53 protein-coding genes and 1 pseudogene (1 of these 54 running past the window's edge) are annotated in these 57,671 nt (G+C 49.9%); 37 read left to right on the top strand and 17 right to left on the bottom strand.

The window, feature by feature from the left end:
* Positions 1–168: 168 nt before the first annotated feature.
* Both V5T57_RS16380 and V5T57_RS16385 read right to left on the bottom strand, forming a co-directional pair.
* Positions 169–1,224 carry an HD-GYP domain-containing protein gene (locus tag V5T57_RS16380; protein ID WP_332892330.1) on the bottom strand — a complete coding sequence of 352 codons (1,056 nt, stop codon included), beginning with the start codon at positions 1,222–1,224 and terminating at the stop codon, positions 169–171.
* A gap of 104 nt (positions 1,225–1,328) precedes the next feature.
* The gene (locus V5T57_RS16385) at positions 1,329–3,653 is read right to left on the bottom strand and encodes an ABC transporter substrate-binding protein (protein WP_332892331.1); all 2,325 of its coding nucleotides are present in this window, start codon (positions 3,651–3,653) and stop codon (positions 1,329–1,331) included.
* A gap of 505 nt (positions 3,654–4,158) precedes the next feature.
* On the opposite strand from V5T57_RS16385, the gene V5T57_RS16390 reads away from it, so the two are divergent.
* From V5T57_RS16390 to hypE, 5 genes are all read left to right on the top strand, one after another.
* Positions 4,159–4,422, top strand: a complete 264-nt coding sequence (locus tag V5T57_RS16390; RefSeq protein WP_332892332.1) for a HypC/HybG/HupF family hydrogenase formation chaperone — start codon at positions 4,159–4,161, stop codon at positions 4,420–4,422.
* Positions 4,361–4,813, top strand: a complete 453-nt coding sequence (gene hypA, locus V5T57_RS16395) for a hydrogenase maturation nickel metallochaperone HypA (protein WP_332892333.1) — start codon at positions 4,361–4,363, stop codon at positions 4,811–4,813. Before V5T57_RS16390 ends, hypA begins: the two co-directional genes overlap by 62 nt.
* A complete protein-coding gene (gene hypB / locus V5T57_RS16400) occupies positions 4,806–5,642 on the top strand; it encodes a hydrogenase nickel incorporation protein HypB (protein ID WP_332892334.1) in 837 nt (278 codons plus the stop codon). Before hypA ends, hypB begins: the two co-directional genes overlap by 8 nt.
* On the top strand, positions 5,639–6,733 hold the full coding sequence (hypD, locus tag V5T57_RS16405; RefSeq protein WP_332892335.1) for a hydrogenase formation protein HypD: 1,095 nt from the start codon (positions 5,639–5,641) through the stop codon (positions 6,731–6,733). Before hypB ends, hypD begins: the two co-directional genes overlap by 4 nt.
* A 129-nt stretch (positions 6,734–6,862) precedes the next feature.
* The gene (gene hypE / locus V5T57_RS16410; RefSeq protein ID WP_332892336.1) at positions 6,863–7,867 is read left to right on the top strand and encodes a hydrogenase expression/formation protein HypE; all 1,005 of its coding nucleotides are present in this window, start codon (positions 6,863–6,865) and stop codon (positions 7,865–7,867) included.
* A 140-nt stretch (positions 7,868–8,007) separates the two neighbouring features.
* Here the strand turns inward: hypE and V5T57_RS16415 are convergent, their stop codons facing one another.
* Complete coding sequence (locus V5T57_RS16415) at positions 8,008–9,036, bottom strand: HD domain-containing phosphohydrolase (protein WP_442918233.1); 1,029 nt, start codon at positions 9,034–9,036, stop codon at positions 8,008–8,010.
* Positions 9,037–9,107: 71 nt separating this feature from the next.
* A pseudogene (locus V5T57_RS21005) lies at positions 9,108–9,492 on the bottom strand (response regulator); the annotation flags it as partial.
* A gap of 420 nt (positions 9,493–9,912) precedes the next feature.
* Here V5T57_RS21005 and V5T57_RS16420 point away from each other — a divergent pair.
* From V5T57_RS16420 to V5T57_RS16475, 12 genes are all read left to right on the top strand, one after another.
* Positions 9,913–10,419, top strand: a complete 507-nt coding sequence (locus V5T57_RS16420) for a HyaD/HybD family hydrogenase maturation endopeptidase (RefSeq protein ID WP_332892338.1) — start codon at positions 9,913–9,915, stop codon at positions 10,417–10,419.
* Positions 10,416–10,817, top strand: coding sequence for a hydrogenase expression/formation C-terminal domain-containing protein (locus V5T57_RS16425; RefSeq protein WP_332892339.1), 402 nt, complete (start codon positions 10,416–10,418; stop codon positions 10,815–10,817). Before V5T57_RS16420 ends, V5T57_RS16425 begins: the two co-directional genes overlap by 4 nt.
* Before the next feature lie 245 nt (positions 10,818–11,062).
* Entirely contained in the window at positions 11,063–12,163 is a 1,101-nt protein-coding gene (locus V5T57_RS16430) for a hydrogenase small subunit (RefSeq protein WP_332892340.1), read from the top strand.
* On the top strand, positions 12,160–12,828 hold the full coding sequence (locus V5T57_RS16435; RefSeq protein WP_332892341.1) for a hypothetical protein: 669 nt from the start codon (positions 12,160–12,162) through the stop codon (positions 12,826–12,828). Before V5T57_RS16430 ends, V5T57_RS16435 begins: the two co-directional genes overlap by 4 nt.
* A complete protein-coding gene (locus V5T57_RS16440; RefSeq protein WP_332892342.1) occupies positions 12,825–14,099 on the top strand; it encodes a (Fe-S)-binding protein in 1,275 nt (424 codons plus the stop codon). The genes V5T57_RS16435 and V5T57_RS16440 overlap by 4 nt, the downstream gene beginning before the upstream one ends.
* Positions 14,100–14,120: 21 nt before the next feature.
* On the top strand, positions 14,121–15,851 hold the full coding sequence (locus V5T57_RS16445) for a nickel-dependent hydrogenase large subunit (protein ID WP_332892343.1): 1,731 nt from the start codon (positions 14,121–14,123) through the stop codon (positions 15,849–15,851).
* A gap of 524 nt (positions 15,852–16,375) precedes the next feature.
* The gene (locus V5T57_RS16450; protein WP_332892344.1) at positions 16,376–18,496 is read left to right on the top strand and encodes a 4Fe-4S binding protein; all 2,121 of its coding nucleotides are present in this window, start codon (positions 16,376–16,378) and stop codon (positions 18,494–18,496) included.
* A gap of 94 nt (positions 18,497–18,590) precedes the next feature.
* Positions 18,591–20,561 (top strand): TAT-dependent nitrous-oxide reductase, encoded by a 1,971-nt coding sequence (gene nosZ, locus V5T57_RS16455; protein WP_332892345.1) that lies wholly within the window; start codon positions 18,591–18,593, stop codon positions 20,559–20,561.
* A 146-nt stretch (positions 20,562–20,707) separates the two neighbouring features.
* Positions 20,708–21,979 (top strand): nitrous oxide reductase family maturation protein NosD, encoded by a 1,272-nt coding sequence (locus V5T57_RS16460; protein ID WP_332892346.1) that lies wholly within the window; start codon positions 20,708–20,710, stop codon positions 21,977–21,979.
* Positions 21,976–22,917 carry an ABC transporter ATP-binding protein gene (locus V5T57_RS16465; RefSeq protein ID WP_332892347.1) on the top strand — a complete coding sequence of 314 codons (942 nt, stop codon included), beginning with the start codon at positions 21,976–21,978 and terminating at the stop codon, positions 22,915–22,917. Before V5T57_RS16460 ends, V5T57_RS16465 begins: the two co-directional genes overlap by 4 nt.
* Positions 22,914–23,735, top strand: coding sequence for a DUF2705 family protein (locus tag V5T57_RS16470; protein WP_332892348.1), 822 nt, complete (start codon positions 22,914–22,916; stop codon positions 23,733–23,735). Before V5T57_RS16465 ends, V5T57_RS16470 begins: the two co-directional genes overlap by 4 nt.
* Positions 23,736–23,737: 2 nt before the next feature.
* Positions 23,738–24,277: a nitrous oxide reductase accessory protein NosL gene (locus V5T57_RS16475; RefSeq protein WP_332892349.1), complete on the top strand. Its 540-nt coding sequence runs from the start codon at positions 23,738–23,740 to the stop codon at positions 24,275–24,277.
* A gap of 516 nt (positions 24,278–24,793) precedes the next feature.
* Here the strand turns inward: V5T57_RS16475 and V5T57_RS16480 are convergent.
* Positions 24,794–25,639, bottom strand: coding sequence for a sulfotransferase family protein (locus V5T57_RS16480; RefSeq protein WP_332892350.1), 846 nt, complete (start codon positions 25,637–25,639; stop codon positions 24,794–24,796).
* Between the two features lie 85 nt (positions 25,640–25,724).
* Positions 25,725–26,711: a sulfotransferase domain-containing protein gene (locus V5T57_RS16485; protein ID WP_332892351.1), complete on the bottom strand. Its 987-nt coding sequence runs from the start codon at positions 26,709–26,711 to the stop codon at positions 25,725–25,727.
* 185 nt (positions 26,712–26,896) lie between these two features.
* On the opposite strand from V5T57_RS16485, the gene msrP reads away from it, so the two are divergent.
* The 4 genes from msrP to V5T57_RS16505 all read left to right on the top strand — a co-directional run bounded on the left by msrP (position 26,897) and on the right by V5T57_RS16505 (position 34,714).
* Positions 26,897–27,847, top strand: a complete 951-nt coding sequence (msrP, locus tag V5T57_RS16490; RefSeq protein ID WP_332892352.1) for a protein-methionine-sulfoxide reductase catalytic subunit MsrP — start codon at positions 26,897–26,899, stop codon at positions 27,845–27,847.
* Positions 27,847–28,467, top strand: a complete 621-nt coding sequence (gene msrQ, locus V5T57_RS16495) for a protein-methionine-sulfoxide reductase heme-binding subunit MsrQ (RefSeq protein WP_332892353.1) — start codon at positions 27,847–27,849, stop codon at positions 28,465–28,467. Before msrP ends, msrQ begins: the two co-directional genes overlap by 1 nt.
* 68 nt (positions 28,468–28,535) lie before the next feature.
* A complete protein-coding gene (locus V5T57_RS16500; RefSeq protein ID WP_332892354.1) occupies positions 28,536–30,314 on the top strand; it encodes an autotransporter assembly complex protein TamA in 1,779 nt (592 codons plus the stop codon).
* On the top strand, positions 30,314–34,714 hold the full coding sequence (locus V5T57_RS16505) for a translocation/assembly module TamB domain-containing protein (RefSeq protein ID WP_332892355.1): 4,401 nt from the start codon (positions 30,314–30,316) through the stop codon (positions 34,712–34,714). Before V5T57_RS16500 ends, V5T57_RS16505 begins: the two co-directional genes overlap by 1 nt.
* 49 nt (positions 34,715–34,763) lie before the next feature.
* On the opposite strand, the gene V5T57_RS16510 is transcribed toward V5T57_RS16505, so the two are convergent.
* The 5 genes from V5T57_RS16510 to V5T57_RS16530 form a co-directional block, all read right to left on the bottom strand.
* The gene (locus tag V5T57_RS16510) at positions 34,764–36,644 is read right to left on the bottom strand and encodes a bifunctional lysophospholipid acyltransferase family protein/GNAT family N-acetyltransferase (protein WP_332892356.1); all 1,881 of its coding nucleotides are present in this window, start codon (positions 36,642–36,644) and stop codon (positions 34,764–34,766) included.
* Between the two features lie 298 nt (positions 36,645–36,942).
* Entirely contained in the window at positions 36,943–39,567 is a 2,625-nt protein-coding gene (locus tag V5T57_RS16515) for a response regulator (RefSeq protein ID WP_332892357.1), read from the bottom strand.
* Between the two features lie 3 nt (positions 39,568–39,570).
* On the bottom strand, positions 39,571–40,707 hold the full coding sequence (locus V5T57_RS16520) for an FIST N-terminal domain-containing protein (protein WP_332892358.1): 1,137 nt from the start codon (positions 40,705–40,707) through the stop codon (positions 39,571–39,573).
* A gap of 36 nt (positions 40,708–40,743) precedes the next feature.
* On the bottom strand, positions 40,744–42,459 hold the full coding sequence (locus tag V5T57_RS16525) for a putative bifunctional diguanylate cyclase/phosphodiesterase (RefSeq protein ID WP_332892359.1): 1,716 nt from the start codon (positions 42,457–42,459) through the stop codon (positions 40,744–40,746).
* Positions 42,460–42,775: 316 nt separating this feature from the next.
* Positions 42,776–43,003, bottom strand: coding sequence for a hypothetical protein (locus V5T57_RS16530; RefSeq protein WP_332892360.1), 228 nt, complete (start codon positions 43,001–43,003; stop codon positions 42,776–42,778).
* Between the two features lie 320 nt (positions 43,004–43,323).
* Here V5T57_RS16530 and V5T57_RS16535 point away from each other — a divergent pair, with 320 nt between their 5' ends.
* The 5 genes from V5T57_RS16535 to V5T57_RS16555 are packed head-to-tail and all read left to right on the top strand — an operon-like array spanning position 43,324 to position 46,264.
* Positions 43,324–44,013, top strand: coding sequence for a class I SAM-dependent methyltransferase (locus V5T57_RS16535; RefSeq protein ID WP_332892361.1), 690 nt, complete (start codon positions 43,324–43,326; stop codon positions 44,011–44,013).
* Positions 44,014–44,026: 13 nt separating this feature from the next.
* The gene (locus tag V5T57_RS16540) at positions 44,027–44,491 is read left to right on the top strand and encodes a CreA family protein (RefSeq protein WP_332892362.1); all 465 of its coding nucleotides are present in this window, start codon (positions 44,027–44,029) and stop codon (positions 44,489–44,491) included.
* 20 nt (positions 44,492–44,511) lie between these two features.
* Entirely contained in the window at positions 44,512–45,279 is a 768-nt protein-coding gene (cysZ, locus tag V5T57_RS16545; RefSeq protein WP_332892363.1) for a sulfate transporter CysZ, read from the top strand.
* Between the two features lie 2 nt (positions 45,280–45,281).
* Entirely contained in the window at positions 45,282–45,959 is a 678-nt protein-coding gene (locus V5T57_RS16550; RefSeq protein WP_332892364.1) for a retropepsin-like aspartic protease family protein, read from the top strand.
* A 20-nt stretch (positions 45,960–45,979) separates the two neighbouring features.
* A complete protein-coding gene (locus V5T57_RS16555; protein ID WP_332892365.1) occupies positions 45,980–46,264 on the top strand; it encodes an acylphosphatase in 285 nt (94 codons plus the stop codon).
* 40 nt (positions 46,265–46,304) lie between these two features.
* Here the strand turns inward: V5T57_RS16555 and V5T57_RS16560 are convergent, their stop codons facing one another.
* Positions 46,305–46,706 (bottom strand): ankyrin repeat domain-containing protein, encoded by a 402-nt coding sequence (locus V5T57_RS16560; RefSeq protein ID WP_332892366.1) that lies wholly within the window; start codon positions 46,704–46,706, stop codon positions 46,305–46,307.
* 442 nt (positions 46,707–47,148) lie between these two features.
* Positions 47,149–47,679, bottom strand: coding sequence for a hypothetical protein (locus V5T57_RS16565; RefSeq protein WP_332892367.1), 531 nt, complete (start codon positions 47,677–47,679; stop codon positions 47,149–47,151).
* 376 nt (positions 47,680–48,055) lie between these two features.
* On the opposite strand from V5T57_RS16565, the gene V5T57_RS16570 reads away from it, so the two are divergent.
* From V5T57_RS16570 to V5T57_RS16590, 5 genes are all read left to right on the top strand, one after another.
* Entirely contained in the window at positions 48,056–48,277 is a 222-nt protein-coding gene (locus tag V5T57_RS16570; protein WP_332892368.1) for a hypothetical protein, read from the top strand.
* Between the two features lie 117 nt (positions 48,278–48,394).
* A complete protein-coding gene (locus tag V5T57_RS16575; protein ID WP_332892369.1) occupies positions 48,395–48,703 on the top strand; it encodes a hypothetical protein in 309 nt (102 codons plus the stop codon).
* A gap of 36 nt (positions 48,704–48,739) precedes the next feature.
* Positions 48,740–50,641 carry an HD domain-containing protein gene (locus V5T57_RS16580; protein ID WP_332892370.1) on the top strand — a complete coding sequence of 634 codons (1,902 nt, stop codon included), beginning with the start codon at positions 48,740–48,742 and terminating at the stop codon, positions 50,639–50,641.
* A gap of 79 nt (positions 50,642–50,720) precedes the next feature.
* Complete coding sequence (gene xth / locus V5T57_RS16585; RefSeq protein ID WP_332892371.1) at positions 50,721–51,494, top strand: exodeoxyribonuclease III; 774 nt, start codon at positions 50,721–50,723, stop codon at positions 51,492–51,494.
* Positions 51,495–51,499: 5 nt separating this feature from the next.
* Positions 51,500–51,874 carry a hypothetical protein gene (locus V5T57_RS16590; protein WP_332892372.1) on the top strand — a complete coding sequence of 125 codons (375 nt, stop codon included), beginning with the start codon at positions 51,500–51,502 and terminating at the stop codon, positions 51,872–51,874.
* 46 nt (positions 51,875–51,920) lie between these two features.
* On the opposite strand, the gene V5T57_RS16595 is transcribed toward V5T57_RS16590, so the two are convergent.
* Together V5T57_RS16595 and V5T57_RS16600 are read right to left on the bottom strand one after the other, a co-directional pair.
* Positions 51,921–52,214, bottom strand: coding sequence for a hypothetical protein (locus V5T57_RS16595; RefSeq protein WP_332892373.1), 294 nt, complete (start codon positions 52,212–52,214; stop codon positions 51,921–51,923).
* Entirely contained in the window at positions 52,199–52,834 is a 636-nt protein-coding gene (locus V5T57_RS16600; protein WP_332892374.1) for an NUDIX hydrolase, read from the bottom strand. Before V5T57_RS16600 ends, V5T57_RS16595 begins: the two co-directional genes overlap by 16 nt.
* Between V5T57_RS16600 and V5T57_RS16605 the strand changes: the two genes are divergently transcribed.
* Positions 52,829–53,086 carry a CDGSH iron-sulfur domain-containing protein gene (locus tag V5T57_RS16605; protein ID WP_332892375.1) on the top strand — a complete coding sequence of 86 codons (258 nt, stop codon included), beginning with the start codon at positions 52,829–52,831 and terminating at the stop codon, positions 53,084–53,086. The two genes, V5T57_RS16600 and V5T57_RS16605, sit on opposite strands and share 6 nt — an antisense overlap.
* Positions 53,087–53,121: 35 nt before the next feature.
* On the opposite strand, the gene V5T57_RS16610 is transcribed toward V5T57_RS16605, so the two are convergent.
* Positions 53,122–54,564, bottom strand: coding sequence for a transglycosylase SLT domain-containing protein (locus tag V5T57_RS16610; protein WP_332892376.1), 1,443 nt, complete (start codon positions 54,562–54,564; stop codon positions 53,122–53,124).
* Positions 54,459–55,235, bottom strand: a complete 777-nt coding sequence (pgeF, locus tag V5T57_RS16615; RefSeq protein ID WP_332892377.1) for a peptidoglycan editing factor PgeF — start codon at positions 55,233–55,235, stop codon at positions 54,459–54,461. The genes V5T57_RS16610 and pgeF overlap by 106 nt, the downstream gene beginning before the upstream one ends.
* A gap of 168 nt (positions 55,236–55,403) precedes the next feature.
* On the opposite strand from pgeF, the gene rpsF reads away from it, so the two are divergent.
* The 5 genes in view from rpsF to rplI are tightly spaced (at most 41 nt apart) and all read left to right on the top strand, a layout consistent with a single transcriptional unit that may run on beyond the window.
* Positions 55,404–55,838: a 30S ribosomal protein S6 gene (gene rpsF, locus V5T57_RS16620; RefSeq protein WP_332892378.1), complete on the top strand. Its 435-nt coding sequence runs from the start codon at positions 55,404–55,406 to the stop codon at positions 55,836–55,838.
* Positions 55,839–55,843: 5 nt separating this feature from the next.
* On the top strand, positions 55,844–56,236 hold the full coding sequence (gene priB, locus V5T57_RS16625) for a primosomal replication protein N (RefSeq protein WP_332892379.1): 393 nt from the start codon (positions 55,844–55,846) through the stop codon (positions 56,234–56,236).
* A complete protein-coding gene (rpsR, locus tag V5T57_RS16630; protein WP_442918231.1) occupies positions 56,229–56,531 on the top strand; it encodes a 30S ribosomal protein S18 in 303 nt (100 codons plus the stop codon). The genes priB and rpsR overlap by 8 nt, the downstream gene beginning before the upstream one ends.
* A 41-nt stretch (positions 56,532–56,572) precedes the next feature.
* Positions 56,573–57,538 (top strand): DUF2232 domain-containing protein, encoded by a 966-nt coding sequence (locus V5T57_RS16635; protein WP_332892380.1) that lies wholly within the window; start codon positions 56,573–56,575, stop codon positions 57,536–57,538.
* Positions 57,539–57,559: 21 nt separating this feature from the next.
* A protein-coding gene (gene rplI, locus V5T57_RS16640; protein WP_332892381.1) for a 50S ribosomal protein L9 crosses the window boundary here: on the top strand, positions 57,560–57,671 show its 5' portion. The gene runs 338 nt beyond the window's last position; 112 of the gene's 450 nt are visible here — the first part of the coding sequence; it begins with the start codon at positions 57,560–57,562; its stop codon lies off the right edge, out of view.

Here is a 57,671-nt window from a genome sequence, read left to right on the forward strand (position 1 = left end):
CGCTACAAACCTCTAAGCTTGGTTCCAATTGATAAGTATAAAAAGTCTGTTTTGAAGCGGTTTGGTTTGACTCGCTTCGCCCAGAGCCGTGTGTGAAATAGGCTTAATTTAAGCCAGTTAAAAAGAATAAATAAGGCATGTCTGTTCTCAAATGGCACAAAATTCCGCTTAGATCGGCAGGTAACTCTGTGCGGGGTGAGGCAGGGCGTGATGGGGTAACTCTTTAACGATGGTGTAGTTCTTCTGATTTTGGAAATCAGCCAAATTAACGAGATTTTCAGACGTTAACGGTGCTTGACCACGGTCTTGCACAACGCGAATGACCGGGTGGAGTAGCGTGTCCCGATTGATGAGTGCAACGATGCCTATAGAGCCCCCTGCCAGCTGCACAATGGTACCCACAGGGTAGACACCAATGCATTGAATAAAGCTCTCAACAATGGTGCGATCATATTTTGTTTCACTGAGTTTTAAAAGAAAGCGCAACCCGGCCTTGGGTTCCTGAAGTACTTGTTTGCTGTGGGTTGCGTTGTAGCTGTCATAAGCATCCACAATGGCTGAAGCTCGGCCAACCCAGCTGATTTGCTGAGCTTTAAGGGCTTTTGGATAGCCGCTGCCATCCAAATGTTCATGGTGTTGCGCCACCACATCTGCCAGTTCTGGCTTTAATGTGCTATGGCGTTGCATGATCACCACAGAAAGGTCTACATGGGAGCGGCGTAGTAAAGCTTCCTGTTTGTTGCTTGGTCTGTTTAGATTGGCAATTTCATCCGGAAGTTTGGCATAGCCAATATCATGTCGCAGGCCAATAACACCAATATCTTGAATCTCTTGTTCACTTTTTCCCTGCCGCTTGTACAGGGCCATTAAATAGACGGCAACATTCATCGAGTGACTAAAGATACGGTCATGTTTGCGGGTTAAGGTTGAAAGGGTTAATAAACTCAGTTCATCTTCAATAATTGAGGTCACCATACCCTGTACAGCTTGCCGCATACTTAAAATATCCACCCCTCCCTCTTGGCGGATGTGCTGTATGGCTTGGGAGACCGCACTTTTTGCTTTGACGACCAGTGAACTGGCTTCTTGCAGATGGTTCCAACGTTTATGCAGGGAAGGGAGCGGCTGGGTAGAGATATCCGAGCTCGGGGTCTCACCCAGCGCTTGTATTTGTGCCATGAGCTCCTGTTCTGATATCTCTTGATTGGCTTTGTCGCGATGCATAACAGTGGCTCGGTCGTTAGAATGTTAGCTTCAAAGAAATAACCTGAAAGATGTTTTAAAAAAAACGGCTTATACGGTAAACCACTTCTTTTTATGTCTAAGCTTCAAGCCAAGGGTAGGCGTAAGATAAACTCAGCACCCTGGGGGCCATTGCGTGCTTCGATCTGACCATTCATATGTTCAGTAATAATCATACGGCCCATATATAGGCCAATACCTGTACCGCGGTTGTCATCTTTGGTGGTGAAGTATGGATCAAAGATCTTCTCTAAGATCGCCGCTTCAATGCCGCCCCCATTATCTTTAATACGCAGCTCTGCCCACGCATCTTGTGTATGAATGCTTAGGCCAATCCAACCTTTTTCTTGCCGTTGCGCATGATCTAAAATGGCATCTTTGGCGTTACTTAATACCACCAGCACCACTTGGCAAAATTCACGGGTATAGCCCATAACCTGTAGGGGCTCACTGTCGGTCAATTCCACACAGATCTCATGGTGGTTCATAGCACTGCGTACCAATTCAATAGCCTGGGCTGTTGCATCGGGCAGATCAAAGGGCTCCATCACCCTGTCAGGTTTAAAGAAGTTGCGGAAATCATCAATGGTGCGAGACATATTTTTAACCAGGCCCATCACCTGATTGCACTTGTCATTCATAATCTCTTCGGTGAGTTCATTATCCGCATGTTGATCACGTAAATTATGAATCATCAGGCCCAGTGCTGAAATAGGTTGGCGCCATTGGTGGGCAATATTCCCCATCATTTCCCCCATGGCCGCCAAGCGGGCTTGGTGCATCATGAGCACATCTTTTTGGCGATTCTTCTCAACCTCATCATTAATTCGGTTTTCCAACTCTGTATTAAGGCGCTCAACCTCTCTTTGGTGCGCACGCAGTTTATCATTGGCCTGTTGCAGCTCTTCAAGGGTCAGTTTCAGTTGCTGCTCTTGGTTGCGTCGTTCGGTCTGGTCTGCGTAGACCGCAATAATCTCACCATTGGGAAGGGCGAATACACGGTTTTCTACCCACAAGGTGATCTTCTTATCATCATATAGCGTGGTCGGTAGTACACGCGATTTGCCATCTTGGTGGACCTGCTGAAACAGCTCAAACAGGCCCATCTCCTTAATGGATGGAAAAACCTGTGTAACACGTTGGCCCATTAAGGCTTCTCTAGAAGTTTGACAAACCTGCTCGCCATGGCGATTTAAATCATGAAAAATAAAATCTGCACCATCTTGGATCGGTTTGTAAACAGCCACACCAACCTCAATGGTCTCAAAAAGGGTACGGTAGCGTGCTTCACTACTGCTTAACTGCTCCGTACGTAACTCTACTCGGTTGCGTAAAGTCCGGTTCCAAAAAACGACACTTAGAATGATAGCAAGCAGCAAAAGGGACCCACTGCTGATGAGATAAATCAAGCCCTGCTGTCTTTGAATCTCTTCTTGCTGTGGGTCGAATAAAAAGAGGGTTGGATCAAATGTTCCTTTGACCAGTCCACTATCTTTTAATTGTTGATGCATCTGTGCCCAACGTTCGTTATTGAGCTGCCCTAAAGGAATAACCGGGTAGTGGGTTAATCTTCTGACTTGATCGGCCAGAAACAGGTTAAATCCTTCTCGGTCTGTCAGGGGATGGGTGCGAGACATTTGGGAAATACGAAGGGCAATTTCCCGGGGATGATCCAGTGCATAACGCCACCCTTTTAAAGATGCGGTAACAAAACGGGTTACCTTATCTCGATCATTTTCCAGCATCTTTCTGCTGGTAAAAATGGAGTCTCCCATAAAATGAATGCCAAAATTGGCCGGGTGTAACTGCTCAATAGCTTGACCTTGTTGCTTGGCTTCCCACAGAACAGAAAAAAGATAGCCAGGAAAGGCATCAATATTTCCTGCAAAAAGCATTTTACTATTGAGGTTGTCACGCCGGTCTAAAGAGGGAGGCAGTTTAGAGAAATTAGCCCCATATTTTCGCAATAAGGCACCCAGTTCAACATGGGGAATATCACCAGTAAAGTGACGTATATTTAGGCCTTCTAACTGTTTAGGGTGGGATATCTTTAAGCCGGGTCGTAAAAAAATAGCGGTTGGACTTTGCTGAAAAATAGAGGCGGTAACCACCAACTGTGAACCCTGATCTGCGGCAACCAGAATATCTGCAGCACCCACACCAAAATCAGCACGCTGTTCAGCGACCTCTTTGGTGGGTTTGAGTAGAGGCGCGCTGGTTTGAAAGGCAGATCGAATGTCGACATCCAACCCTGCATCTTTGTAAAAACCCATCCAATGCGCGGCGTAATAACCTGCAAATTGAAATTGATGATCCCAGCGCAGTTGCAGGGATACACGATCCAGAGCCAGAGCAGAGGTGGCTGGTAAGAGAAAGAGTCCAGCAATAATTAAGGGAAGCAACCGTTCCATGTAGCGGTTCCGTATGACGATGATGTAGATAGCTTTATCTTACCTTTTTCCTACATAAATGATTGTGGAGAAACAGCACGTTAAAATCCACTGTTATATGGTTTAGTTAGGCTGCGCCCTCTTTTTATGTCATAACCTGTAGTCTTTTGGAGTCGCAGGCCTTAATGATGGTTCATGTAAATTTGTCACCATTAAACATTATTATGCTGTAGAAAGTGGGTGTGTGTGTCTTATCGCTAGCGACAGTACGGATAAACTATGTTTAGGTTGTCTGATTTCTTAATGTATGAAAACAGATAGAAATTTTACAGTCATATAATAAACGTGCACCATACATGTTTGAAATGTATAACTTTCTATAACCTATAATAAAAAACGATTTGCACCGGTAGGGGGGCTTGGCTTACTGTTTTTTGTGTGCCCCCTTTTTTAAAGATGATGATAGACCCTTTCTTTAATCCATTTTAAACACCCTCTTCAAACATCAAATGAAGGAGCGTGCCCCATGTGTCTGGGCATTCCTATGGAAGTGACAAGTGTGGATGGTTTTTTGGCTCAATGTGCCGCAAAAGGCGTTACCCGTGAGGTAAGCCTGTTTATGCTGCAGCATGAGACCATCGAGCCAGGTGATCATGTGATGGTACATGTGGGATATGCCATTCAAAAGATGAGTGAGGCAGAAGCCCGATCCACTTGGGAACTGCTGGATGAAACCATGGCTGTTCTTGATGGTGCTGACCCCTCCCGATCAGGACCATCCGATGCATGAGCTCTCCCTCTGTTATGGGCTTTTGGATCAAGTGCAACGGGTTGCTGAGCAAAATCAAGCCACTTTGGTTACCCGTATTACCCTACAGGTTGGCCCCTTAAGTGGGGCTGAGCCAGATTTGATCGCCTCGGCCTTTACGGTGGCTTCGGCCGGGACCGTGGCGGAAGGGGCTGAGCTTATTACAGAACGGGCACCTGTCATCGTTGTCTGTAACGAGTGCGGTGAGCGGGGGGAGGTCCCAACGAACAAGTTGTTGTGTCCTGCCTGCGGAGGGTGGCAAACGCGGGTTGAAAGTGGTGATGAACTGATTATGTCTTCTCTGGAGTTGGAGAAGGATGATGCCGTTGATGAAACGGCAGAAAACGAAGATAAGGTGAAACCAGATGTGTGATACCTGTGGATGTAATCTCACCCCCGGAACGACCGAGGCGGATGGTCACCACAGCACGGAAACCGTTGCTGTGATGGAAGGTTTGATGGCCAATAATGACCGTCGAGCTGCCCATAACCGAGTTCATTTTGATGGCCACCGGGTTTTGGCGGTTAATCTTATGTCTTCGCCCGGCTCTGGCAAAACAGCCTTGTTGGAAGCCACCATTGCCGCACTAAAAGATGAGATCCGCATTGCGGTGGTGGAAGGGGACCTTGAGACGGAAAATGATGCGGAGCGCATTCGAGCTCAAGGGGTTCCCGCTGTACAAATTGCCACAGGCAATGCTTGTCATCTGGATGCAGGGATGGTCCATGACGCACTGCATGAATTGAATTTGGAAGAGCTTGACCTGCTGTTTGTAGAGAATGTTGGTAATTTGGTCTGTCCGGCGGGATTTGACTTAGGGCACCATCATGACGTGGTGTTGCTGTCAGTGACCGAAGGTGACGACAAGCCCAGTAAATACCCAGTGATGTTTCGCCAGGCTGAGCTGATGCTCTTGAGCAAATGTGATCTCTTGGCTGTGCTGGATGATTTTGAGCCAGCCAAAGCAGAGAAAAATTTACGCGCTTTGGCCAATGGCGCTCCGATCATGGAAATTTCAGCCCGAAAAAATATCGGTATGGATGCTTGGTTTAATTGGTTGCGTCAGGCGATGGCTGATCATCGAGTAAAAGTGGCGGCACTGCCTGAAGGTGGACATCACCACCATCACCATGACGGGGATGAGGGGCATGCCCATGACGATCATCACCATCACCACCATCATCATGGTGCCTCATCATGAGCGATGCCAAAGTATGGTTAGATAAGCTTAAAAAGCTTCCTCAACCCGAAGGCAAGCTCGCCATCATGAATGTCTGTGGTGGCCATGAACGTTCCATTACCATGGCAGGCCTACGGGGCATTTTACCTGACTTTGTTAAACTGGTTCCTGGGCCTGGATGCCCTGTCTGTATCTGTCCTGAAGGGGATATCCATGCGGCGATCCGCTTGGGGATGGAAGATAAGGTTCTACTTTGTGCCTTTGGTGACATGTTGCGGGTACCCATTAATCGAGGCCATGCAGAGGTCCGTTCTTTAGAGCAAGCTCATGCGAATGGTGCGGATGTTCGCCCGGTGGCTTCACCCATGGAAGCGGTGGCCTTGGCCAAGCAGAACCCTGACCGAGAGGTGGTGTTCTTTGCAGCAGGCTTTGAGACTACCATGGCGCCGGTTGCGGCCATGATTGCAGAGGGGCCCCCCAAGAACCTAACCGTGTGGCTGTCAGGGCGGTTGACGTGGCCAGCCGTGGCGATGCTGCTGGATAGTGGGGAGCCTGGTTTTGACTGTTTGGTGGCTCCGGGCCATGTCTCTACAGTTATGGGGCCCGAAGAGTGGTCATTTGTTTGGGAAAAACATGGTATTCCTGCTGCGGTTGCTGGTTTTCAGCCAGAATCCCTGGTTGCAGCTTTCTATTCGGTCATGCGTCAGAAGGCTGAAGGCAAGCCGATGTTGGATAACTGCTACCCAGAAGTGGTGAAAGCAGGGGGAAATCCCACAGCAAAAGGGATTTTGGAAAAAGTGTTTGAAGTGGTGGATTCACCTTGGCGCGGTGTGGGTACCATTCCCGCTTCTGGTTATCAGATCCGAGCTGAGTTTGGGGCATGGGATGCACGTCAGCGTTTTCCCCATCAGGATCGGGATGAAGGGGATTCAGAAATGCCCCCAGGCTGTGACTGTGCCAGTGTTGTTTTGGGTAAAATGGAACCTGTTGCTTGCCGTCTTTATGAAGCTGCTTGTACCCCAAGAACCCCCGTTGGTCCATGCATGGTATCGGATGAAGGCGCTTGCCGCATCTGGTGGAGCGGTGGTGTTAGAAAATCCACAAACGCGTAAGTAATACCTGTTTTTTCACGATGAGAGATCGGTGGGTGTGGGCGGCTTATGGAAACAACCCCAAATGGTGTTTTTTTCCAGCTTTAACCTGCTGACTTTTGGTGTCTGACTCAAGCAAGAGGTCTATTCATGGAACACACGCATATTCTGTTGGCGCACGGTAATGGTGGGCGTTTTATGCATGAGTTGATCAGTGAGATCTTTGCGGGTGGGTTAGGGGATGTCGGTCCTAACACCCAGTTGGATGCCGCACCTGTCACTTTACCCTTTGATGGACAACTGCTTACCACAACCGATGGTTTTACCGTGCAGCCTTTGGAATTCCCTGGTGGGGATATCGGTTCTCTCGCGGTGCACGGTACGGTCAATGATCTGTCTGTGGCTGGGGCAGATCCTGTCTCTTTAACCTTGAACGCCTTTATTGAAGAGGGAACAGAGGTCGCTTTATTGAGGCGTCTTGTTGCTTCAATGGCGGATGCTGCACGGGATGCAGGGGTGCGCATTGTTGCCGGAGATACCAAGATTTTACGACGGGGTGAAGGGGGCGGGGTCTATTTTGCCACGGCAGGTATTGGTGTACGCCCTCATCATGTCGAACTGTCCATGGCGCATATTCAAGCGGGTGACAAGCTGTTGGTAAGTGGGCCTGTAGGGGACCATGGTACTGCGGTCATGTTGGCGCGAGAGGATTTTGGCTTACGCGGTGATCTGCGGTCCGATGCTGCATCGGTACTCCCCATTACCCAGGCTTTGCGGGGTATGTCCGGGGTTCGTTTTATGCGGGACCCTACACGGGGTGGCATTGCAACCGTCTCCCATGAACTGGCGCAATCCACAGGTTTGAAAGTTCGTCTTTTGGAGGCTGCGCTACCGGTACGAGAGCCAGTTAAAGCTGTCTGTGAAATTTTGGGGTATGATCCCTATTATTTGGCGTGTGAGGGGCGTGTCGTGGCTGTGGTCTCTGCTGAAGAGGCTGAGCAGGCACTCATGGCCATGCACGGGGCAGGTGCGACAGAGGCGGCGATTGTGGGTAGCGTTGAAACCGGTCAGGCTCAGGCGATTGTAGAAACAGAGCTTGGTGGCGAGCGTATGTTGTTGGAGCTGGAAGATGATCCCCTGCCCAGGATCTGTTAGGAGCGATGCTTTGTTTGTGGTGTCTGTCGCTGCACCTATACACCTTCTCTGGTGAACCACTGGTAGGTCAGGATCTGTTTACCCAACAAAACAATAAGGGTTTGTCTCTAACCCCTATGGCATCCCCCTTAGGCCGGTGGTTATTCCAGTGAGATCTCAACAGTTTCAGCAAGTTCATGAACCAGCCCAACGGCGGAAGGAAAGTCGTAGGCATGAACCTGAGCATGAATCTGTTGAATAATGGATTCTGCCTCAGTGTTGGCCAGGCACTCCAGCAGCTTATCGCAACTCTCTTGAGCGATTGGGTCATCATCTTTGACCGCAGCAAAGAGCTTTTTGATCAAGGGGTCAACTAAGATCTTGGGCACTTCTCGTTTTGGTTTGTCCTCAAGCTCACAGCTTGCAGCTTGAAAAAGTACGGGTGAAATCGGTAAGTTACCATCAGCATCTACCTTAAAAGGAACCTTGACCCGTAATAAGCTGAAGTCCATTGGGTCATCAAAGGCCACCATTATGCGTCCAACCGTGTGCTGATCCAGCACCGTCCCTTTTCTGAGTACGCCTGTTTTATTGGGTAAGGCGACACTCTCTTCCAGCACCATGCCAGGCATCATCTTCTTGGGTTCCAAAGCGCAGGAAATCCACTCCATTTTGCTAATGACCCGCTCTAAAGCTTCAACCAAAAGGGTGTCGTACTGCTCATCTTTGGCCATGGACTTTAAAGCGCGGGTGGACTTTTCCCCGAGCAGTTTATGGTCAAAATCCAGCAGTAGTTTCAGTACCTGACGTCCCAGCAGGTAAATACCCCGTTTCTCCAAAGCTTCAGGGTAGCTCTCCGATTCAGGTAAGGGGTCGTTTTGGTGTTTGACGATACGGGATACCGTACCCATACGTGGTACGCTGGCCAGTGTTTGGGCACCGATCTCTGGGTGTTTACGGAACAGATTAAGATATTTAACAGAGACGCCCCGACCACTGTTAAATTGGGCAATTTCCTCTTTGGGCAGGGCCACACAACCAATTTGCGAAAGTGTTGCCGCTAGGTTGAGCTGCCACCCCCCTTTGATCTGTAACTCTTCAACCATGCCTTCCATAAAGGCGCGCAAGCGTGCGGCACGTAAGTAGGCAGACGGGTTGGCCCAAGAGAGCAGGTGAGAAATGCCGCGCATGGCTCCCACGAGGGTTTTATCCAAAATTTCTCGATTTTCTTGGGCCAGTTTCTGGTTCTCAAACTGTTTTTGATAAAGCTGGACGTGGGTGTTGACCCGAACTTTGACAAGATCTGGATTGACCGGCTTGGTCATATAATCCACAGCACCGAGTTCAAAGCCGTATTTCTCGTCGACCACCTCTGTTTTGGCGGTAACAAAAATGACGGGGATATTTTTTGTGATCTCAGAAGACTTGAGCTTTTGGCACACTTCAAAACCGTCCATCTCCGGCATCATAACATCAAGCAAGATCAGGTCTGGATAGGGTTCTGTCTTGGCGATTTTAAGGGCGCGCTCACCACTAATGGCAACCTTAACCTTATAGTCGTCTCGCAAGATGCCGCTTAAAACATCCAGATTCTCTGGTGTGTCATCCACCAGTAGAATGATCGGTTTTTCGTCACTGTTGTGCATGAGTGGCCTTTTTGCGTGGTTGCCAAGTCAATAGGGTCTTTTTCCCTGAAGCATGCATTATGCCGTAAAAAAGGTCATTGTCTCAATCATCCTATATTTATAGAGAGAGCAGGCAGTATTTATGGATAGAGAACTTTAATGGGCGTATTAAAGTTTAGTGATGCGCAGCCTTGTTCTATTTTGAGAAGGGTGTAGGCCTGAAAATGAAAAAAGGCATATTACGGATGGGTGACAGTTGTGTATCAGTCAAGAAACGGCATGGATTTGGTTCTGTATTCACGGGAAAAATATATTAAATTTCAATGTGTTGCTTCTTATATTTTATTGACTGTTTATGAGGGTTTCTATATATTAGACCTAAGTAATAATTATCTTTAAAAAAATGGGTTGCATGCCAAAAGCTTGGCTGGGTAGGGGATCATGACTGCAGAGCAAACGCTTATTCTGGGGATTGGTAATACCATCCAGAAGGATGAAGGGGTCGGTGTGCTGGCCGTTCGGGCGTTGGAATCCCTTTTATCCGACTGCCCTTATCTCTCTTTTATCGATGGAGGCACCATCGGCTTTGCGCTCTCTCCGCAAGTTGAAGCGGCTAAGCGGCTTGTGGTGCTGGATGCCAGTAAATTTCGTGCCCAGCCAGGGACGGTCAAAGTTTGGCACAATGAGGGTATTGATGAACTGTTCCGTATCCGTAAAGGAAGCGTGCACGAACTGGGTTTGCTGGACCTGTTGGATATGGCCCGTTTAGCCGGCAGCTTGCCCCAAGATCGGGCGTTGGTCGCGGTAGAACCGCATACTATTGAAATGGGCGAAGGGTTGACCCCTGCGGTTGAGGCGGCCATGCCGCAAATTCTGCGGGAGGTGTGTCAACTGTTGGATCAATGGCATGGCGAAGGTCACCTAACCAAGCTGGACGCTGCGGCATGAACTGGCAACAGGAGTCTCCGTTAACCTCGGATCTTCAGCTCGCGGCCCCGATTAAAGGTGTGCTGCGCCTGATGGCCGATGGTTTAAAGCGTTTGGCCGAGGAGGGGGTGCCCAGTGTCATTGATCTGGAGCGTGAGCCCCTGGATGGCTGTATGACCAAGCAACTGCTGCTGTTGCTGGGTAAGGGTGAGGTTTCTGCCCGGCTTGATGCCACAGGTGAGAGTTTAATTGAAGAGACTTCCATAGCGGGGGTCTGGTTGGTTACCCACCATAGTGCCGATGGTAAAGGGGGCGCTAGGCTATTGGAAGTAACCCGTATACCTGAAATTATGTTGACCCCACAGGAAGATCTATCCAGTGGGCTTTTAACTGTTGAGGCTTATCTGAACAAGGAATAAAAGGAGTTGCGGGGCAAAAGTTAGCGGACCATATGTGCGAGAAGGACCCTTTTAAGTAAGGGTAAAATCATCTTTTCCCGTCATCGGGCGTACGGTGACAGATGTACATAATAAAGAGCTTCGGACAAAACCGGGGCGTGTGTTGTTGGGATACAGAAAAGATGTGTAAGAGCTTCTGAATGGGGTGTTCAGAAAGCAACAGCAGGTTATGGGGGGGAACCGTTCCGATTTTGTAGGAGGTGCCCATGTCTGACCTAAACTCGCAAACTCTGGGCGAAGCGCTACGCCTTCGTGGTGTTAGTCGCCGAAGCTTTATGAAATTTTGTGCAGCCACAGCATCCATGCTCTCTCTGCCCCCTTCGGCAGCTCAGGCCATGGCAGAAAAAATGGAGAAGGTAAAACGACCTTCTGTCATCTGGCTCTCTTTTCAAGAGTGCACTGGCTGTACCGAGGCTTTAACCCGTTCTCACTCTCCATCCTTGGAGGGGTTGATTCTTGATACCATCTCTTTGGACTATCACCACACCTTGCAGGCGGCGTCAGGTGATGCAGCTGAGCAAGCACGTGAGCACGCCATGCAGGCCAATGATGGTCAGTTTATTCTGATTGTCGATGGCTCTATTCCCATGAAGAATCCTAACTATTCGACCATTGCTGGCATTGATAATCTGACCATGCTCAAAGAGACCGCCAAGCATGCTGCAGCCATTGTTTCAGTGGGTAGCTGTGCGGCATTTGGTGGTTTGCCCCAGGCCAACCCAAACCCCACAGGGGCTGTTGCGGTTGACCAGATTATTACCGATAAGCCGGTCATTAATGTACCGGGCTGTCCACCCATTCCGGTGGTGATTACCGGTATTCTGGCCCACTACCTAACCTTAGGTGAACTGCCTGAGCTTGATGAGCTTAAGCGCCCTAAAGCTTTCTATGGTGATACGGTTCATGACCGTTGCTATCGCCGGACTTTTTATGACCAAGGGCTGTTTGCAGACTCCTTTGATGATGAAGGGGCACAAAAAGGGTGGTGCTTGTTCAAGCTTGGCTGTAAAGGGCCTACCACCTATAACGCGTGTGCCACCATTAAGTGGAACCAGGGGGTGAGTTTTCCAATCCAGTCTGGCCATGGTTGTATTGGCTGTTCAGAACCAAACTTCTGGGATGCCCGTAGCTTCTATGAGCCTCTCTCCACAGCGGGAAGCCCGAACTTCAAAGGGGTGGCGGTTACCGCTGCTGCTGCTGGTGTGGCCGCAGGTGTTGCCTCAGGTCTGCATGGTAAATCCAAAGCATCAACCGCTAAGCAGAACCATGCTCCGTTGACACTGGAAGAACTGGAGGAAGGCAAATGAGCGCGTTTGGCAACGAACTATTAATGTTTGTCCGCGGTGCCGGTTTTGATTGGGCGGTTGTCATCTTCTTAATTGGGATCGGCGTACGTATTTTGGAAATTGTTCTGCTGGGACGTAAAGCAGATCTGGCGGTACCCCGTGCTCCAGACTATCGAGCCCAGGGCTATATGAGTATTTTACGCCGTTTTCTGCCTATGCCCGGTCTGGTTAAACAGGTTCCTATTACGGTAATAGGGGGTTATATCTTCCACGTTGGGTTTATCCTTGTGGTGTTGTTTTATATCCCTCATATCGCACAGATAAAAAATACACTGGGTCTCTCCTGGCCTGGTCTGCCAACCCCTGTTATGGACTTTATCTCTGTCCTGACCATTGGGGCTTTAATCGCACTGTTGATTGACCGGTTAATGAGCCCTGTTAAGCGCCATCTTAGTGGGTTTGAGGATTATCTGGTCTGGCTGTTGTCGCTGGTTCCTATGTTGACGGGTTATTTGGCGTATCACCATATGGTCTTACCTTACAGCTTGATGTTGGCTTTGCATATTGCCTCGGTTGAGCTGTTGTTGGTGGTTCTGCCCTTCACCAAGCTCAGTCATATGTTTACCTTCGTCTTCTCCCGCTACTATACAGGCGAGTACTTTGGTAAGAGAGGAGTGGAAGCATGAAACCCTCACTGGAACGTGGTTTACAAGTCATGCGTGAGGTGGTGGATGCCCCCATCGCCAGTTTCTTCTCTTCTTGTGTCTCTTGTGGTATCTGTGCCGAGGTATGCCATGTCTACTCGGAGACAGGTGAGACCAAGTATATCCCTATCAATAAACTCAAGCCGTTAGAGAAACTCTGGGCCAGTGAGTACACCCTGTTGGGTAAGCTCAAAAGTCTGGTTGGTATGGCAGATCTGCCCGATGCTGATGAGATGGAAGAGTGGTCTTTACTGGCTTACGACGGCTGCTCTCTGTGTGGTCGTTGCACACTGGCTTGCCCTGTGGGTAATGATATCACCGGGATGATCCGTAAGTTTCGTGAAGGCTTGGCGGCTTCGGGCAATGCGCCAGAGAATCTCATTGGTGCCACACGTCGGACCATCGACATTGGTAGCCCCATGGGGGTTACCTTTGAAGCGGTGCAGGCCAAGATAAGCCATGCTGAGAAAGCCGGTGGTCTGCCTATTCCTGTCGATCAGGTGGGGGCAGAGTATCTGGTGATTCTATCTTCCATGGAGATCATGTACTTCTCTGAAATTTTTGAAGCACTGGCCAAAATATTTGATCATGCCGGTGTCAGTTGGACCATGTCCAGCAAAGCCTATGAAGGGACCAATAGTGGGATCCAAATTGGTGTTTCTGATCTGGCTAGACAGATTGTGCAGAGAACGGTAGATGAAGCACGACGGTTGCAAGTAAAAACGGTCATTACCCCAGAATGTGGGCATGCCAGCACGGCATTGCGTTGGGAAGGGCCAAATCTTATTGGTCAAAAATTAGACTTTGAAGTCAAGCACATGGTTGAGGTGCTTGAAGCGTTACGCTTGGCCGGTAAGCTGAAAACAGTGAGTAAGGAGTCGGTCAAAGTCACCTACCACGACCCCTGTCAGATCGCCCGACGTGGCGGCATTATTCAGGAGCCTCGTAATCTGGTTAAGATGATCTCAGAGGACTTTGAAGAGACCCCTGAGACCGGTCTGTACAACTGGTGCTGTGGTGGGGGTGGTGGGGTTTCTGCCATTGAGCGTACGGAAGAGCTGCGGGTGAAGGTGTTTGCTAAAAAAATAGAACAGTTTGACGCCGTTGGAGCGGAGAAGTTGATCACAGCTTGTGCCAACTGCCGAACCATTATGGAAGAAGGGCTCGAAGAGTATGACAAAGAGCTTGAGGTGGTGAGCTTGACAGAGCTGGTTGCTGAGCAACTGCCCGACCCCAAAACCCAAGACGCTTAATCTTAAGATGGGAGAAAAATCATGAGTGAACGTGTTGTTGTTGATCCCATCACCCGCATTGAGGGTCACCTGCGTATTGAGGCGCAGATGAATGGGGATAAAATTGAATCGGCGTACTCTTCCGGCACCATGGTAAGGGGGCTGGAGATCATTTTGCAGAATAGGGATCCCAGAGATGCCTGGGCATTTGCCCAACGGATCTGTGGGGTTTGTACCTTGGTGCACGGTATTGCCTCGGTACGGTCGGTGGAAAATGCGCTTAATTATAAAATCCCTAAAAATGCGGAGTTGATCCGTAACTTAATGATCGGTGCCCAGTATATTCATGACCATGTCATGCACTTTTACCATCTGCATGCTTTGGATTGGGTGGATGTCACCTCTGCGCTAAAAGCGGATCCTAAGGCGACATCAGAGCTGGCGCAAAGCATCAGTGGGTATGCTAAATCCTCCCCTGGCTATTTTGCGGATGTTAAAAAGCGGGTGGCGGATTTTGTTAAGAGTGGTCAGTTGGGTATTTTTGCCAATGGCTATTGGGGGCATAGCGCCTACAAGCTGCCGCCTGAGGCGAACCTTATGGCCCTTGCGCACTATCTTGAGGCGCTATCATGGCAGCGTGATGTGGTGGGGCTGCACACCATTTTTGGGGGTAAAAACCCTCACCCCATGTTCCTGGTCGGAGGCGTGCCCTCTGCCATTTCCCTGAAAAGTGGCCAACAAGCGGGTACAGCTCTGGATATGGTGGGCTTATCCAAAGTTCAGGACATCATCAACTCTATGAAGATGTTTGTTGATCAGGTTTACTTGCCGGATACCCTGGCCATTGCAGGGTTCTACAAAGATTGGGCGGGTTATGGCGAGGGATTAGGTAATTTCCTCTGTTATGGCGATCTGCCCAGTAAGAGTATGTGGGAGCCTGACAGCTTCCTCTTTCCACGTGGTGCCATTCTTAATCGGGATCTAAGCAAGATTCATGAGGTTGATCCCGATGCGGATGATGAGATTCAGGAGTTCATTGCCCATAGTTGGTATGACTATGAAGGGGGTAAAGATAAAGGTTTGCACCCCTATAAAGGTGAAACCAGCTTTAACTATGATGGGCCGGAAGCACCTTATAAGCATCTGGATGTTGACAAAAATTACTCTTGGATGAAATCTCCCCGTTGGAAAGGTCATGCGGTAGAGGTTGGGCCTTTATCCCGGATGTTGATGATGTATGCAACGGGGCATGAACAGGCCAAAGAGTTGGTTGATCACACTCTGAAGACCTTAGATGTCGGAACCGATGCACTCTTCTCGACACTGGGGCGTACAGCTGCACGTACGTTGGAGACAAAAATTCTAGCGGATGCCATGCAGGGGTGGTTTGATGATCTGGTGGCCAACATCAAAGCTGGAGATTTAAAAACCCATAATGATCAACTGTGGGATCCCTCCAGTTGGCCAAAAGAGGCCCAAGGGGTTGGTTTGATGGAAGCGCCCCGTGGTGGTTTAGCCCACTACATTGTTATCAAAGATCAGAAGATTGATAACTATCAAGCTGTGGTGCCAAGTACCTGGAATGCAGGCCCAAGAGATTCCAAAGGGCAGGCGGGGGCCTATGAAGCTTCCCTGGAGAACACGCCGCTAGTCAATCCTGATCAGCCCATTGAGATTTTACGTACCATCCATAGCTTTGATCCATGCATCGCCTGTGCGGTACATGTTGTGGATGAGGAGGGTGAGGAGCGTATTAAGGTTAAAGTACGCTAACTCAACGCTCTTCTTCTTATTATAAAGCCCCGATCTATGCATAGATCGGGGCTTTTTTATATTTTAAAAGAGATGGTTTGTGGGTGTTATTGATCTTGGTGAAATTGTTGTATCGGTTTATTAGTGTTTTACCTGATGCTAATCAATAAAAGCAGCATTTTTTTTGATCTTGTTTTATATCAAGACAGAGTAGGGAGGATGTGTTTATAGTGTCTTAAGATAACTTCAAAGGTGTGTTGTTCTGTTTATTGTATGGGCTTGTTTCTTTCTTTGAAAGCCGAGTAAAAGAAATGGTTTACAGCTGTATTGTTTAATCCAGTTTAAGTGTGTTGTTTAAATTTCATACTCTTTTAGTGTGTTTTTATTCTTGATCTTGGTCAGTATTAGTCGGTGTTGTTATAGAATGATTCTTTATTATATTTGAGGGTTGAGGGGGAGGTTTTCCTTGTAATCCCATGGCGGGGTGGCGAATGTCTTATGTGATGGACCATGTTTCTGCAGTCTTTAGGTGTGCCGTATTGGGCATGCTCACACTCCTTTTTACCCTATCTTCTGGTCCTGTAGAGGCCAAATCTTTTCGTGCCTATGAAGTGGACTTTACCTGGAGCGAAGTCTTTCCTGGTGCCGATCGTTTTAGTGAGCCCGAGGGCGAACCCAAAGCGGTCAAAGCTTTTAAAGGCGATGCGTTGCTTGGTTATGCCTTTATTGCCTCTGAGGCTGTCAGTGCTATCGGCTACAGTGGCAAGCCTATCCGTGTGGTGGTCGGGGTTGATCTGGCTGGTACCATTGTCGGGGCCAAGCTTATTGAGCATCATGAGCCGATCCTGCTGGTGGGCATTCCAGAGAAAAAACTGCTGGATTTTGTAGCCCGTTACATCGGCATGAACGTGCCAGAGGTCATTGCCAGTAATGAGAGTGGCTATGATGCCATCAGTGGGGCCACGGTAACGGCCATTGTGGTCCGTGAGAGTATGTTGCGTGGTGCCATGAAAGTTCTGCGTAGTCGGGGTGCGGCAGGGTTAAAAGCGGATGGTGGTACAGAAAAAGTTGAGCTCAGCAACCCAACCTATAGCGAAAAAGGTTGGATGGATCTCCTTGGCGATGGTTCGGTTCGTCGCTTGATTTTGACCAATCGTGAGGTGGATGCTGCTTTTGAACGTCAAAAGGTTGAGCAAGCGGCCTTTGAAGACAAACCCCCTGCAGATGGTGTCTTTATTGATCTTTACGCCTCATTAATTACGCCAGATCTTATTGGTCGTAACCTTTTGGGTGAGCAGGAGTTCAAAAACCTTAATAACTGGTTGGCACCTGGCCAGCAGGCCATTTTGATTATGGCCAATGGTCGTTACTCCTTCCGTGGATCCGGTTTTGTCCGTGGGGCGATCTTTGACCGCTTCCAGCTTTTGCAAGGGGATAACAGTATTATCTTCCGGGATAAACAGTACCGTCGTCTTGGCGATCTGGCACCGGAAGACTCCCCTAAGTTTACAGAAATTGGTCTCTTTAAAATTCCAGAGGCCTACACCTTTGATCCGGCCAAACCTTGGGCGTTGGAGCTGTTGGCCTACCGCTTTAAAGGGGCCATTGAAAAAGCCTTTACCACATTCTCTTTGGGTTATAACCCGCCTGAGATCTATCTAAAGCGAACCAAATTGGCGGCATCTCCAGAGGCCATGCTGGCTGAGGAAGAGGCGTTATGGCAGCGTATTTGGAAGCAACGTGTATGGTCCATTGGAATTCTCTGTGCCGCACTGCTTCTATTAACTTGGATGTTCTTCTACCAAGCCTGGTTGGTCAAACGTCCGGTTCTGTTTAACCGCTTAAAATATGGTTTTCTGACCTTTACTGTGGTGTGGATTGGTTACTACGCCCAAGCTCAGCTCTCTGTGGTCAATGTTCTGACCTTTACCAATGCGCTGGCTGGTGGTTTCCGTTGGGACTTCTTCCTGCTGGAACCTTTGGTGTTCATTCTTTGGATTGTGGTGGCGGTCTCACTGCTGTTCTGGGGGCGTGGACCTTACTGTGGGTGGCTCTGCCCTTATGGTGCGATGCAAGAGTTTATGCATCTTCTGGCTCGCTACCTTGGCTTTAAGCAGTTCCATATCAAGTTTAATACACACGAACGTCTATGGCCCATTAAATATCTCATCTTTTTGGGTCTGTTAGGGGTCTCGTTCCATAGCTTGGCTCAAGCTGAGTTCTATGCCGAGGTGGAACCGTTTAAAACCGCTATTTTGTTGAAGTTCAATCGTGAAGTGATCTTTGTGATCTGGGCCTTGGCTATGCTGGTAGCCAGTGCCTTTATCTATCGCTTCTTCTGTCGCTATCTCTGCCCGCTGGGGGCTGCGTTGGCGATACCAGGCCGTATGCGTATGTTTGACTGGCTTAAACGGCGCAAACAGTGCGGTACAGAGTGTCAAATTTGTGCCAAGGATTGCCATATCCAGGCGATCCATCCTGAAGGGCCCATCAATCCTAACGAGTGCTTCTACTGTATGGATTGTCAGGTGATCTACCATGACTGCTCGGTTTGTCCGCCTTTGGTTAAAGGTGAGGCTAAGCGCAAACGCCGAGAAGAGATGAAGATTAAGGTGGCACAGCAACAGGCAGAAACAAAAGAAGCTCAAGCAGATGACGCTGGGTGAATACTGAGTTCTTGGGGAACCGTTAGATCTCCATAACGCACGGTGTCCTATCGGGGGGACATCATTTTCGACGTATCTTGAAAAGGGTGGAACAATGGCTGACGAGAAGAAAGTACAAGAGGAACAAACTGAGGTTAATCCGGCACCGCGGGCCGAAGGGGGCTTGACCCGTCGTGACCTGCTTAATTCCAGTGCCAGAGCCACCTTTATGGCGTCTCTGATGCAGGTGGGTGGTGGTGCTGTGGCAGGTGGTGCCGCAACGGCTGCCTTGATGCCCAGTCAGGCCGAAGCCGCCAGCAAGAATACCGCGCATGTCGCACCAGGTGAGCTGGATGAGTACTACGGTTTCTGGTCTGGTGGTCAATCAGGTGAAGTGCGCATTATGGGCATTCCCTCCATGCGTGAGTTGATGCGTATCCCTGTCTTTAACCGTTGTTCCGCAACCGGTTGGGGTATGACCAACGAGTCACTGAAAATTTTGACCGACAATCTTACCCCAGGAACCAAAAAGTTTTTGGCCGATCGTGGTGGTGAGTTCCTAAATGGTGATACCCACCATCCTCACCCCTCCTTTACCGATGGCACCTATGATGGCCGTTATGTCTACATCAACGATAAAGCCAATACTCGTATTGCGCGTATCCGTGTAGATATCATGAAGACCGACACCGTTTTGGAAATTCCTAATGCTCAGGCTATTCATGGTCTGCGTGTGCAGAAGTACCCCAAGACCGGCTATGTCTTCTGTAATGGTGAATACCGTGCACCGGTCATCAATGATGGGCGCGATCGTAACGATCCTACCAAGTATCGTTCTGTCTTTAGTGCCGTTGATGGCGAGACCATGAAAGTGGCTTGGCAGCTGACCGTTAGTGGTAACCTGGACAACAACGACTGTGATTATCAGGGTAAATATGTCGCAGCGACCTGCTACAACGCTGAAGAGGGCGTTAACCTGGCTGATATGACAGAGGGTGAGCAGGATCACGTGGTGATCTTTGATATTAAGGCCATTGAAGCAGCCGTCAAAGCCGGTAAGGCTAAAATGGTTAATGGTGTACCCATGTTGCCCGGTGAAAAGGGTTCACCTTACGCACGCTACATTCCAATCTCCACCAGCCCTCACGGTTGTAACACCGCACCTGACGGCAAATATGTGGTCATCAACGGTAAGCTCTCTCCCACTGTGACTGTGCTGGAGTGGGCGCGCTTCCCTGATCTGTTTACAGGTAAGATCAAGCCACGTGATTGTGTGGTTGCTGAGCCTGAGCTGGGCTTGGGGCCCTTGCACACGGCCTTTGATGGTAAAGGTGATGCCTACACCACCGTGTTCCTGGACAGCCAAATTGTTAAATGGAACGTTGAAGATGCCATTAAGTCTTATAATGGTGAGAAGGTAAGCTTCATCCGTCAAAAGCTGGATGTGCAGTATCAGCCTGGTCACAACCATACCACCATGGGTGAAACCAAGGATGCCGATGGTAAGTGGCTTGTATCGCTGTGTAAGTTCTCTAAAGACCGCTTCTTGAATGTTGGTCCTTTGAAGCCTGAAAACGATCAGTTGATCGATATTTCTGGTGACAAGATGAAAGTGGTTCATGACGGCCCTGCCTTTGCCGAGCCCCATGACTGCACCATGGTACACCGCTCATTGATGAACCCAGCGGATGCTTACAAGCGTGATGACCCCACCTTTGCCGCAACCATTGCAATGGCCAAGGCTGATGGTGTGGATCCTGAAGATGCTGCGCATGTTATCCGTGACGGTAACAAAGTACGTGTCTACATGGTCTCTACCGCACCAACCTTTAGCTTGGATCAGTTTGAGGTGACAGAAGGGGATGAGGTTACGGTTATCATCACCAATATGGATGACCTCTCTGACCTGACCCACGGCTTTACCATGACTGGTCATGGTGCAGCGATGGAAATTGGTCCTCAACAGACCGCATCCATCACCTTTAAGGCTGACCGTCCTGGTGTCTGGTGGTACTACTGTCAGTGGTTCTGTCACGCACTGCATATGGAAATGCGTGGCCGGATGATTGTTAATCCTAAGAAGTAAAAAGTGTGTGTGTGTTCCGGTGGTTGCCGCCCTACACGGCGGGATGGCAACCACCGGGCTTCAAGTCATTCAGGTAGGTCTTCTCGGGTTTTTCGAGACGCCTATCTGATTGGCTTACAGGAGAGGGCTTCATGGTGGGGTGGCAGATGAAACGATGGACAGGTCTGCTTGGAGGCTTGGTGGTGCTGGTCACTGCGCAGATCTCGCTGGCTGCAACCCTTACCGTGACCCCTCAATCCAACCTTCAAGCGCATATTGATCATGCTCAAGATGGGGATGAGTTGGTTCTTTCCCCTGGTGATTACCATGGTTCCGTCATTGTAGATCGCTCACTGCGCATTACTGGGCAGCCTGGGGCGCGGATTATTGGTGATCATAAAAACAGTGTTATACGGGTCATCGCACCGGGTGTGACCATCTCTGGATTATTGGTCTCTGGATCAGGTGAGGATCTTGGCGCCCATAATGCGGGTGTGTTGCTGGATAAAAAAGCCCACGATGCTGTTGTAGAGAATAATTATTTTAAAGATAATTTGTTTGGGGTGTTTGTACAGGGTGCCAAACGAGCTTTTGTATTAAATAATAAAATCGATGGTATGCAGACACGTCGCCTGAATGAACGTGGTAACGGCATACATCTTTGGAATACCACAGGTACCCGTATTGATGGCAATAAGGTACGGTTTGGACGGGATGGTATTTTTATTACCACCAGTCACGGCAATGCACTTCTGAACAATCATTTTACCCATGTACGTTTTGCTATTCACTACATGTACGCCAATAAAAACAAAGTTATGGGTAACTATTCCGAAGGCAACCATTTGGGCTATGCCTTGATGTTCTCTAAAAAGTTGGAGGTTGCCCATAACCGCTCAGTGGCGGACCGCGACCATGGTTTGATGCTTAACTTTACCCACCGATCCAACATTTATGAGAATCTGGTTGAGCAAGGCAACGCCGACAAAGGGCCTGGAAAGTGCCTGTTTCTTTATAATGCTTCCAAAAACGAAATCCGGGATAACCATCTGCAGGGGTGTGACATTGGTATACACTTCACCGCAGGCTCCCAGGATAACCTAATCCATGGCAATGCTTTTGTGGGTAACCGAAAACAGGTTAAGTATGTGGGTACCCGGCATTTGGAGTGGTCCGTCAAAGGGCGTGGTAACTACTGGAGTGATCACCCTGCTTTTGACTTGAATAAGGATCAACGTGCGGATGCCGCCTACCGCCCCAATGATATGATGGATGTGGTGATGTGGCGTTATCCTCTGGCGCGGCTGTTAACGACCAGCCCTGCGGTACAGACATTGCGGGTGGCACAACGGCGTTTTCCGGCACTACTGCCAGGTGGCATTGTAGACAGTTATCCTTTGATGAAACCGGTTGCGCAAACGGGGAGAGAGGGCGGATGAACGCCATCACCTGTGAAAATTTAAGCAAGCGCTATCAGCGTCGCGGTCCTGCGGCGTTAGATGGGGTGAGCCTGACTATTGAGCAAGGACAAACCTTTGCTTTGCTGGGCCATAATGGTGCGGGTAAATCCACCCTCATGAAGCTGGCATTGGGTTTAATGCGCAACAGTGGTGGCTCCCTGGCGGTTTTGGGGCAAGACCCACGTGGGCGTGATGCTCAGTCCTTAAGGCAGCAGATTGGCTTTCTTCCTGAAAATGTCGCATTTCAAGGGAACATGACCGGGTTAGAAACCTTGGCTTTTTACGCCCGTTTAAAAGGGGTGGATATCAAACAGTGCGAGAGCTTGCTTGAAGAAGTTGGGTTACCGACTGAGGCTCGCAACCGTGCTGTTGGTGGGTATTCCAAAGGCATGCGTCAGCGGCTGGGCTTGGCACAAATGCTCTTGGGTGAGCCTAAACTTCTGTTAATGGATGAGCCAACAACAGGGCTGGACCCTGCCCAAAGGCTTGCCATGTTTGACCGGCTTCAGGTTTTGCAAAAACAGTATGGTGTCACCATCATTATCTCAACCCACCACCTACCGGAGTTGGAGGGGCGTTGTGATCGGGCTGCCATTCTCAGGCGTGGCAAACTGGTGCTCTCTGGTTCTTTGGACCGTATGCGCCGTGAAGCCGATTTGCCGGTTACTGTTCAGGTGATGATGTCGGATGAAGAGGGACCGATACAACTGGCTGAACGTTTGGGCCGGGCCCATAGCCGTATAAATGGTCATGCTTTAAAGTTGAGTTGTCCTGATCATGATACAGCAGCTTTAATCTCTGACATTCATGGGGTTGGCATTGCACTGTCGGATATCCACATTGAACGTCCCAGTCTAGACGCGGTCTATTTTCACCACTGTCAACAGGCTGATCAGCAGGAGGGTATGCTCTCATGAGTACGGTGATGATCATTGCCCGTAAAGAGTATGGTGACCGTTTAAGAAACCGTTGGATCCTCTCTGCCACACTGCTGTTGGCGGCACTGTCATTGGGGCTTTCTCTATTAGGTTCTGCACCTGTGGGTAGTGTTGGGGTTGGAAGTTTGGAAATTACGGTGGTTAGTTTGGCCTCACTTTCCATCTTTTTATTGCCCTTAATTGCCTTAATGTTGGCCTATGATGGCATTGTTGGTGAGGCGGAAACTGGTCAGTTGACACTGTTGCTTACCTACCCCGTAGAACGCTGGGAGATCTTAGCCGGTAAATTTTTAGGCCATGCCATGGTTATTACCACAGCAACGGCCATTGGTTATGGTGTGGCGTTACTGGTGCCTTTGTTTGGCACTGACGGTTTGGAGCAGGAGGGGTTGATTGCCTTTGCTCGCCTGCTCAGTACATCCATATTAATGGCGCTGGCTTTTACTGCTATGGCCATGCTGTTTAGTGTGGCTTCTCGTGAGCGGGGGGTGGCAGCCGCTTGGGCTGTGGCGGTCTGGCTGCTGTTTGTTCTGCTTTTTGATGCCGCGTTGTTGGGTGTGCTGGTGGCTGCGCCAGACTGGATTCCACCTGAGGTGTTCCCTTATTTGTTAATGCTTAATCCTGCTGATGCATTTCGTATTTTTAATCTGGGTGGGTTGGATAATATTCGACAATTCTCAGGTATGTTGGCGGGTATGGAGGCATTGCCAGGTTGGTTACCCATTACGGCAATGATGGTATGGATTGCCGCACCGCTGGGTGTTGCGGGGCTGCTGTTCCAACGTCGGGAGATTTGATCATGCGTATACTCTGGCTATCTCTGTTTGTTTTGTTGAGTGCTTGTGGTGGTGATCAAGCCGCGCTTATGGCTGAAAAACCCAAACCTGCGATGTATGACGACGCTGTGGTGGGTAAGAGTTGCGGTATGTTTTTATCCGAGCACCAGGGGCCTGTTGGCCAACTGTTTATTAAAGGTGAGCCTGAGCCATTTTGGTTCTCCACAGTGCGGGATATGCTGACCTTTGTTGCTGCACCAGAGTGGTCGCATCGTGTTGTTGCTGCTTATGTGAGTGATATGGCCAGCCCCAGCAGTTGGGGAGACAGAAAACAGCTCCAATGGCTGGATGCAAAAAGTAGTCTCTATGTGATCCATAGTGATCAACGGGGTGGCATGGGGGGAGCAGAGTCGGTGCCCTTTGCAAGCGTTGGGGCGGCCCAGGCGTTTGTTGTGGATCATGGCGGAAAAGTGGTGACCTTGGACAATATGCCCCACTCTTATCTCATGGGAATTGAGCAGGTTGAGAATGAGACCCCATCTAAACCTCACCCGGGGACGTGAATGGGGCAGGGGATGTGGAGGGGATGAGTAACCACAAGGGGCCTTACTCGCTACCTGTTGATACCGTGATAGGTAGAGCCCAGATCGGGTGCAATGCCCTTTTGAGTGTCATGTTCTAAGAGCTTTTGCTGCGGGTGTGGCTGTTATTTATGGCGACCACACTTATCCATTAGATGGTCTCCCCTTGCTGAATTTCTTTCTGTCCTTTTAAATGCTTTAAACTAGTAGGACTCTTTTACGCCATCACCGCTGTTGTGTTTGATCTTTTTGAGTGATCTTCAGCTTAGAAGGTGTGACTCTCCGCTCTCATCACGTAGGTATTTCTCCATGTCTGCCCTAGGTGAAAGGCTTTTATGGGGGAGGCTCTCTATCTGTTGAGAGAGGGGAGCTCAGATACCCGTGCTTTTAGGGCAGGGCTCGGCCTTGCCTTGCTTCATGCGCAAGGCTGGGCCGGTCGGATCTCGGACGACATGGAACGGGCGCATGACCGGTTTAAGTCAGGGTGAAGCATGTTGATTACTGGTAACCCAGTTTTTGTGCTAGCCCTTTGGTCAGGTCTAAAATTTCCTGGCCTTGAGCTTCTGTCATATGGTTTTTCCAATCCCCAGCAATGCCTTTACGGGCATCCGATGTCTTGGATTCATCACCAGGGTTGCGGCCTGTCACATTTTTAAACAGATTTTTCTGCACGACCTCTTCCACCAACCCGATATCACTGTTTACCGTTAAAAAATTAAACAGATCCGTGACAATCTCATTGGGTTGGAGCAGCAGCTGTTCATAATGAATACGAAACGCGTTGTTTGGCATGCGCTGTTCAAAAGCATAGGCTTTTTCAATGGCGTGCATCCAGGATATCTCAGTAGCAAAACGGCTAAATGCCATCATGTCCTTATCAAAACCCTGTTCGATAAAACTGGCATTTTGTTCCCGTACGTTCTGGTGCCAGCCTGAAACTGCAGCATCTCTAGGATCCCGAACAATATAAATAAATCGGCTACTAGGAAACACAGCAGAACAGAGTTCCACGGTCAGGCTGTTCTCGGTAGATTTATCCCCGACCCAAAGAATGCCCGGCTCATTCTGCCAGTAACGCTCTAAAATACGTTCACAAGCTACGGAGAACAGGGCCAGCCGATCTGTGTTGTTTAAGGAGAACTCTGGGCCGACATTCTGGTGGGCATCGTGGAGTTTTCGTACTTCATCAAGCCCTAAAAAGAGAAAGAGAAATTTACCCTCTCCTTTACAGATCATTTGGGGGTGGCTGTTGATAATTTTTTGTAGCCATGTGGTGCCCGATTTGGCGGCACCACCCACAAAAAGATAGTTGGGACGGTTGGGGGCTTGAGACATGGGGTCCATGGGGGCTCCATTTATCATGGTATCTGCTACAAATGAGATAAGAATAAAAGATTGACAGCTTTAACAGGTTGTTCGGTCTATCTTGTTATTCTGGCGCGTAGGTAAAGCGATGTACGGTTTCATCATCGGCATAGTAGCTACCTATTTGGCGTAACCGTTTATGTTGATCTCGGCTTAATTGGTCTTTGCCACGTCCCGTTTTACCCACATTAAACTCTGACTTTTGCCGGTCACCTTTGATACTGCGTATGGCGGAGTGAATCTGATCATCCGTCGCTTCAGCCCCAATGTGGGTAATTAAGGATCGCACCGTTTGAAAATCCTGCCGGGTGATCTGTTCATAATCAACAAAGCGGATATCAATGATCTTTTTACGGGCCAGATTATGCCAAGAGAGCAGATAGTCAAAAAACCAAGGTGCTAAGAGGTCGATCAACATATCTAAGCGATAGCTTTCATCCCCCTCCAGGAATTTTTTGATCATGTCCCCTGAACGGTAACGCCACATAAAATCGATGCCAGAAAGGGTAAATTGGGCCATATAATCGGTGATGGTGTCGGGTGAATGTTTAACCAAGCTATCCCGAATACTCACCAGAGAGTCTGCAATATTTCGGGTGGTGACAATGGGGATAAAGTTATCCGTCAGGGTCATTTGCCATAAGGTATGTAGGTTGGCAATAAGATGATGATGGGAAATATTATTGCAATTGGTCGCAGAAATCCCCAGTACCATCGGCATATACAGCTGATGATTGGGCGCAATGAAGCCTGTATTTTCCCCTTCTGGTGGGGTGATGCCCAACTTAGCGGCCAACTGGCCCATTTGAACCTGTTCACCAAAGTGTACCGTTGTATAGGAGAGGGCTTGACGCAGGACATTACTTAAAAAAGTTGAGGCACTGCGGGGCTGTGAACAGATCAAAACCTGTTTAGCGTCCGATTCAATATCAAAACGTGTATTGGCGGTGGTATAAAAATCCCGAATGAAATCGGATGTGTGAGCGTTTAATAGTGGAATGCTATCTTCACCATCAAGGCTATGGTTGATCTTATGAATTTTTAAAATCATGGTGGCCTTCCAGGCATGGGTCATCAGTCATACTAGGGCAGTGAATGTGCAATTTTCAAACCAGGGTAGAAAGGTTGCCTGGAGAGGAGATTCTTTTCTCAGCTGACGGCAAGCGGGGAACAACCGGCCAGTGTGACTACTCAAACTAAAAACAAATCAAAAGCCTGTCCTATTTGGAGAAACAGATGCGTTGGCAACCGGATTTAAAAGAGCATGCGGTCACCGATCAAAAACTCTACCTCAATCGGCGACGGTTTATTGAAGGGTCCATGGCCACAGCCACAGCTTTGACCTTGGGAATGACGCCATCTTGGGTTGGCGCGGCAGAAAAACCCACAGGCAAGCCGATGTCCCATACAAAGAACACAAGCTTTGCCCCTAAAGAGGCTTTGACGGAATATGAGTCGGTGACAGGCTATTGTAATTTTTATGAACTGGGTTCACGTAAAAAAGATCCAGCCCGAAATGCAGCGTGGTTAAAAACAGACCCTTGGACGGTCTCCATTGAAGGGGAGGTGACCAAGTCAGGAAAAATCAGTATTGAAGATTTAATGAAACCTCATGCATTAGAAGAGCGTATCTACCGCTTACGATGTGTCGAGGCCTGGTCAATGGTTGTACCTTGGATTGGTTTTCCTCTTGCTGATCTGCTTAAGCGCTTCGAACCAACGAGCCGAGCAAAGTATGTGGCATTTGAAACGCTCTATGATCCGAAAACCTTAAAAGGGCAAAAACGATCCATCATCGACTGGCCTTATGTTGAAGGGTTACGTATGGATGAGGCCATGAACCCATTGACCTTCATGGTCGTAGGGCTTTACGGACATGTTTTGCCGAACCAAAATGGTGCCCCTTTACGGCTGGTCGTACCCTGGAAATATGGATTTAAGAGCATTAAATCCATTGTTAAAATTCGCCTGACCGAAGAACAGCCACCGACCTCTTGGAACCTGCATGCGCCTAAAGAGTATGGGTTTTACGCAAACGTTAACCCCCATGTTGATCATCCGCGTTGGAGCCAGGCAAAAGAGCGCCGCATTGGGGATTTTCTTAAACGTAAAACGCTCATGTATAATGGCTATGAAGATTATGTTGCAGAACTCTATAGCGGTATGGATCTACGGGTGCGTTTTTAATGATACCGTGGCTAAACTGGAACCGTGCCCGATACGTGCTCATGCTGATGATGTTGATGCCTATAGCGTGGTATACCCAACAGCTGTTTGCCGGAGAGCTGGGGGCCAACCCCATTGAGTCTGTCATCCGCGCCAGTGGTCGTTGGAGTCTCTATCTCTTAACGGCCACACTCTCGGTCACACCCCTTCTTACTTTAACAGGCTATAAACAGTTAGGGCGGTTCCGCCGAAATCTCGGGGTAGCCTGTTTTGGATATGGGTTATTGCACCTTCTGCTCTATGTGGGTCTGGACCAATTTTTTGATTGGGCCGCCATAGGGAAAGATATCTTAAAAAGACCCTTTATCACCATCGGTATGGCGACCTTTGTGCTCTTGTTACCCTTGGCCATGACCTCCAATAATGGAATGGTCCGTCGCTTGGGCGGCAAGCGCTGGAAACAACTGCATAAGTTGGTCTATCTAATCGCCCCTATGGCTCTGATTCATCTTTATTGGTTAACCAAGGCGGATTATCGTTTTGCCCACCAAATGGCGCTTTGTATTGGCATTCTATTGATATGGCGACTCTGGCGTTCTCAACCCCTGCAAATATGGGCAACCAAATGGGTCAAGGTGTGACATAATAGGCAATTGTCCCCTCTGGTTGGACCGGGGTCTCCCAAGCCTTTTTGTTACCCGGAAGCTTCATGCGTCGTTTAATCCTTTTTATTGCGCTGCTTTGGCCCTTTGCGTGGGCTGTGTCTGCGGCAGACCGGGTGCCTTACCATGTTCTCTTTACGGGTCTTGAAGAGGGCAGCCCCCTCGTCACATTGCTGGAAAAAGTCTCCGAAAGTAAGGCACGTACAGATCAGCCGCCACCGAGCTCTTTTCTGTTAGCCCAGCGTGGCCGTAAAGATTTAGAGCAACTGGAAGCAGCCTTGCGCTCCCGTGGTTACTTGGATGGGCGGGTTGATCTGCTGCCTATTACAGAGGAAAAACCCCCATACACACTCCGCTTTAAAGTCACAACGGGTACGATGTATCGTCTGGCACGTGTGGATATTGAAGCTCTGCCTGGTTATGAGGGCTATACACCGCCTTTACCCGATACCCTGGGTTTAAAACAAGGAGAAGCAGCACAATCCCGTTCCATCCTGGATGCACAAGAGCAACTGATTGTTCAGAGCCGCAGCCTTGGTTACCCCTTTGCCCATGTAGAGGGGCGCGAAGCCTGGGCGCAGCCAAAAAACCATACATTGGATCTGACGTTTCGGATCAATCCTGGGCCCCAGGTCACCTTGGGGTCACCAACCCTGATAGGTAATAAGGATGTCGACCCTGCTTTTTTGCAGCGGCGTATCCCATGGCAAGTAGGGGTTTCTTACCATCCCGAACGCATGGTTGAGCTGCGTCAGGCTTTGGTCACGACCGGGCTTTTTCGGCAAGTACGCATTCAACTACCCAAACAGCCTGCACCGGATGGCCACTGGTCGCCACAAATTAGCTTAGAGGATAAACCAAGGCGGACCATCCGTGCGGGTGGCAGTTGGCATAGTGATCAAGGGCCCCGTGTCCATGCTTCATGGGCCCACCGCAACTACTTTGGGGCGGGCGAGAATGTCAGTTTTACATCGCAGTTAAGTAGTGACCAGCAGCTACTCAAAGCCAACTATACCAAGCCTGATTTTGGACAGCGACGGCGAACCTTGCGTGTGTCGACCATCTTGGAGCGGGCTCAGGAGGAGGCGTATGACCGGACAGGTTTGGATGTTGAAGGGGGGCTGTTGTGGCCTTGGCGTCAACCCTATGATCTAAGCTTTGGGGTAAAGCTAGGCATGACAACGTTGGAGGATCTAAGCAGCAACCAACAGGATAACTACGCCACACTCACTCTGCCGATTGGTTTGAGTGCAGATGCTACTGATGATCCTTTGGATGCGGTTGAGGGTTACCGCATGGGCTTAGAGCTGGCCCCCGTGGTGAAGTTGGTTGGAGATGCCACCAACTATTTGCGGGTAAGTGGCCACACCAGTGGTTATTGGAAGCTACAGGCCAAACCACGCTTGGTGTTGGCTGGCCGTCTACAGGTAGGCATGGCTTTAGGGGCAGAGTATAGTGCCATGCCGGTAGATCGACGTTTTTATGTGGGGGGTGGTGGAACCTTGCGGGGTTATGGGCACCAGTTAGCAGGTCCACTGGATGGTGAATATCTACCCATTGGTGGTCGCTCTATGTTGGTTATTAACAGTGAGGTTCGTTACCGGGTCGTGGACAAGGTTGGTATGGTGGCGTTTGTGGATGCTGGGCGTGCCTATGCCTCTGCCATACCTGATGGCTCAGCTGATCCTCTGATCGGTGTAGGACTGGGGGTTCGGTATGCTTCCCCCTTGGGTCCTTTTCGCTTGGATATCGGGGTGCCGACCAAACAACGACAAGGGATTGATGATCCTTTTCAGATCTACCTCAGTATTGGGCAGGCCTTTTAATGGTGCATGAACCTTCAGAACAAGAGAGTACCACAGTCAAAACAACCCGTTCTTGGTGGGGGCGGATCTTACAGCTTTTTGTGGTTGTGTTGTTTGTTGTGCCTCTTATTCTTGCTGGCGCTTGGCACTTTACGCCGCTTCGAGCGTGGGTACAAAACCATATTGTGGTCCTTGCGGAACAAGCTGGGGTTGAGCTGCACTTCTCTCCCAAGGGTCTAAGTTTGGTTGATCTGCACTTAGACACCGTGGTGATCAAAGATCAAAAAGGGGTCTGGTTGACGGCACAGGATGCCCATATAGGGTGGCAACCCCGTGCGCTGTTGCAAGGTCGCTTACGGATCGATGCTCTGACGTTGGCCCAGTTGCATGTTCAACGTCCACCAGTGACAGAAGATCGTTCAACCAAGAAACCCCGCCCCACCGATGAGACATCTGCGCAAGCGCCTGATTTTGCACCACTGTTAGCTGCGCTTGAGCTACCCCATATGGCCATAAATCGGATTCAGTTAGATGCCCCCTTAACAGGGGGGGTGCCACTCTCTTTGTCCCTAAAAATGGGGCTGGCTCAAGTGACAGAAAACCAACAAAAGCCCCTTTCACTTGACCTGCAGGGCCTGGATAACACCGACCTTAAACTTCATATCCAGGGTGCTTTGGGGCTGGACGGACCACTGACACTGACATTAGCTCAGGATTTAACACTCTCCGGGGCTTTAAGTGCAGCCTATTTAGGGGCACGAACGGACGATACACACCATCTGCAGTTACACGGTCAGGGGCCGTTGCAACAGTGGTCGGCCCAATTACAGGTCAACTCCAGCGCATGGGGGGTTGTACGCAGTCAGTTCTCGCTGGCCCAAACCGCGCAGGGTATGGATGTAGGCTGGCATGGCACCTGGAAGTCAGGATCTCATGCTGCGCTACCCCCTTGGCTTCCTGATCTGCTCAAAGAAGGTGAACTCCCCTTTAACCTACAGTTAAAACAACAGCCCAAGCAGATTTCTGTTGAGCAGATTGCGCTCAAGGGGCAAGGGTGGCAACTGCAGGGTCAAGCGGCTGTTCAGGATGGTACGAAGCTCTCTAGTAACTTGACCCTAGATGTCCAGGATCTTGCCAGCTTTCAACCGGTCATTGGCCAATCCATTTCAGGGCAAGGCTCTGTTCAGGTTCATGCTACAGGTTTGCTCACGGCCCCCACTGCAACCGTTGATGTCCGTTTAGCCCAAGCCACGCTACCGGATGTTGCGCTTAAACATTTCAGTTGGAAGCTTAAGGCCATACCCGATCCTAAAGGGGGGTATGAGGTTCAAACCCACGGGGAGAGTGATCTCACATTAGCGGCACTACCGGCAACTGACCGGCACTTGAACCCAGCCTGGAAAGGGCGCGTAAGTTGGCACCCTTCAGCGCCCCTTCAGCTGCATACGTTTACGCTCAAAGAGCGGCACCTATCCTTACAGGCTGGGGGGACGTTTGACCTGTTGAAACAGCATGGTGGGTTGGCGCTATCTGTCGATAGTGCACCGCTACACAAGCTTCTGGCACCTCATGGGGTAGAAGGTAAAGGGACGTTGCGGCTGCGGGGGCAGGTTGATGTTGAGGCTGGGGTAGAGCGTATCCACATCCATAGCCACCTTCAGGGCCATGCCTTACAGCAGTGGCCTGAGCCACTGGCCAGTTGGTTAGGGCAGGATCCCCGCATGGATCTCAACGTGGCGCTGGTACCTGGTGGTGATCTGACCCTGAAGCAGCTTAAACTCACGACACCCGTTGCCCAGTGGCAGAGTAACGGGGTGCTTTACGCCAAAGGTGACGTGCAACTTGATGGGCAGTTGCATGTGGCTGATCTGGCGCCCGTGGGGAGACCGATGGCTCAGGACCTCGCAGGTTTACTCGCCATGGATCTTGAGCTGTCAGGTCCGTTGCAAAACCCGGATGTTCAGGTGCAACTACGGGGTGAGGAGCTATACCAAGACGGGCAGTTGCTGCCTGAAGTGCTTATGGATCTGTTTGCCCATGATGTACTTAAAAACCCCCAAGGTCACGTCACATTAAAAGCAACCCATGGTGGGGATGATGCCGTATTGATCGGTCATTTTAATTTGGATCAAGCACAGCAGCGGTTAAAACTGCCCAAACTCTCGATACAAGGACCACAAACGGATCTGCAGGGTGCATTATGGGTCAATTTAGCCACCATGGGGGTCAATGGAGACCTGCAAGGTGGGGTCAAAAACCTACAGGCTTGGCAAAGTTGGCATCCTGCGCTGAAAAAAATCCAAGGCAAGCTGGATCTGGATCTCCATGCTGATCAGAGTAAGCAGGCCTTGGATTTTTCCATACAGGGTGAAGCCCTTGGTTTTGAATCAATAGCCTTGAAGAAGCTGGCAGCTACAGGTCAAGTGACCGGGCTGGGAGAAACCGCACCTCAGGTTCAGGTAACAGCTAAGTTGCAGGGGGTAGAACAAGGCGAATACCGGCTGGATCAGCTCTCAACCCGTATGCAGGGGGGGGCTGAGCAACTGACCTTTAGTCTGCAGGGGCAAGGTTTTGTCGCTGCTCCGCTATCCATACAGCTGAGTGGTGATGTGGAACAAAGTAAAACGGGTATTAAGCTGGCTTTGCATACCCTGAAGGGTGCGTGGGATAAAACCCCATTGGCCCTTAAGCAGCCATGGCAGTTTGAGCATACGACGGATGGCCAGTTCAACAGCCTGCCTTTAGATCTAACATGGGGGGAGGGGGGTGTTCAAGCAACCCTACACAAGGATCATAAGCAGATTACGACACACATTCAGGGGCAAGTGGATTTAACTACGCTTCCCCCCATCCGGCAAGCAGGTGTGGCTGGGTGGGTGCGGGTTGATGCTCAATTGGCCGGTGAACTGGCAGCGCCTACTCTCAAGGCTCAATGGCAGTTGGATAACATTAAACTGCCGAACCCCTCTGGCACCACTGTGCCTCTGCTCAATGGTAAAGGGTCACTGGCGCTCTCTCCTGGTCAGCCTATAACAGGTACCGTGGCATTAACAGGCCTAGGTGAGCGTGCCTTAGAGGGGCATGTGACCGTTCCTGCCCGCTTTAGTTTAGAGCCCAACCTATTTGAGCTTCAGCGGACAGGCCAGATAAAAGGTGATTTAAAGGGGAACCTTGCCTTAAAGCGGTTGCTGCCATGGTTGGACCTGCCGGAGTCCCAACGGTTGGATGGACAGCTTGGGTTGGATTTGGCGATCAAAGGTAGTCTGGATCATCCCGTACCTTCAGGGCATATCACGCTGACAAATGGCTTGTTTGAACAGGCCGAAGCGGGTTTACGTCTGTTAGATATGAATATGAATGCCCGGATAGATGGTCTGGGGCTGGTTATAGAACGTTTTAGTGCCCACGATGGTTTGAAAGGCAAGATGATGGTAACCGGGCAGGGGGCTTACCAAGCAGATGGTGCGCACCCGGTTGAGATGCAGTTGAATTTGGAGAATATGACCCTGGTGCAGCGGGATGATGCGGTTGTCAATTTGGGGGGGGGTGTGCATCTGTCTGGTCATGCCCAGACATTTGCCATTGATGGCGATATTACCCTTAACCACGCCAATATTTTTCTACCGGATCCTGCCGGTAAACCAGATATTGAGACGGTTGATATTAAACGTCGGGGAGAAGCCCAACCGCAAACGGAATCCCCAGAAGCTCAACCTTCCAAAGGTCTTTTGGATCTGCGTATTCGTGTTCCAGGGCGGGTTTTTGTCCGGGGGTTTGGGCTGGAGTCTGAGTGGGCAGGAGATCTGCAAGTCAAAGGTACGACGCTGGCCCCTTCGGTGGTGGGTGGGTTGGGTATCAAGAAGGGCCAATTGGATCTATTAGGGCGGCGTTACGCCATTGATAAAGGGGATGTGACCTTTTCAGGTGCAACCCCCCCTGTTCCCCAGCTTAGTGTACAAGCCAAAACACAAACAGAGTCATTACAAGCTATTATAGGGTTGGAAGGGCCTGCCACCAAACCGGAAATTGTGTTTTCCAGTGAGCCTGAACGGCCTAGAGATGAAATTCTGTCCAACATTCTATTTGGCCGAGATAGTGACCGGTTGACGGCGGCAGAAGCGGTTAAGTTGGCGGGTGCCCTGAATACTCTGCGTGGCGGTGGCCCTGGAATATTGGATAAGGTGCAGCAATCCATTGGTTTTGACCGTATGGAGTTTAAGGGCGATTCGCCACAGACTGGTGCGGTGAGTGTGGGAAAATATTTAACCGATAAAGTCTACCTGGAGGTGGAAAAAGGGTTGGCGCCAGGCTCCCGTAAAGTTCGGTTGGAGTTGGATATTGGGCGAGGGGTGCAGGTAGAGACCGATATTGATGAGACCAATATGCCGGCATTTGGTGTGGAGTGGAAAAAAGAGTATTAGCCCATGGGGTAGGTGAATAGCCTGCGCTGTACCTACCCCATGGTGTCCGTTAATGTCCTGTATGAACCTTGGGTTGATCCGGGCCCGGAGCGTGGGGTAACGGCTTCATAGAGGCTGTATGGTAGGTGATAAACTTTTCGCTACCCTTAGCCGTCATATATTTCTTTAAAGTGCGTTTCTCTGTTTTGGTTAGATCTACAAAAATCAGCCCATCCAGAACATTGCTGAAGTCAGGGTCAATATTAAACCCGGCAATGCATCCTCCCAGCTTAAGATATTGCTTTAAAAGGATAGGTACCCCTTTTCCATCCCGCTCAATTTCAGCGATCAGACCTGACAGTGCATCGACATCTTCCAGTTTTTCAATCGCCTCAGGGTTAACGAGGCCTTTTAGACCCTGAAGCCTAAAAGGTTTGCGAGCCTTGATCAGTTGAGGGGCATTTTCCATATCGTTGTGGCTTTTTAGATAGTCCACAATCAGTTGGCGAGAGGCGGGTGTATACTCGGTGGTAATGCTGACCGGACCAAACAGCACCTTACACTCCGGGTTTGCCACGACGTAGTGACCAATCCCTTTCCACAACAGCAACAGGGGCGCATAACTGCGTTGATACTCTGGCCGGACAAAAGAGCGGCCCATTTCCAATGCAGGCCCAAGCTGCTTCAGGAACGATTTTTTATATTTAAAGAGTGTGCTGGTATAAAGCCCTTTTTTCCCAGCATGGCTGTCGATAACCTCATCCAAGCGAACCATGCGGTAAGCCCCAACCAACTCCTGTTTCTTCTCTTGCCAGATGAACAGGTGCATATAGTGGGCATCAAATTTATCCAGATCAATCGCTTTGCCCGTGCCTTCCCCGACGGCACGGAAAGTGATCTCCCTTAGGCGACCAATCTCTTGCAGCAGTATGGGAATTTGGTGAGCATGGGCAACATAGACCGTCTGCTTACCGCTGGTTAATAGTTTTTGATCAGGTGGGAGTTGGTCGATCTCTTTTTGCAACGTAACCGCGTCACAAGGGCTGATAATAGGCTCTAGTTGCTCCGGGGTTTTTTTCGGTAGGGGGATCGGGTGGCTACTAGGCTCTTTTTTCTCATCGGCATCCAGCAGGTAGGTGCGCATGCGTAAATAGTCGATGAGCTCTTTATCCCCTTCCATTTTATTAAGTCGTTTAAAAGCGACAGGATGTCCAATGCGTAAAGGAATATCCCGGTGGCTTTTATTTAACAATTCACGAGGAAGTAAAGCGGTTCGCAAGCGTGGATGGATCAGGCCGGCCAGTTGAAATAAAGGACCGTTGGCTCCCTGGAAGAGTAGTGGAATAACCGGAGCTTGGGTTGCACGGATCATACGGGCAGCACCGGCTTGCCATTCAGGGTCGATCACCCGGCGGGATTTAAGCTCTAGACTGGAGACCTCCCCAGCCGGAAAAATAACCAATAATCCTTGTTTTTTACGTACCCACCTTATGGCTTTAACCACATGGGCCACATTCCGCTTGGAGGCTTGTTCGCCACCAAAAGGATCAACAGGTATGAGTAGATCACGGAACTCAGGTATATGGCCAAGCATGTAGTTGGCCATAAACTTTACGTCGGGGCGTATGGCTTTTAACAGAACCGCAAGCAGTACCCCTTCAATCCCGCCAAAAGGATGGTTGGCAACCAGAACAATACCACCGGTTTCAGGAATACGCTCCAGCTCACTGTCACGTACCTGTACGGATCCAGTTAGTAACGCCAATGCACGTTTTAGAAATTGATCATCGGTTTGATCTTTTTCCAACAGCTTTTCATATTCATGGTTGAATTTTTTAATGCCCAGTAGAGGTTCAAGTACCTTGGCCAAACCTATGGCCAGAGGGCGTTTGAACTTGTGACTTAAGGCTTGATCCAACTGAATCAGGCGGGTGTCATCGGGTAGGGACATGGCCTGTGCTCCGTAGATGCTTTTTATGTAACTGCCTTATGGCAGGGCTCCCATTTATCTGGAAGCTGATGCTAAAGCAGGCCTGTGACACCAAGGTTTCGTCATGCAACATCACGGTGACAGGGAGGGAATATCATCACGCTCTTCTTCATCATTAGGACACGTAAAATAACGCTCTATCAGCATGGAACAGATAGACTATAAGCTATAGGTAGTTGAAACCGCAGGTCAAGATAGAATATTGGACAGGTAGAAAGGGTATCAGGCTATGTGGCGGCTGGGAGAATGGATTCGGCTGTTATGAAGGGGGGGGAATATGGATGGATTCTCGCTGCTTAATCCAGCTATCCACCTGGGTGAAAAGTGTATTTAAAGTGGGGAGCCACTGTTGGGCTTGGCTGGCTTGATTGTTTTTACCAAGATCTTCCACAACCTTAGCTTGTGCAGAGAGAGCCATGGCCCCCATGCTGGCGCTGGTGGATTTTAAATTATGGGCAAGTTGGCGTATTTGTGGCCCATTATCTTCGGTAATGGCTGTGGATAAGTTTTCTAACAGTATTGGGGTGTCTGTCAGATAACGGGTAACCACCTCTTCAAAACCATTTTCCATGACGGCCATCATGCGTTTGAGCTCATCCAACTTACGGTCATCCATGGCGGTCGCATCTATAGATTCTATTGGCTCCGCAGGTTTGGATAAAACCTCCTTGGTTGCTGGCATGCTTGCGGCAGAAGTAGCGGGGGCTTGTGGGGGCCGTTCAGGTAAATCCTTGAGCCATTTTCTCATGACCTGCCATAAGGCCTCTTGCTTAAGTGGTTTGGTCAGGTAGTCATCCATATCCGCAGCCATGCACTGTTCCCGGTCACCTGCCATGGCATTGGCCGTTAGTGCAGAAATGGGTTGGCGTGGGGTGCCACTCTCCTGTTCCCATTGCCGGATGGCTGCGGTGGTATCGTAACCATCCATTTCAGGCATTTGAATATCCATAAAAATCAGATCAAAAGGCTGCTCTTTAACGGCAACAACCGCTTTGGCACCTCGGTCCACAGCTATGGCCTGCATACCCACGCGTTTTAACATGCCCAATGCAACCTGTTGGTTAACAGGGTTGTCTTCGACCAATAAAATACGGTCCTGGCGTTGGGTTGATACCTCTACGGTGGAGAAAGCTTGCTGCTCGACACGCTGTGCCCCTTGTCGGAGTGCCGTATACAGCCCTTGCTGGGTCACAGGTTTGTTCAGAGCGATGTTGTCACCGTTAGAGTATGCCTGTTCTCCCAAGACAATGAGGGCCGGTTGTGAACCTTCATGATCTTTTTTTAACCATGGCAGATGAGCAGGTAACCCTGTTGGTGTAATGAGATATTGTGGGGGCAAACCCAGTTGGATTAACCCTTCCCACAAGCCAACGGCTTGATCCAGATGATGAGCGGTATGGGGGATCATGCCCCAGTGCTGACATAAATTGCTCAGATAGTCGGCATACGCTGTGTGTGGTTCAAGAATTAAAATACGTTTAGCATGCAGCCCGTTTTGTTCAGCCCGTTCGGGTTGTTGCCCTTGCATCATAGGGAGGGTTAGTGTGAAGAGGGTCTGTTTTGTCTGAAGATCTTGGGCAAAGCCCAACCGACCCTGCATAAGCTCCATCAGTTGACGAATAATCGCTAAAGAGAGGCTCTCCGCCCCATCATGCAACCGCCCTGCTTGATCATTTTGTTCCAAAAACTGGACCATAACCTCTGCTTTTTCTGGTGTTAAAGCAGGTCGTTGGTCCGAAACGGTAAGGGTTATCTCATGCCAAGGCGCATGCCCTTTGGGGGTGGCCTGCAGAGTGATGATAATCTCACCACTGGTGGTGGCCTCAATGCTGTTTTCCAGCAGTGTGCTGATGACTTCACGCAGACGGACCAAGTCCCCTTCCCAGATAGCAGGGAGTGTGCTGGGAAGGATGCAGAGCAGGCTAAGATCTTTCTGTTTGGCCGCAGCTTGCCACTGTAAGGTTGTCTCTTCGATCAACCTGATCAGGTCAAAAGGTAGGCGTGCACTGGCCAAGGGGGATGCTTGAAGAGATGTGTGGTCCTGTAGGCTCTCCAAATGATGAAGAAGGGTCTCTACACTGTGTCGGGCACTCTCCACATATCCCAGTTGTTGAGCCTCTAAGGTAGAGCTCTCCAGCAGTTCTAACATGCCGGTTAATCGATGCAGAGGGGTGCGCAACTCAACGCTGATGCGCTCACGCAGTTGAGACCATATCCGGTCACTATTCAGGGCTTGATCCCGACGGGTCTCTTGAGCTTGTAGTAGGCTTAACTGCTGAGAAAGATCATGAAGAATAACCGTGTGTTGATTCTGCTTTCCTTCACCAGGTGGGCTGATAAAAGCGGCAACACTAAAGAGCGCACCATCGGCACCCATGGCTGTCCAGGCTAGGGACTGCCCGTACGCTTCATGCTGCTGTAAAGCCTCCATAACTGATTGGTTGTTGCTTTGGTGTTCGGTTGGGAACAGGTCGCTTAGGTGACACTGTTCAAACCCTTGTTGATTATAGCCAAAGCGTTCCTGCGCCGCAGGGTTGCTATAAAGAATTTGACCCGCAGGGTGGATTTGCAAAATGGCATCAGAAGCATGGTTAACAATGGTCTGATGGCGCAGGCTCTCTACTTTTTGTTGTAGTTGGGTGTGTTCATGCCTGGAGCGCTCCCCTTCCAGTGCTTGGCGCGCATGCCGCAGTGCCTGACGAGATCGACGGAGTTGTTGATCTAAAAGAGCATGGCGTTCAAAGAGGGTGAAGGGGGTCTCTTCACCTTGTTGTTCTAAGCGTTTGACCAGTGCATTTTGGATCTTTTGGCTGGCACCAAGGGCATCATGCAAGGTTTTGATGCGATCGGCCAGACTCTCCAAGGGGTCGTTTGAACTCTCCAACGGTTACCCCCCCAGTACAATGCCGGTCATGGTTTGATTCACGTGAATAGCCCCGCTCTGTTCTCCATAAGTCGAAAAACCTACGACTGGATAGGGGGCTAAGGCTTCGGCAATTTGGGCGTCACTTCCCGTCTGTTTGGCTTCTAGGCGGCGCAATATGCAGTCACACGTTAAAATCAGTTGAGGGTTGGGGATCTCAGCTTGAAGAAGGTTCAACTGGTTTTTTAGGTGTTTCGCCATATCTTCCCCCTCCGCCACATGGAGAACCAGTCCATCCTCTACCGCACTGTAAAAAGTGAGAGAGCCATCTGCATTGGCTTTTTGGATGGAGCGCACATAATAGGCGTTGCCAATGCGCAGAATGGTCGGGTGCCGGGAGAAGGTGTGGGCGGTCAGTTGATCGGCCGCTACCCCAACAGCTTTTGCATAAGCCTCGGTTGCAGGTATGCCATTAATTTCACACACACGCCGGTTGAGTGGGTCTGACTCTGTAATGATCAGTCGTTCTTCAGTGGGTTGAAAATGCTGGAGACGAAAGGGTAAGAATGGGGTATCACATTGGACGATGGTTAAGACCGCTGCATCATGATGGAACTTGCCATGGGCAAAAACACGTGTTTGCTCAAAGGCCATACCATCCCCGGCAGATCCACCAATGAGTGGGACACCATCCAGGTGATTGTGCAGTAGGGCAACCACGAGCTCTTCACGCATGGATAAACCATCAATAAAGAGCAATGCAAAGTGACGGTCTGGATCAAAACCTTCATTGGCGGAGTTGCTCTCATGGAGCTGATCGCCAATTTTTTGAGCCTGTTTATGACTAAAATGGGTAAGATCTTCGATCAACTGCATTTGAGCATGAATGGCATCTCCTGCAAGGGAAATACCGGTCAGGGTCTGTTCCTGAAAACCTTCATGGGTGATCTCTCCGGCTGTGGTGCAGCCAATGACAATACCGGAAAAAACACCATCCAGTGCTTGCTCTAACGCATTCAGGTCGTAGTGAGGGGAGATAAACAGTAACGTTAACACCGCATCGGCTTGTGCGATCTGTTGGTGTAGATCAGAAACCGCAGCGGATGCGGAAGGCAAAGCTGAGCTGCCACGTTTGATCTTTAGTGAATCACTACTTTGCATGGTTGTTGACCTGTTGCGCCCGAGCACGTTGACCCATTATACCCACTCCTCGGGTGCTTCACGCGCTAAAAAAGCCTCGAAGGTGGCTGAATCCAAGGGTCTACTAACCAGGAAGCCTTGTAAAATTTCGCATTGGTTATACTTAAGAAATGCGGCTTGCTGGCGGGTTTCTACCCCTTCTGTGACCACTTTCAGGCCAAGATCATGGGCCATCTGAATGACTGTACGAACAATAGCAGCATCATCCATATCTTCAGGAATGGCCATCACAAAGCTACGGTCAAGCTTCAGGGTATCCAAAGGCAGGAGCTTGAGGTAGTTCAAGGAGGAGTAGCCGGTCCCAAAATCATCCAAAGCACAGGTAACACCAAGGCTTTTTAAGTCTTTAAGTAAATTAATGGTATAGGCAACATCACCAACCGCACAGCTTTCTGTAATTTCAAGTTCTAGCCGCTCAGGGGGTAACTGACTCTCTTCTAAGGCTTGCCGCACGGTCTCTTTTAACCCTTTGTCCAGAAACTGACGGGGCGAAAGGTTTACTGCAATGGTAAGTTTATAACCCATATCCAGCCATTTTTTTGTCTCTTTACAGGCTGTTCTCAGTGCCCAAGCTCCCATCGGCACAATCAGTTCCGTCTCTTCAGCAAGGGGAATGAATCTCACCGGGGAGATGGTGCCCAGCTCTGGGCTATTCCAACGTAAGAGAGCTTCCATACCAATGATTTCACCTGTAAAGGCATCCACCTTAGGTTGGTAGTGAAGCGCCAGCTCTTTGCGTTCAAGCACTTGGTGCAGTCGTGACTCCAAGGCAAATCGTTCCTGGGCCTCGGTCTCCATTTCTGGTGTATAGATACGTGTGCTGTTGCGTTCCCCAGCCTGTTTGGCGTGGGTCATAGCAATGGCCGCTTTTTGGAACAGAGCATTCATATCGCCACCATGGCGAGGGAAATGAGAGACCCCGACCGCAGCGGTAATGTGTACCTGTTGATCTTCATGATCAATGGGTATGGAGAGTAACTCTAAGAGCTCGTTACACAGATCACCGGTATGCATAATTACATTTTCACGAATGCGAAGTAGAGCAAACTCACTACCCCCCATACGGGCCAAGGTGTCTGTCTCTTGAATATACTCAGAAAGTCTGCGGGAGACCTCCAGCAGTACTTTGTCACCACTGGGAAAACCCAAGGTGTCATTGATCTGTTTAAAATTGGTCAGTTCGATCAAGATAACCGCAACTTCAAGTCCCGTCGCTTCAGCAGCCGCAATGTCACTGACTAGGCGGTCACGACATAGGTTGCGGTTGGGTAGGGCGGTTAACGTATCGTACTGCTTAAGAATTTGATTGTGGTCGCTTAGGAAGTCATTCAGTTTTTTTAGACGTAACAGGTTACGTACGCGCGCTTTTAGCTCTCTGTCATCAATGGGTTTGGCAATGAAATCCTCTGCGCCAGCGTCGAGCCCATCAATACGAGAGTCACGGTCTGAGAGTGCGGTAACCAAAATGACAGGGATATGGCGGGTGGACTCATCAGCCTTTAGATGTTTCACCACCTCAAAGCCACTCATACCAGGCATAAGGACATCTAAGAGTATCAGGTCTGGCGCATAGCTCTGTACCATCTCAAGAGCTTCTTCTCCCGAGCCTGCGACCAGATAATCATAGCCCGCACCTTTTAAGATGGCCGAGGCAATTTGTTGGTTAATGAACTCATCATCAACAATCAGAACGCGGGCTTCGGTGACATCCATGGGTATTCCCTAATATGGTTGGGTACATAAAAATAAAGATGTCGGCCACGAACTAGCCGCACATGATCGATATTATCTACCCAATCTGATTATGTAAATTTGAAACCGTACTTTGGCAGGAAAGAGTACCATTATGGTTCAAATCTTCCAGGGCTTAAAATGGGCAGAGTGTCGATGCTGATAGGTTGGGAATGTCCGTGAATAGTTGCTATAAAAGGATCGTTGAAAGATTGGAATGGTGTCATAAAGACATAAAAAAAGCGTGCATTCAACTCAATGAATGCACGCTTTTATGTTCTAAACCGCCTGGTGAGGGCTAGGCGCTGGTCGCAACCCGGTTCATCGCTGCTGCAGAGATGGTGACCTGATAGGCGCGATTGCGCATGGGGGTTGCGTTATTACGCTCTTTTAAATTGGTACCTGTACGACCAGCCGAATGGGGCAGAGGGCCACGAGAGGTGTCGTCCCGGCTATCCTTTTTAGGGCCGGTCATTCCCTGAGTGGCGGCTTTGGCCATATAGGAGGACAATCCGTAGATGCTCATGGCGGTCTTCCTTAATATCGTTGCACACCATTGGTGTGGAGAGAGTTCTTTGTCACTTGCCTAGCTAAATTGCATCGGGTGTGCCAAGTTGTTGATGATGATGTTTTGGTGTGTGTAAAGTTAAGTAAATCAATAGAATACCCTGCTTTATTCTGTAGAGGTTTAGATCGGGTGAGGTGTCAGAACCACCTTTGAGGCTTATTTGGAAAGTTCTAACCAGTCCTTTTTTGCCTGGGGGGTTGGGGCAAAGCGTGTTATGCAATCAAGGGATGGTACGGTTGGCGGAGTGAGAACCCATAGTTAGACAGGGAGTGTTTAAAATGGCGGATGGTGACCTGAAACAAAAAGAGGCCGATTACTATAGTGGGGTACGCCCAGAAATTGTTGAGATGGTACCGGACACATGTAAGCGTATTTTAGATGTTGGATGTGCAGCTGGAGGTCTGGGGGAAGCCCTTAAAGCACGTGGGGCCGACTATGTGGCCGGGGTGGAATACAATGAAGATGCCGCTGCAGAAGCCCGTTCACGGCTGGATGATGTTCAGGTTGGGGATGTCGAGACGTTACAGCTCCCTTATGAAGCGGGTAGTTTTGACTGTATTGTCTATGCCGATATTTTAGAGCACTTGGTGAACCCTACTAAAGTCCTGCAGAACCATGCTGCTTTACTTGCCCCAGATGGGTGTATTGTCACCAGTATTCCCAATATCCGTTACTATAGGGTCATGGAGCGTATGGTCGAAGGCTATTGGACCTATACGGATTCAGGGATTCTGGATCGGGATCATCTGCGCTTTTTTACCATCCGTGAGATGTTGGACATGTTAGGGCAGGCTGGATTAAAGCCCGCCTTTTTAGGTGAAACGTGGAATGAGGAAGGGCAGGAGCATCAGCAAGGGCCTTTCCCCAAAGATATACACATAGGGCGTTTGACCCTGCATAATCAAACGGAATTTGAGACACATGATCTTTTTGTGTTTCAGTATCTCATCCGTGCTCAAAAAGCGTAATCAAGGTGTTAAAATGAAGAAGTTTTTTTTGGTGGCCCTTAGTACGGCATTGCTGTTGGGCTCCACGGCCAATGCTGAAATTATTGGTAGCGTTGATACCACGTTTAAAATGTTGGGTGCCAACGATAAAATTGTTATCGAAGCGTTTGATGATCCTAAGGTAGAAGGGGTTTCATGCCACCTTAGCCGTGCTAAAAAAGGCGGTATTTCTGGTAGTATGGGGTTGGCAACAGATCGTTCAGATGCCTCGATTGCCTGCCGGCAAATTGGCCCTATCTCCTTTAAGTCTGAAATCAAAGATGGTGAAAAGGTCTTTACCAAAAAAACCTCCCTGTTGTTTAAGAGCATGCAGGTGGTGCGGTTTTTTGACCGTAAGCGTAATACCCTGATCTATTTGGTCTATAGTGATCGTCTGATCAATGGTTCACCCAAGAATGCCATCTCGACTGTTCCTGTTATGCCGTGGCAGTCTAAATAAGTGATACGAGGAGCCTGACCATGAATGGTGTTGGTTATCTGTTGCGCGGGTTAAAGCTGCTACCCCACCCACGGGTTCGTCCCTTTGTGGTTGTGCCGCTCCTGTTAAATTTTGTTCTTTTTGGTCTGGGGTTTTACTATCTGTTTGATCTTATGGGTTTTCTCCAAGACAAGGTTGAGGCTTGGTTGCCTGACCTTTTATCGTGGCTCTCCTTTTTGGTTTTTCCCGTTGTGTTTGTGGTGGCGTTACTGCTGGTTTTCTACACGTTCACCATCATTGCCAACATTTTAGGGTCACCTTTTAATGGTGTGTTGGCCGAACGGGTGGAGGAGTTGGCCAAGGGAAAACCCCCCGTGACAACCGATGCAGAGTCATGGAAAGCTGTTATCGCAGGGGCGCCTGGGGCTATTTTTAATGAGCTGGGTAAACTGCTTTATATGGTTAAGTGGATGATCATTGGTAGCATCTTGACCATTATCGCTATGTTTAGTGTTGTTATGGCACCCATGATCCCAGTGATCTTGTTTATGATAGCCGCATGGTTGTTGGCTGTTGAGTATGCCGATTACGCCACAGACAATAATGGATTAAGAGCAAGCCAAAGCCGGGCTTTGCTGAAGCGGCAGAGGTTTCACGCCATGGGCTTTGGCGGGGCAGCAGTCTTGATGACCTGGATCCCCCTGTTAAACCTTCTGGCCATGCCAGCCTCGGTGGCGGGTGCAACCTTGATGTGGGTGGAACAGTTGGAAGGGGTCTGGACACAGGAGTTGGCAAGCCGGGAGTCATAAGCATGTTGGGCTATATGCTGATCCTGGTGCTGGGTGTGTTGGGGCTGCGTTGGTTGATTAGTGGTGACTTTGCTCCGGCGGGTACGGAGCCCGGCCAGGAGTGGGGATATCTCTTACTTATCTCCGCTTTGGTCGCCAGTTGGGTGGTTAAACGTCGTGGAGATATGGGCCGACTGTTAAGCCAGGTAGTCGGCTGGGTGGTGGTGGTCAGTATGCTTGTTCTACTCTATGGCTACCGACACGAGTTGGCGGGGGGGAAAGACCGCTTTCTGATGGCGTTAATGCCGGGCAAAGTGACCGCGCAAAAACAGGCTGGCCAAATTCAGATCATGGCATCATCCGGGGGGCACTTTCGCGTTACCGTTAAAATTAATGGTGCTTCCGTGCCCTTTATGGTGGATACAGGCGCTTCTGCCATTGTCCTGGCGCCTCATGTAGCCAGTCGTATTGGGTTAGATCCTGATCAACTCCGTTATACCCAACCTTTTAATACGGCCAATGGCCGTGTTTATAATGCCCCTGTGCGCTTAGATCAGTTGCAACTGGGTGGTATCCACATGGAGCAGGTCCCTGCTGTGGTCAACCAGACCCCTATGGGGTCCTCTCTGCTGGGGATGACCTTTTTTAACCGTTTAAAGCGTTATCAGGTGGATGATGGTGTATTGACGCTTTTTTGGTAGTACAGGTACAGGCGGGGAAGATGGTAAAACCTCAGTTGGCCATGCATGTTTGGATATCAGGCCGGGTACAAGGGGTGTGGTATCGGCACCATACCCATTTAGAAGCGCAGCGCCTTGGTTTGCAGGGGTGGGTTAGAAATTTACCAGATGGGCGCGTAGAAGCGCTGTTTCAAGGCCCTGAAGATGCCGTAACTCAGGCTGTTGAATGGTGTCACCAAGGATCCCCCAAATCTCAGGTTGAGGGTGTTGAGAGCCGTCCATGTGATGTGGATGATGCGCGCTGTACGTTTGAGGTAAGGCGTTAGGGCAGACGAAACAGATCTCCCCTAACGCCTCTTCAATATGTTAAGTCTGCGCCCCTTCACGGATGAGCAGATCAACAACGTTCTGGTGCCCCATACCGTAAGCGGCTACAACCGGTGATAGGTCGTTGTAGTCGGATGCGTTGGGGTCTGCCTGATGGGCAATTAAATGGCCAACAATGTGCGAATGTCCCTCGTAGGCTGCTGCGAGCAGAGGGGTTATGCCATCATAGTTGCGGGCGTTGACATCGGCACCATGCTGCAGCAGTGTGGTCACACTCTCCAAATTACCGGATGCTGCGGCAAGATGTAGCGCGGTCCAGCCATCGTTATCCCTAAGATCCACCATATGTTCACGATGATCGAGCAGTTGGTTAAGAATAACCAAGTCGCCCTGGCCTGCGGCATCGTGGAGTGGTGCAAAATCGTTCCATAGCTGTGTCATGGTTGCCACCTTTTTTATTTTTGTCGAGCCTCTGGAGGTCACCATCCTTGGTGCGCTCCAGAGTGGCTCGTCAAAATGGATGTCCAGATCCATCATTGCTCCCAGTTCTCTGGGGTCCATGCATCCTTGCATGGTGGGTACATCTTGCACCCGACCAACGTGTGGCGGCTTTTACGATGTGTGACGCACATCAGCCTGCTCTGTTGGTAAAAGGTCTTGCCGGACCTTTGGCAGGGTGGTGTACCCTGTTGTTGGTAAAATAAGCGATAATCATGCCAAGCAAGTATATCATTATGAAATCTATGGATATGTGGTGAGTTGGTGGGGGTGGTGAGTTGGCAAAATGACGGAGTTGTGGCGGTATTTTAAGGGGGGTGCGTCAGAAAAGCCGACACCATGATTGAATGGTGTCGGCTTTGTGTTTACGCGCAGGGATAAGTGGTTAGGAGCCGGTTGTTTCTCGTCTGATCCAGTGACCCAACGTTTGTCCATGCCATTTGCCGACACCGCTTAAGGTGGGTTGGCCACGTTGGTTGAACATATCTGCAATACGCCCCCAGGATAACCCTTCTTCACGTAGCTGACTGGCCTCTTTGACCAATGTTGTACGCTCTTTTTCATTCATAGCGCGGCGGGGTTCGCCGAGGTCAGGCAAGGGTTGAGCCGAGGAGTGAGAGAGGCGTTTATCCAGTTGCGCCAACAGATGTTCATGGGCTTTCTGGATCATTTGCTCGGTTGCTTGCACGGTGTTGGGTGTTTGACCAGAGGTCGGCAAGGCATTGGGTGTTTGCGTGTTGGAGGCCGGTTGGGTTAACCCTTGCTCCTCCCAATGTTTGAGTGCCTGAGCGATAACATCTGCAGGGCTAATGCCTGTGGATTCACTCAACCGGGCGAGGCGCCGGGTACTCTCTTTATCCAGTGCAACCCCATCGGTAGCACCACTCTTTTTTTTACTCTCTTTTTTCTTGGCCATGACCTTATGCCCACTCCCCATTGAGCCATTTTGTGGGTCGATTTAGCCCGATCCAAAATGGCCTTGATTGAAATAAAAAATTTCAATTTCCTTCGATACCTCTCCATTATAAACATACTCTTGGATAGGACTTCACGGGATTCTATCTGGCTACCCTCCCTGTTTATGAATTTTGTTGACCTGGGTAGCGTTTGCCCTTTGGGGCAAAAAAGGTCGAATTTGCCGGTTGTTGGGTGGGAAATAAGTACCCTATTTATGGTTCGGATAATGTTTAAGTTTATGAATATAAAGTAATAAGTGTTGTGGCATGGATCGTGTATAAGTAGGGGTTGCGGAGATGATTTCGTTTTTTCCCCAAGTGCGGAGGACACTTTCAATGAAGACCATGCTCACTCAATCTCTGGCACGGCTAGAACAGCTTGATTGCACAGAGCAGGATTATAAAAAAGCTTTGGCAGCTCTTAGTGATCAAGAGCTGACCAAGGTAGAGCGTCTGGATAATATTCCTGGGCTGTCGGATGATGAAGCGACCGAGCTGGACGGTATTTTGGGTCGTGTACATGATTTTTTGATTGGTGAAGGGCATAGTACGGCTTGATAAGTCGTCGCAAAAGTAGGCGAACACCGGTCAAAGTTCGGTTGCATATGGCAGGGTCTGACAAACTATGTTAGACCTTGTATGCAACCTGTTCTTGTTTGACGGTGGGAGTCTGCCATGACAACACCTTATGCATGTTGGTCCTGTAAACATTCTCTGGAAGCAGAGGATTTTAAGCGGGGCGCCTATTGTGACAGATGTGGTCGTGATCTACGCTGTTGTATGGCCTGCCATTTTTATGCGGTAGAGGCCTACAATGCGTGTCATGAGACCCAAGCTGAGCGGGTTGTGGATAAAGAAAAGTCAAACTTTTGTGACTTTTTTAAGCCACGTCCAGCCCAGGGTAGTAAGGGGGCCATGGGTCATAGGCAAGGCGTTGCAAAGGATGCAGCATTGGATGCTGCAGAGGCACTGTTTAAAAAGTAGTGCTTCACCCTACATTACCATGCATAGGAGCCCGTTTTGGAAGTTGATCGCCAGATTGAGGATCTCGTTACCCATTGCCGTGAGCGATTGGGTGATGAAGCCGCTGCCCAAGTTCAGAAAGCAGCAGACTTGGCTGTCTACTTCCATGAAGGGCAATTTCGTAAGTTAGATGGCTCCCCTTATGTTATCCACTGTGTTCAGGTTGCCACCCACTGTTTTAGTTGGGGGTTGGTAGACACAGCAGGTATCTGCGCAGCACTGTTGCATGACTCCATTGAAGATGCACCTGAAGAGAAACAGGCCGAGGCCGCCATTCGTGACCTTGATCCTGAGGTGCTGAGCATCGTTGAAGCACTCTCCAAAATTCGTAATCTGCAAACAGGTGGGGGGGATATGCCCGCCACCTATCGACGTATTCTGCGTGCGGCTTCCCGTGATCTGCGGGTTTTGGTTATCAAAAGTTTTGATGTTCTGCATAACTCCGAAACGTTAGAGGTTCACGGTCCTGAAAAAGCCAAAGTTAAGGCCAGTCTGGGTCTGATCTATGTGGGGATTGCCCGGCGTCTGGGTATGATCGTCATGGCTGATGCACTGATCGACCGTCTGTTGCCTCATCTTATGCCCGTTCAGTATGAGCGGGCGCGTAAATCCCTGCGATCCTTGCAAAACCAGTGTGGTGAAAGCATGGATAACATGGTGAAGGATGTTGCGCAGATTAATGAAGATGGTTTGATTACAGACCTTATTTTAGAGCCACGTAAGGTTGCCGACTACTTTATGTTGGCCGAAAAACCCGGCACTGGGCGGCTCAACCGCGTGGGTTGGCCGGTTTATCGTTTAAAGCTGTTTGTGGAGGATGCCGCGCATGCGTGGCGCATTCTTGGGCGGGTACATGATCATTTTGAACCGCTGCCCCGACATATCCGAGATTATATGAATGCCCCTCGTATTAACGGTTATCAAGCCCTGGTAACCCGAACTTTGTGGGGGGGGGTGCCGGTTAATGTGCAGATCGTGGAAAACCGCAAAGATGAAAGTAACCGCTACGGTATTTTAGCCAACTGGGGGGAGGGATCTTCACCCTATACCGGGCGGTATATGCGTCTGCTCAGTACCCTGGGGGATAGTGACCTGCGGATGTCAGAAGTTCATGCGCATGTACTTCCAGATCTGTTGGATGCGTTTAGCCCCAAAGGTGAGCGCTTTACTTTTCCTGCTGGCTCCATCGTTATTGACTTTGCGTTTGCCGTGCACACAGAGATTGGCAACCGCTGTGCGGGGGCTTATGTCAACGGTGTTAAACGGGCACCCGAGTACCCGTTTAAAGATGGTGATGTGATTGACGTGATCACCGCCAAAAGTAGCCGCCCATTGCGTAATTGGTTGAATGTCGTCAAAACCGCACGGGCCAAGACCATGGTCAAACAGGCGCTTAAAAACCGTGAGGGCACGGTGCATGGGGTGCAACATCCCAAGCAGGGTCTGTTTATCCTTACCGCTTTAGCCAGTGGTGATATTTCCTGGTCAAACTGCTGCTGTCCCGTTCCTGGTGATCCGGTGGTGGGGCGTGCCTCGGCAGATGGTCGATGGATTGTCCATACCGCCTCTTGTGACAAGGTGCAGAGTAGTGGTGACGATATCCTGTGGGAGCGCGGTAGTTGGAACTTGGCGGATGCGTGTGATCAAGCCAATTTAAATTTGGTGATGGCCGTAGAGCGTAGTGGTGGGGCCATGGCAGAGATTTTTCAAACGTTGCAAGCCCGTGATATTCGTATCCACCAGACCGAGAGTAAGCCCAAGTCTGCAACACGTTTGCTGGTCTCCCTGCAGGTGGGTCATGAGAATATTACCCCACTTGGGGAAGTTTTGACCCGCTTAAGAGAGCTGCCTAGCGTTGTTTCATTGCAAGAGTATACGTGGTCCAGTCGCAACAATTAAGGCATCCCCGAGACTTTTTCCGTTTTTTTACCTACACTACCCCGCACTTCTTTCCCTTGATTCTTGTTAGAGGATAGCCATGCGTATTGCGACCTGGAACGTCAACTCCATGAATGTTCGCCAAGACCATGTAGCCCAATGGTTGGCAGATGATCCATGTGATGTGCTGTGCTTGCAAGAGATCAAAATGATCAGTGAAAAATTCCCCGCAGATCGTTTTAAAGAGTTGGGGTGGCATGTCTGCCAAAATGGCCAAAAAACCTACAATGGCGTGGCGATTCTTAGTCGTTATGAGATGGATGCGTCGGATCTGATCTTGGACTTGCCAGGGGTGGATGCCACACAAAAACGTTTTATGGCGGCCACCATTCAAGGGGTGCGGGTGATCAACTGCTACGTACCCAATGGAGCCGACCTGAGCAGTGATAAGTATCTCTATAAACTGGATTGGTTAGAGAAGCTGCATCAGTTTGTCGAGCAGGAGATGAAACGCTATCCTGAGCTGGTTGTGCTTGGTGATTATAATATCGCGCCAGATGATCGGGATGTCTATGATGCAACCTTTTGGGAGGGGCGTATTCTGGTCTCTGCGCCAGAGCGGGCGGCCTACCAACACCTGCTGAACTTAGGTTTGGTCGATGGTTTTCGTCATCTTAATGAAGCCGAGGGCTTCTTCAGCTGGTGGGACTATCGCCAAGGCTCTTTTCGTCGGGATATGGGGGTTCGTATCGATCACCTGCTCTCAAGTAGTGCATTAACAGACAGGCTAACAGCGTGTCATATTGACAAGGTGCCACGGGGATGGGAGCGTCCCTCGGATCATGCCCCTGTCATTGCCCACTATCAGGAGTAAGGGAGATGATGATCCAAAAAAAAGTGCCAAAGGAAGCTAAAGCGCTCTTGGACGTCTGGACACAGCTTGGATCTGAAGATCGCCATGCGCTCGAGGCCTTTGCTCACTTTCTGTTGAGTCAGCGTCAAGAGCAAGAACCTCAGGTTGAGGTGGTGTTAGAGCCTTTGAATATTGCTGCCCCCAAAGGGGAAAGTGCGGTCAAAGCACTCAAACGCCTTAAAAAGAATTACCCCATGATTGAAGCAGATATGAGCCTGCTTGATGCCGCCTCACAACTAATTATGGAGCGGGTAATGGGGGGGGCAGATACGGAAATTATCCCCAAAATGGAAAAGTTGTTTGAAGACCGCTACCAGCTGTGGAAGCATGATCAAGCTTAAGCGCACAGCTCTGTAAGTGGCGCGCACTCACCTATAAGCCGTCAGTTTATTTCAGCTCACCGGGGATGATTTGACCATTTTCCAGTCGGGCAGGGGTGTAGTGTTCGGCTGGCCCGTTGCTGGTCTCAACAAGATGCACAATGGCCCCCACGAGCATAAGACCCAAGAGCAGCGCCAAAACACGCTGAGCTGTGCGGTTATGGGTGAGATCCTCTTCTGGTCGGTCTATGACCTCTCCTTCTATGACCTCCCCTTGTCGGGCTTTCCAAAGGTGACGCAAACCAAGCACGGTCATGATGACCACCAGTACTAGAACCACCAAAATTAGTACAATACGCATGGGGCCTGCTCCTTGAGTCGTGCAAAAAAGCGGTGAAGGATCATTGCTGTTGCTCCCCAAATTGTACGCCCTTGCCAGTGATAGTGATAGCCTCCTTGTGGATTGATATGACGTCCCTCTTCCTCTTGCTGCCATAAAGGGTGTAGAGGAACGGTTAACAACTCCGCCACTTCTCTCGGGCAGGGGCTGACAGGAACGGCTTTGGGTAAGTAGGCAAACAGAGGCATAACCCGAAAACCGGTGGTGTGGGTGTCGTAGGGGATCATGCTGCCGAGAGGGATCAGCGCTTCGGCTGGTATATCAAGTTCTTCATGACACTCCCGCAGGGCTGTATCCAGTGGGGTTTGGTCAAAGGACTCTTTTTTCCCGCCCGGTAGGCCAATTTGCCCAGGATGATGGGGAATGTTCTCTGGGCGTTGGATCAATAAGGTATGCCAAAGCCCATGTTGACGCATTAAAACCACCACGACCGCAGCGGTACAGAGCTGGGGATCTTCCCAGGACCAATCTGCTGGGGGTTGATTTTGCTGAAGAGCTGCCGCAATCTCTTGCGATGAAAGCCGGTCCGGTAAATGGTCCGGCAGTGCTGATGTTAACGGATCTGGAGTGGAACCATGCATGACATGCATCCCATTATCGTCCGGCTAGAGCCGGGAGAGTATCGAATTTGCCACTGTGGAGATAGTCTGGAACATCCGCTTTGTGACCGGCAACAAGGTCCTGTGTGCCGTAATGCGCAGGTTTTTTCTGTGGAAAAATCCCGTAATGTTCCCATCTGCCAGTGTGGTCGTACAGAAACAGCACCTGTTTGTGATGGTGCCCACGGCTACAGTCGAGAAGAGCGCGCACGCATTAAGCGACATAATGGTTAATGAGGCGCTATAACACGGCTAAGCCTAACTCTTGGTTAGCTTGAACCGCGAATATGAATGCCTTCTCGCTTGCTGGGCATGCTTGGGCTACGCTGGCGACGCTGGTAGTCCCCCAGGGTGCGCCCATTGCTTTTAGCCGGTTTGACAGAGGGCAGGGTAACCACATTGGCTGACTTGTCCTCTTGACGCTCCTGCTCGGTTGGTGGCTGGGTTGTAAAAACCAGCGAACCATCCGCCTTTCGGTAGCTGCGCAGGGACTGCCCATCATCTTTGCCTACTTGGATTGGAGCAACCTGCTTACGGGTTGGTTCAGTCAGTTTAATACTTTCTCGCTTAGCGGGCGCGCCCGCTCGGCTGAGTCCCATCCTTTGTTGCGCGGCCAAATAGGCTTTCTGTTTGGCTTTAAGAGACAATCTTTGTGCCCGAGCTCGGTTTGCTTCACGGAGTGCAGCTGTCTTTGCCCGTCTTTCAGCCAGTGCCTCAAGCTGTTTTTTGCGTTTAAGCGCTTGTACCCTTTTACGCGATTCCAGTTGGGCGCGGCGTGCCTCTATACGTGCTCGTTCTTGAGCCAGTCGTTTGGTACGACGAGCCTCACGGCTGTCTGATACAGAGGCTTTGGTCGGAACGTTCACCTGAATTTTACGTTGTCCAACACCATCCAGCTTCTGGAAGGTCACCAAGCCATCCACTAAAGAGATCGGTTCGGATGGAGCCGGTAGATGCCTGGGGGGCTCTGGGTTTGACATGGTGCGCTGCCAAGCTTTGGGTGTGGTAGCCACCTGCTGAGCTTTTTTTGGTACCTTTTTGGCCGCTTGTTTGCGGCTAAGCTTGTCCATGCGCTCAATCTCACGAGAAAGCACCGCCAGATCAGCCAAGGCCAGATCCCAGCTACCTAGAGCTTCCGTTCCCTTCTTCTTTTTTAATGCCAACTCTGCCTGTCTGAATTTCCCATAGTGGGTCAGAACCTTCTGCACATAGCGGCGGGTTTGGGCAAAGGGTGGAATGGTGCCATAACGTTCTACATTGCCGGGCCCCGCATTATATGCCGCTAACGCCAAGACCAGGCTGTCAAAACGTTTAAGTAACATTTTAAGATATTTAGCGCCACCACGTAGATTCTGTTCCGGATCATAAGGGTTGGCGACCCCCATATCTTTGGCGGTCAGGGGCATTAACTGCATTAACCCCATGGCACCGGTTTTTGAGACCGTATTGGGATTGTAAGACGACTCGGTCATGACCAGTGCTTTAAGTAGCTGGCGATCCAGGCCCATCTCATCTGCGACCTGTTCTGTGAGTCTATACAGATCCTTTTTAGCCGGCTTTACCGTGGCAAAAGCTGGCTGAGTGTAAAATAGCAGCCCAACGAGTACTAAGATAAGCGGTAGATGCCACTTAATTGACGACCACAGGGTATCTGTCCGTAGTGCGTTGAACGGCGATGGCTGAACAGTTTTGACTCTTCCTGGTAAGTGCATCGTTCGCAGTCGTACAAGTTTGCCTCACGAATACCAGCCAGTTGTAAACGCCGTTTGGCGAAGCCGGGCAGGTCGAACATCCAACGGTCCGAGTGGTGAGGCGAAGGGTTAAAAAAGATGGTGTTGCCACCATGATCCGTTAATAACCGTGCATAAAATGCGCCATCCACTTCATATTGGTTTTGCTGGATGCATGGCCCGAGCATAGCGATGGTTTCATCGGGCTGAGCTCCGAGGCGTTGCATGCCATGGAGGCAGCTCTCTAAAATCCCCTCTACGGCCCCCCGCCATCCGGCGTGGGCGGCACCAATGACACCACTTTGGGGGTGGGCAAAGAGTACGGGTAGGCAATCCGCCGTCATCATGCCCAAAACCAGGTTGGGTTGGTTGGTGACCAAGGCATCGGCTTGGGGGGGTTGTTTGGGGGGGGCGCCCTCAATAATAGCGGTGGTGTTGCCATGAACTTGTTGGGCATACAGCACCGTTAAGCCTTCATACCCTAAATGATGATGAAGACGCCGCCGGTTTTCTAAAACAGACTCTGGGTTATCGCCAACATGATCGCCTAGATTAAGGTCCGCATAATTTCCGCGACTTACACCGCCTTGTCGATCGGTTTGAAAGGTGTGGATAGGTGCTAAAACAGGAAATGTTCGGTCATCTAGCAGCATAGCGCTCACTTTTTGGTTGCGTTGGTTACCCCTTCTTTATTATCATGCGCGTTTTTTCTGTTCAAAGCTTCCTTGCTCCTTTTTAGCAGTTCCACAGTTGGGTGGTACTGGTAAAGGGGCTACATCGAGGCAATGAGTTGGCTTCGTCATCCGAAAGGAGGTGCCTAAGTGGCATTCTACGAAAGTATCTATATTCTCAGGGCTGACCTGACCACCGAACAGGTGGAAGGTGTCAACAAACGCTTCAGCGATAACGTTGAAGCAACAGGCGGTAAGGTTATCCGTACCGAGCTGTGGGGCCGTCGTCAATTGGCTTACTTGGTTAACAAGAACGCCAAAGGCTACTACGTCTTCCATATTCTGGAAGGTGAAGGTTCCATGGTACATGATCTGGAAGCTAAGCTTCGCATCGATGAAGATGTGCTGAAATTCCAGAACGTCCGCATCGAAGGTATCACAGAAGCTGCTTCTCCACTGGCACCTGAAGAAGAGGTCCGTGAAGAGGAAAAGCCTGAAGAAAAAGCAGCTGAAGATACCCCTGCCGAAGTGGTTGCCGAAGAGGCTCCCGCAGCTGAAGAGGGTTCCGCTGAAGCGGGTGCCTAATTACCATGTCTCGGCCTGTTGCCGATGAAGAGCCTCTCAATGAGGTGGTGTTAAGTGGTTTAGTGGTTGAAGAACCCGAACTACGTTATACACCAGCTGGTACGGCGGTCTTAACTTGGTTGGTTGAACATCAGTCCCAAGTTTCTGATCTCCCGCCCTTAACACATGCAACTGTACAGATGTATGTGGTTGTGCTTGGGGATCTGGCGGCTCAATGGCAAAAGGTTAAGCAAGGTGACTCTGTACGTGTTCGGGGAAAGTTAAACCGAAAGCGTCATCAGCGACAGGATCAGATCCGTTGGGGTCGTTTTGAATTGGTCGCCCGACAGGTCAAGATGGAATCAGCCTCCGCTGGGGTTACTCCCAGTGGTAATGAGATGGATAGTGATCATGAGTGAAGATAATAAGCAAGAACAGTCCGATGAAGGTCGTGGTGGCCGTGGTGGCCCTGCTCGCCCTCTGGCCAGCGCACGTCGTCCTTACTTCCGTCGCCGCAAAGTCTGCCCTTTCTGCGCCGACAAAGGGCTGAAAATTGACTATAAGGACCCTAAAATGCTGGGTCGTTACATCACCGAGCGCGGTAAAATGGTACCTAGCCGCATCACCGGTGTATGTGCTCCGCATCAGCGTAAGCTCTCAACCGCCATCAAGCGTGCACGCAACATCGCACTGCTGCCCTTCATTGTGAAGTGATGGAGGTTACGCACCTTCGGGTGTGTTGACCGGAACAGTTCATGGAGCGCATACTCTACCACCCTGCGGTATCAGGCCTGTTATCAGCCCTGATGGTTACCGCCATAACTACCGGCTCTCATCTGGCGCCGTTGGCTATTGTGTTGATCTCCCTGCCACTCTATATGACAGGGTTTCGCAATGGGAGTAGAGCTGCGCTACTGGCTCTGCTGGTTCCAGTGCTGGCACTGGGCTTTCAGGCCAAAGACCCCTTGGCCGCCCTGTTTTTGATTGGCCCCTATCTGGTTCTGCCTTGGCTTGTGGTCAAGATGATTCGGGATATGGGCTATGGCATACAGCAGGCCATGGGTATGGGCTTTCTGTTTGGCTGTTTTGCCGTTGTTCTTGCAACGGCCAGTGCCCCCAGTAGTGATACGGATTCTTTGATGAATCGCTACTTGGAGACACAGAAAACAGCCATTTTGAAAGAGGCGGGAAAACAGCAAAAAGGTGTTCAGGCTTTTACAGCTGAGCAGAAAGTGCAACTGGAAGAGACGATTGACCAAATCGTTCTGACAGTGCGCTATCTGTTTGCCTCTCTGCTGGCGTTGACGTGGTTTTTAATCCAAGCCATCAATCTACACTTAAGCCGGGTTATGCTCACTGCACAAGGGGCGTGGCATGGTGAAAGTGAAGAGCGGTTAAGATCCATGCGTCTACCCCTGCGGTGGGTATGGGCGATCTTGCTGCTGGTTGGGGTGAGCTACGTTGGTTCAGGAACGGTACAGCAACTGGCTGTCAACTTGTTGCTGTTTGCGCTTATCCCTTACCTGTTTCAAGGGTGGGCGATCCTGGATAGCTGGTTCCGCTATAAACAGATTAAGCGTCATATCCGTTTGCTCTTTTGGGCCATGGTTGTGGTGTTCTGGTTACAACAATTTATGCTAATGCTGGTCCTTTTGGGCCTGTTCGATACATGGTTTGATTTCCGCAAAAAGATGGCGGGAACGCAAAATAGGGAAGGGTGAAAACCCTTTCGGGAGGTAAGGATGGAAGTGATCCTTCTGGAAAAGATTGGTAAAATCGGCAACCTGGGCGAAGTAGTCAAGGTCCGTGCCGGTTATGGCCGTAACTATCTCATCCCCCAAGGTAAGGCTCTGC

Origin of the sequence: Magnetococcus sp. PR-3 (assembly GCF_036689865.1) — a bacterium.
Lineage (GTDB): Bacteria > Pseudomonadota > Magnetococcia > Magnetococcales > Magnetococcaceae > Magnetococcus.

Coding starts and splice junctions, on each gene's coding strand:
- V5T57_RS16380 (WP_332892330.1), bottom strand. CDS start 1,224: ATGCATCGCGACAAAGCCAATCAAGAGATATCAGAACAGGAGCTCATG.
- V5T57_RS16385 (WP_332892331.1), bottom strand. CDS start 3,653: ATGGAACGGTTGCTTCCCTTAATTATTGCTGGACTCTTTCTCTTACCA.
- V5T57_RS16390 (WP_332892332.1), top strand. CDS start 4,159: ATGTGTCTGGGCATTCCTATGGAAGTGACAAGTGTGGATGGTTTTTTG.
- hypA (WP_332892333.1), top strand. CDS start 4,361: ATGAAACCATGGCTGTTCTTGATGGTGCTGACCCCTCCCGATCAGGAC.
- hypB (WP_332892334.1), top strand. CDS start 4,806: ATGTGTGATACCTGTGGATGTAATCTCACCCCCGGAACGACCGAGGCG.
- hypD (WP_332892335.1), top strand. CDS start 5,639: ATGAGCGATGCCAAAGTATGGTTAGATAAGCTTAAAAAGCTTCCTCAA.
- hypE (WP_332892336.1), top strand. CDS start 6,863: ATGGAACACACGCATATTCTGTTGGCGCACGGTAATGGTGGGCGTTTT.
- V5T57_RS16415 (WP_442918233.1), bottom strand. CDS start 9,036: ATGCGCGGCATTTCTCACCTGCTCTCTTGGGCCAACCCGTCTGCCTAC.
- V5T57_RS16420 (WP_332892338.1), top strand. CDS start 9,913: ATGACTGCAGAGCAAACGCTTATTCTGGGGATTGGTAATACCATCCAG.
- V5T57_RS16425 (WP_332892339.1), top strand. CDS start 10,416: ATGAACTGGCAACAGGAGTCTCCGTTAACCTCGGATCTTCAGCTCGCG.
- V5T57_RS16430 (WP_332892340.1), top strand. CDS start 11,063: ATGTCTGACCTAAACTCGCAAACTCTGGGCGAAGCGCTACGCCTTCGT.
- V5T57_RS16435 (WP_332892341.1), top strand. CDS start 12,160: ATGAGCGCGTTTGGCAACGAACTATTAATGTTTGTCCGCGGTGCCGGT.
- V5T57_RS16440 (WP_332892342.1), top strand. CDS start 12,825: ATGAAACCCTCACTGGAACGTGGTTTACAAGTCATGCGTGAGGTGGTG.
- V5T57_RS16445 (WP_332892343.1), top strand. CDS start 14,121: ATGAGTGAACGTGTTGTTGTTGATCCCATCACCCGCATTGAGGGTCAC.
- V5T57_RS16450 (WP_332892344.1), top strand. CDS start 16,376: ATGCTCACACTCCTTTTTACCCTATCTTCTGGTCCTGTAGAGGCCAAA.
- nosZ (WP_332892345.1), top strand. CDS start 18,591: ATGGCTGACGAGAAGAAAGTACAAGAGGAACAAACTGAGGTTAATCCG.
- V5T57_RS16460 (WP_332892346.1), top strand. CDS start 20,708: ATGAAACGATGGACAGGTCTGCTTGGAGGCTTGGTGGTGCTGGTCACT.
- V5T57_RS16465 (WP_332892347.1), top strand. CDS start 21,976: ATGAACGCCATCACCTGTGAAAATTTAAGCAAGCGCTATCAGCGTCGC.
- V5T57_RS16470 (WP_332892348.1), top strand. CDS start 22,914: ATGAGTACGGTGATGATCATTGCCCGTAAAGAGTATGGTGACCGTTTA.
- V5T57_RS16475 (WP_332892349.1), top strand. CDS start 23,738: ATGCGTATACTCTGGCTATCTCTGTTTGTTTTGTTGAGTGCTTGTGGT.
- V5T57_RS16480 (WP_332892350.1), bottom strand. CDS start 25,639: ATGGACCCCATGTCTCAAGCCCCCAACCGTCCCAACTATCTTTTTGTG.
- V5T57_RS16485 (WP_332892351.1), bottom strand. CDS start 26,711: ATGATTTTAAAAATTCATAAGATCAACCATAGCCTTGATGGTGAAGAT.
- msrP (WP_332892352.1), top strand. CDS start 26,897: ATGCGTTGGCAACCGGATTTAAAAGAGCATGCGGTCACCGATCAAAAA.
- msrQ (WP_332892353.1), top strand. CDS start 27,847: ATGATACCGTGGCTAAACTGGAACCGTGCCCGATACGTGCTCATGCTG.
- V5T57_RS16500 (WP_332892354.1), top strand. CDS start 28,536: ATGCGTCGTTTAATCCTTTTTATTGCGCTGCTTTGGCCCTTTGCGTGG.
- V5T57_RS16505 (WP_332892355.1), top strand. CDS start 30,314: ATGGTGCATGAACCTTCAGAACAAGAGAGTACCACAGTCAAAACAACC.
- V5T57_RS16510 (WP_332892356.1), bottom strand. CDS start 36,644: ATGTCCCTACCCGATGACACCCGCCTGATTCAGTTGGATCAAGCCTTA.
- V5T57_RS16520 (WP_332892358.1), bottom strand. CDS start 40,707: ATGCAAAGTAGTGATTCACTAAAGATCAAACGTGGCAGCTCAGCTTTG.
- V5T57_RS16525 (WP_332892359.1), bottom strand. CDS start 42,459: ATGGATGTCACCGAAGCCCGCGTTCTGATTGTTGATGATGAGTTCATT.
- V5T57_RS16530 (WP_332892360.1), bottom strand. CDS start 43,003: ATGAGCATCTACGGATTGTCCTCCTATATGGCCAAAGCCGCCACTCAG.
- V5T57_RS16535 (WP_332892361.1), top strand. CDS start 43,324: ATGGCGGATGGTGACCTGAAACAAAAAGAGGCCGATTACTATAGTGGG.
- V5T57_RS16540 (WP_332892362.1), top strand. CDS start 44,027: ATGAAGAAGTTTTTTTTGGTGGCCCTTAGTACGGCATTGCTGTTGGGC.
- cysZ (WP_332892363.1), top strand. CDS start 44,512: ATGAATGGTGTTGGTTATCTGTTGCGCGGGTTAAAGCTGCTACCCCAC.
- V5T57_RS16550 (WP_332892364.1), top strand. CDS start 45,282: ATGTTGGGCTATATGCTGATCCTGGTGCTGGGTGTGTTGGGGCTGCGT.
- V5T57_RS16555 (WP_332892365.1), top strand. CDS start 45,980: ATGGTAAAACCTCAGTTGGCCATGCATGTTTGGATATCAGGCCGGGTA.
- V5T57_RS16560 (WP_332892366.1), bottom strand. CDS start 46,706: ATGACACAGCTATGGAACGATTTTGCACCACTCCACGATGCCGCAGGC.
- V5T57_RS16565 (WP_332892367.1), bottom strand. CDS start 47,679: ATGGCCAAGAAAAAAGAGAGTAAAAAAAAGAGTGGTGCTACCGATGGG.
- V5T57_RS16570 (WP_332892368.1), top strand. CDS start 48,056: ATGAAGACCATGCTCACTCAATCTCTGGCACGGCTAGAACAGCTTGAT.
- V5T57_RS16575 (WP_332892369.1), top strand. CDS start 48,395: ATGACAACACCTTATGCATGTTGGTCCTGTAAACATTCTCTGGAAGCA.
- xth (WP_332892371.1), top strand. CDS start 50,721: ATGCGTATTGCGACCTGGAACGTCAACTCCATGAATGTTCGCCAAGAC.
- V5T57_RS16590 (WP_332892372.1), top strand. CDS start 51,500: ATGATGATCCAAAAAAAAGTGCCAAAGGAAGCTAAAGCGCTCTTGGAC.
- V5T57_RS16595 (WP_332892373.1), bottom strand. CDS start 52,214: ATGCGTATTGTACTAATTTTGGTGGTTCTAGTACTGGTGGTCATCATG.
- V5T57_RS16605 (WP_332892375.1), top strand. CDS start 52,829: ATGCATGACATGCATCCCATTATCGTCCGGCTAGAGCCGGGAGAGTAT.
- V5T57_RS16600 (WP_332892374.1), bottom strand. CDS start 52,834: ATGCATGGTTCCACTCCAGATCCGTTAACATCAGCACTGCCGGACCAT.
- V5T57_RS16610 (WP_332892376.1), bottom strand. CDS start 54,564: ATGCACTTACCAGGAAGAGTCAAAACTGTTCAGCCATCGCCGTTCAAC.
- pgeF (WP_332892377.1), bottom strand. CDS start 55,235: ATGCTGCTAGATGACCGAACATTTCCTGTTTTAGCACCTATCCACACC.
- priB (WP_332892379.1), top strand. CDS start 55,844: ATGTCTCGGCCTGTTGCCGATGAAGAGCCTCTCAATGAGGTGGTGTTA.
- rpsR (WP_442918231.1), top strand. CDS start 56,229: ATGAGTGAAGATAATAAGCAAGAACAGTCCGATGAAGGTCGTGGTGGC.
- V5T57_RS16635 (WP_332892380.1), top strand. CDS start 56,573: ATGGAGCGCATACTCTACCACCCTGCGGTATCAGGCCTGTTATCAGCC.